General features: G+C 41.8%; 47 protein-coding genes and 2 pseudogenes (1 of these 49 running past the window's edge). 21 read left to right on the top strand and 28 right to left on the bottom strand.

Going from position 1 to position 57,671, the window contains the following annotated elements; genetic code table 11:
- Positions 1-421: the 3' portion of a sterol desaturase family protein gene (locus CYLST_RS01535; RefSeq protein WP_015205944.1), read on the top strand. The gene continues 95 nt to the left of window position 1, outside the view; only the last 421 of its 516 coding nucleotides appear in the window; its start codon lies beyond the left edge, outside the window; the stop codon is at positions 419-421.
- Between the two features lie 237 nt (positions 422-658).
- Here the strand turns inward: CYLST_RS01535 and CYLST_RS32705 are convergent, their stop codons facing one another.
- From CYLST_RS32705 to CYLST_RS35680, 7 genes are all read right to left on the bottom strand, one after another.
- Positions 659-1,762: a type III secretion system chaperone family protein gene (locus tag CYLST_RS32705; RefSeq protein ID WP_015205943.1), complete on the bottom strand. Its 1,104-nt coding sequence runs from the start codon at positions 1,760-1,762 to the stop codon at positions 659-661.
- Between the two features lie 19 nt (positions 1,763-1,781).
- The gene (locus tag CYLST_RS01525) at positions 1,782-2,006 is read right to left on the bottom strand and encodes a hypothetical protein (protein ID WP_015205942.1); all 225 of its coding nucleotides are present in this window, start codon (positions 2,004-2,006) and stop codon (positions 1,782-1,784) included.
- A 224-nt stretch (positions 2,007-2,230) separates the two neighbouring features.
- Complete coding sequence (locus CYLST_RS01520) at positions 2,231-3,187, bottom strand: hypothetical protein (RefSeq protein WP_157162506.1); 957 nt, start codon at positions 3,185-3,187, stop codon at positions 2,231-2,233.
- 314 nt (positions 3,188-3,501) lie between these two features.
- Positions 3,502-6,504: a DUF6861 domain-containing protein gene (locus CYLST_RS01515; RefSeq protein WP_015205940.1), complete on the bottom strand. Its 3,003-nt coding sequence runs from the start codon at positions 6,502-6,504 to the stop codon at positions 3,502-3,504.
- Between the two features lie 503 nt (positions 6,505-7,007).
- Positions 7,008-7,385 (bottom strand): hypothetical protein, encoded by a 378-nt coding sequence (locus CYLST_RS01510; RefSeq protein WP_015205939.1) that lies wholly within the window; start codon positions 7,383-7,385, stop codon positions 7,008-7,010.
- A gap of 196 nt (positions 7,386-7,581) precedes the next feature.
- Entirely contained in the window at positions 7,582-8,007 is a 426-nt protein-coding gene (locus tag CYLST_RS01505; protein ID WP_015205938.1) for a hypothetical protein, read from the bottom strand.
- Positions 8,004-9,521 carry a hypothetical protein gene (locus tag CYLST_RS35680; RefSeq protein ID WP_015205937.1) on the bottom strand — a complete coding sequence of 506 codons (1,518 nt, stop codon included), beginning with the start codon at positions 9,519-9,521 and terminating at the stop codon, positions 8,004-8,006. Before CYLST_RS35680 ends, CYLST_RS01505 begins: the two co-directional genes overlap by 4 nt.
- A gap of 500 nt (positions 9,522-10,021) precedes the next feature.
- Here CYLST_RS35680 and CYLST_RS01495 point away from each other — a divergent pair, with 500 nt between their 5' ends.
- Complete coding sequence (locus CYLST_RS01495) at positions 10,022-11,158, top strand: isopenicillin N synthase family dioxygenase (protein WP_015205936.1); 1,137 nt, start codon at positions 10,022-10,024, stop codon at positions 11,156-11,158.
- A 153-nt stretch (positions 11,159-11,311) separates the two neighbouring features.
- Here CYLST_RS01495 and CYLST_RS01490 read toward each other — a convergent pair whose 3' ends face one another.
- From CYLST_RS01490 to CYLST_RS01455, 8 genes are all read right to left on the bottom strand, one after another.
- Entirely contained in the window at positions 11,312-13,447 is a 2,136-nt protein-coding gene (locus CYLST_RS01490; protein WP_015205935.1) for an ATP-binding protein, read from the bottom strand.
- Positions 13,448-13,464: 17 nt separating this feature from the next.
- On the bottom strand, positions 13,465-14,763 hold the full coding sequence (urtA, locus tag CYLST_RS01485) for an urea ABC transporter substrate-binding protein (RefSeq protein ID WP_041233366.1): 1,299 nt from the start codon (positions 14,761-14,763) through the stop codon (positions 13,465-13,467).
- A 243-nt stretch (positions 14,764-15,006) separates the two neighbouring features.
- On the bottom strand, positions 15,007-16,497 hold the full coding sequence (locus tag CYLST_RS01480) for an MFS transporter (RefSeq protein ID WP_051056087.1): 1,491 nt from the start codon (positions 16,495-16,497) through the stop codon (positions 15,007-15,009).
- Between the two features lie 126 nt (positions 16,498-16,623).
- Positions 16,624-17,652 carry a sterol desaturase family protein gene (locus tag CYLST_RS01475; protein ID WP_015205932.1) on the bottom strand — a complete coding sequence of 343 codons (1,029 nt, stop codon included), beginning with the start codon at positions 17,650-17,652 and terminating at the stop codon, positions 16,624-16,626.
- 96 nt (positions 17,653-17,748) lie between these two features.
- On the bottom strand, positions 17,749-18,939 hold the full coding sequence (locus CYLST_RS01470; RefSeq protein WP_015205931.1) for a LeuA family protein: 1,191 nt from the start codon (positions 18,937-18,939) through the stop codon (positions 17,749-17,751).
- Positions 18,940-19,452: 513 nt separating this feature from the next.
- Positions 19,453-20,541 carry a sulfonate ABC transporter substrate-binding protein gene (locus tag CYLST_RS01465; protein WP_015205930.1) on the bottom strand — a complete coding sequence of 363 codons (1,089 nt, stop codon included), beginning with the start codon at positions 20,539-20,541 and terminating at the stop codon, positions 19,453-19,455.
- A 258-nt stretch (positions 20,542-20,799) separates the two neighbouring features.
- Positions 20,800-21,849, bottom strand: coding sequence for a sulfonate ABC transporter substrate-binding protein (locus CYLST_RS01460; protein ID WP_015205929.1), 1,050 nt, complete (start codon positions 21,847-21,849; stop codon positions 20,800-20,802).
- Between the two features lie 102 nt (positions 21,850-21,951).
- Positions 21,952-22,701, bottom strand: coding sequence for a dienelactone hydrolase family protein (locus tag CYLST_RS01455; protein ID WP_015205928.1), 750 nt, complete (start codon positions 22,699-22,701; stop codon positions 21,952-21,954).
- A gap of 446 nt (positions 22,702-23,147) precedes the next feature.
- On the opposite strand from CYLST_RS01455, the gene CYLST_RS01450 reads away from it, so the two are divergent.
- From CYLST_RS01450 to CYLST_RS01440, 3 genes are all read left to right on the top strand, one after another.
- Complete coding sequence (locus CYLST_RS01450; protein ID WP_015205927.1) at positions 23,148-24,017, top strand: hypothetical protein; 870 nt, start codon at positions 23,148-23,150, stop codon at positions 24,015-24,017.
- Between the two features lie 131 nt (positions 24,018-24,148).
- Positions 24,149-24,643, top strand: a complete 495-nt coding sequence (msrB, locus tag CYLST_RS01445; protein ID WP_015205926.1) for a peptide-methionine (R)-S-oxide reductase MsrB — start codon at positions 24,149-24,151, stop codon at positions 24,641-24,643.
- A 53-nt stretch (positions 24,644-24,696) separates the two neighbouring features.
- Complete coding sequence (locus CYLST_RS01440) at positions 24,697-25,416, top strand: cyclase family protein (RefSeq protein ID WP_015205925.1); 720 nt, start codon at positions 24,697-24,699, stop codon at positions 25,414-25,416.
- Between the two features lie 702 nt (positions 25,417-26,118).
- Here the strand turns inward: CYLST_RS01440 and CYLST_RS01430 are convergent.
- The 4 genes from CYLST_RS01430 to CYLST_RS01415 all read right to left on the bottom strand — a co-directional run bounded on the left by CYLST_RS01430 (position 26,119) and on the right by CYLST_RS01415 (position 30,903).
- Positions 26,119-27,435, bottom strand: coding sequence for a hypothetical protein (locus tag CYLST_RS01430; protein ID WP_015205924.1), 1,317 nt, complete (start codon positions 27,433-27,435; stop codon positions 26,119-26,121).
- A gap of 42 nt (positions 27,436-27,477) precedes the next feature.
- Entirely contained in the window at positions 27,478-28,737 is a 1,260-nt protein-coding gene (locus CYLST_RS01425) for a proton extrusion protein PcxA (protein WP_015205923.1), read from the bottom strand.
- A 345-nt stretch (positions 28,738-29,082) separates the two neighbouring features.
- Positions 29,083-30,048: a protochlorophyllide reductase gene (locus CYLST_RS01420; RefSeq protein ID WP_015205922.1), complete on the bottom strand. Its 966-nt coding sequence runs from the start codon at positions 30,046-30,048 to the stop codon at positions 29,083-29,085.
- A 93-nt stretch (positions 30,049-30,141) separates the two neighbouring features.
- Complete coding sequence (locus CYLST_RS01415) at positions 30,142-30,903, bottom strand: Uma2 family endonuclease (RefSeq protein ID WP_015205921.1); 762 nt, start codon at positions 30,901-30,903, stop codon at positions 30,142-30,144.
- A gap of 356 nt (positions 30,904-31,259) precedes the next feature.
- Between CYLST_RS01415 and CYLST_RS01410 the strand changes: the two genes are divergently transcribed.
- Positions 31,260-32,750, top strand: a complete 1,491-nt coding sequence (locus tag CYLST_RS01410; protein WP_015205920.1) for a tetratricopeptide repeat protein — start codon at positions 31,260-31,262, stop codon at positions 32,748-32,750.
- A gap of 773 nt (positions 32,751-33,523) precedes the next feature.
- The gene (locus CYLST_RS01400; protein ID WP_015205918.1) at positions 33,524-34,711 is read left to right on the top strand and encodes a TPR domain-containing glycosyltransferase; all 1,188 of its coding nucleotides are present in this window, start codon (positions 33,524-33,526) and stop codon (positions 34,709-34,711) included.
- A 24-nt stretch (positions 34,712-34,735) separates the two neighbouring features.
- Here the strand turns inward: CYLST_RS01400 and CYLST_RS01395 are convergent, their stop codons facing one another.
- The 5 genes from CYLST_RS01395 to CYLST_RS01380 form a co-directional block, all read right to left on the bottom strand.
- Entirely contained in the window at positions 34,736-35,044 is a 309-nt protein-coding gene (locus CYLST_RS01395) for a Dabb family protein (protein ID WP_015205917.1), read from the bottom strand.
- A gap of 182 nt (positions 35,045-35,226) precedes the next feature.
- On the bottom strand, positions 35,227-36,393 hold the full coding sequence (locus CYLST_RS01390; protein WP_015205916.1) for a pyridoxal phosphate-dependent aminotransferase: 1,167 nt from the start codon (positions 36,391-36,393) through the stop codon (positions 35,227-35,229).
- A 30-nt stretch (positions 36,394-36,423) separates the two neighbouring features.
- Positions 36,424-36,600 (bottom strand): CAP domain-containing protein, encoded by a 177-nt coding sequence (locus tag CYLST_RS35675; protein WP_245587455.1) that lies wholly within the window; start codon positions 36,598-36,600, stop codon positions 36,424-36,426.
- A 110-nt stretch (positions 36,601-36,710) separates the two neighbouring features.
- Positions 36,711-37,190 (bottom strand): hypothetical protein, encoded by a 480-nt coding sequence (locus CYLST_RS01385; protein WP_015205915.1) that lies wholly within the window; start codon positions 37,188-37,190, stop codon positions 36,711-36,713.
- Between the two features lie 323 nt (positions 37,191-37,513).
- Positions 37,514-38,596, bottom strand: a complete 1,083-nt coding sequence (locus tag CYLST_RS01380; protein ID WP_015205914.1) for a class I fructose-bisphosphate aldolase — start codon at positions 38,594-38,596, stop codon at positions 37,514-37,516.
- 406 nt (positions 38,597-39,002) lie between these two features.
- On the opposite strand from CYLST_RS01380, the gene CYLST_RS01375 reads away from it, so the two are divergent.
- From CYLST_RS01375 to ylqF, 6 genes and pseudogenes are all read left to right on the top strand, one after another.
- Positions 39,003-39,740 (top strand): Coq4 family protein, encoded by a 738-nt coding sequence (locus CYLST_RS01375; RefSeq protein WP_015205913.1) that lies wholly within the window; start codon positions 39,003-39,005, stop codon positions 39,738-39,740.
- An 81-nt stretch (positions 39,741-39,821) separates the two neighbouring features.
- A pseudogene (locus CYLST_RS32975) lies at positions 39,822-40,188 on the top strand (molybdopterin-dependent oxidoreductase); the annotation flags it as partial.
- Between the two features lie 96 nt (positions 40,189-40,284).
- Positions 40,285-40,989 (top strand): Uma2 family endonuclease, encoded by a 705-nt coding sequence (locus CYLST_RS01370; RefSeq protein WP_015205912.1) that lies wholly within the window; start codon positions 40,285-40,287, stop codon positions 40,987-40,989.
- A 141-nt stretch (positions 40,990-41,130) separates the two neighbouring features.
- On the top strand, positions 41,131-41,451 hold the full coding sequence (locus CYLST_RS32970) for a type II toxin-antitoxin system RelE/ParE family toxin (RefSeq protein ID WP_245587505.1): 321 nt from the start codon (positions 41,131-41,133) through the stop codon (positions 41,449-41,451).
- Positions 41,452-41,525: 74 nt separating this feature from the next.
- A complete protein-coding gene (locus CYLST_RS01365) occupies positions 41,526-41,894 on the top strand; it encodes a VOC family protein (RefSeq protein WP_015205911.1) in 369 nt (122 codons plus the stop codon).
- 15 nt (positions 41,895-41,909) lie between these two features.
- Positions 41,910-42,800, top strand: coding sequence for a ribosome biogenesis GTPase YlqF (gene ylqF, locus CYLST_RS01360; protein ID WP_015205910.1), 891 nt, complete (start codon positions 41,910-41,912; stop codon positions 42,798-42,800).
- A 21-nt stretch (positions 42,801-42,821) separates the two neighbouring features.
- Here ylqF and CYLST_RS01355 read toward each other — a convergent pair whose 3' ends face one another.
- Complete coding sequence (locus CYLST_RS01355) at positions 42,822-44,291, bottom strand: serine/threonine-protein kinase (RefSeq protein ID WP_041233362.1); 1,470 nt, start codon at positions 44,289-44,291, stop codon at positions 42,822-42,824.
- Between the two features lie 350 nt (positions 44,292-44,641).
- On the opposite strand from CYLST_RS01355, the gene CYLST_RS01350 reads away from it, so the two are divergent.
- From CYLST_RS01350 to CYLST_RS01335, 4 genes are all read left to right on the top strand, one after another.
- On the top strand, positions 44,642-46,258 hold the full coding sequence (locus CYLST_RS01350) for an adenylate/guanylate cyclase domain-containing protein (RefSeq protein WP_015205908.1): 1,617 nt from the start codon (positions 44,642-44,644) through the stop codon (positions 46,256-46,258).
- A 106-nt stretch (positions 46,259-46,364) separates the two neighbouring features.
- Positions 46,365-46,847 carry a DUF1622 domain-containing protein gene (locus tag CYLST_RS01345; RefSeq protein WP_015205907.1) on the top strand — a complete coding sequence of 161 codons (483 nt, stop codon included), beginning with the start codon at positions 46,365-46,367 and terminating at the stop codon, positions 46,845-46,847.
- 320 nt (positions 46,848-47,167) lie between these two features.
- Positions 47,168-48,535 (top strand): NAD-dependent succinate-semialdehyde dehydrogenase, encoded by a 1,368-nt coding sequence (locus tag CYLST_RS01340; protein ID WP_015205906.1) that lies wholly within the window; start codon positions 47,168-47,170, stop codon positions 48,533-48,535.
- A 70-nt stretch (positions 48,536-48,605) separates the two neighbouring features.
- Positions 48,606-50,249, top strand: coding sequence for an acetolactate synthase large subunit (locus CYLST_RS01335; protein WP_015205905.1), 1,644 nt, complete (start codon positions 48,606-48,608; stop codon positions 50,247-50,249).
- Positions 50,250-50,527: 278 nt separating this feature from the next.
- Here the strand turns inward: CYLST_RS01335 and CYLST_RS01330 are convergent.
- Positions 50,528-52,639 (bottom strand): annotated as a pseudogene (locus CYLST_RS01330) (HEAT repeat domain-containing protein); the annotation flags it as partial.
- A gap of 584 nt (positions 52,640-53,223) precedes the next feature.
- Here CYLST_RS01330 and bchI point away from each other — a divergent pair.
- Together bchI and CYLST_RS32965 are read left to right on the top strand one after the other, a co-directional pair.
- Positions 53,224-54,339, top strand: coding sequence for a magnesium chelatase ATPase subunit I (bchI, locus tag CYLST_RS01325; RefSeq protein ID WP_015205904.1), 1,116 nt, complete (start codon positions 53,224-53,226; stop codon positions 54,337-54,339).
- 69 nt (positions 54,340-54,408) lie between these two features.
- Positions 54,409-54,705 carry a hypothetical protein gene (locus tag CYLST_RS32965; RefSeq protein ID WP_085960735.1) on the top strand — a complete coding sequence of 99 codons (297 nt, stop codon included), beginning with the start codon at positions 54,409-54,411 and terminating at the stop codon, positions 54,703-54,705.
- Between the two features lie 103 nt (positions 54,706-54,808).
- Here CYLST_RS32965 and CYLST_RS01315 read toward each other — a convergent pair whose 3' ends face one another.
- Complete coding sequence (locus CYLST_RS01315; protein ID WP_015205902.1) at positions 54,809-55,897, bottom strand: nucleotidyltransferase domain-containing protein; 1,089 nt, start codon at positions 55,895-55,897, stop codon at positions 54,809-54,811.
- Between the two features lie 537 nt (positions 55,898-56,434).
- On the opposite strand from CYLST_RS01315, the gene rplU reads away from it, so the two are divergent.
- Both rplU and rpmA read left to right on the top strand, forming a co-directional pair.
- Complete coding sequence (rplU, locus tag CYLST_RS01310) at positions 56,435-56,842, top strand: 50S ribosomal protein L21 (protein WP_015205901.1); 408 nt, start codon at positions 56,435-56,437, stop codon at positions 56,840-56,842.
- A gap of 32 nt (positions 56,843-56,874) precedes the next feature.
- Entirely contained in the window at positions 56,875-57,162 is a 288-nt protein-coding gene (gene rpmA, locus CYLST_RS01305; RefSeq protein WP_015205900.1) for a 50S ribosomal protein L27, read from the top strand.
- Between the two features lie 64 nt (positions 57,163-57,226).
- Here rpmA and CYLST_RS01300 read toward each other — a convergent pair whose 3' ends face one another.
- Positions 57,227-57,652 carry a hypothetical protein gene (locus tag CYLST_RS01300; protein WP_015205899.1) on the bottom strand — a complete coding sequence of 142 codons (426 nt, stop codon included), beginning with the start codon at positions 57,650-57,652 and terminating at the stop codon, positions 57,227-57,229.
- Positions 57,653-57,671 lie beyond the last annotated feature (19 nt).

Here is a 57,671-nt window from a genome sequence, read left to right as displayed (position 1 = left end):
CCTCCACCTGACAACGCACCACTCCTGGAAGAAGGACTTTCGCCACTACGCTATTTTGACCTTAAATCCTCAGGTACTTTTAGATGGTATCTTAGGTGCCCTGCCTTACTTGCTTATGGCAGTAGTACTGTGGACTTTCTCTCCCATTGGCGTTATCTCTGGACTACTGCTCGGTCAGTTTCATGTGTGGTGGAGACATGTAGTAGCCTTAGGTTGGCAAACTCCAAAAGCCGTAGCTATTTTTTGCCAGATTCTATTCATCACTACTCCTGAACAACACTGGCTACACCACCAAAAAACTAACTTTGGTTTTGGTGATATTTTCACCTTCTTTGAGCAACCCGCTAAAGCATGGATGCGTTGGCTACGCTTGCTAAGGGTTCACCTGCGTTACTCTTCTGTTCCTCGCGTGTCTAGCTAGGGTTAATAGCAAGTTGTAGAGACATTGCATGCTATGTCTCTACTCGCTCTACAATCCTCATATATAGCAACCCTATTTGATTCATTAAATGAAGGAGGAAAGGCAGGCAGACTTTGTTTTTATAGCCGCAACTTCCAGTCGTTAGGGCTAGTGCCGCTTTCTCGGAATTAAAAATTAACATGTTATTAATTAAAAAAGTAGATTCCACAAGCTTTCGAGTTGAACCCCACTGGTTAGTTATTTTTTCCCCGATGCACTAGGTGCAATATATTTCTCATAAAAGGCTAACTTCTCTCTAAATTCTTCGATTTCAATTAACAGTTCAACCTCTTTTCTCCCCTCGAATTTATCTGCTGGTAGTTCTTGCAGACGCTCATCAATACACCAAAATAGATTGTCCAACTCTATTAGGGCTATCTTTACTTGTGAATTCGCTGGTAGTTCCCCATGCTGCTCACTCCAATTGTTGAGACGTTGCAAAAGTAATCTTGTCCGTCCCGCTAGTCCTGAATAACGTTGGATTAATTTAAAATTTTTAGCCTCTAATTTTACCTTTGTAAAAAAAGTAGATGCTCTTGTAAATGCTTCCGTTTCTAATTCCCCTAATCTCCCAATAACTGCATTTTTAAGTTTCTCAGTTATCGCTTGAGCTTGTTTCCGTTGATAGGGTGCTACCATCTGCGATACTTGATGAAATTGAGCAATTTCCTCTGGTGTTAATATTGCTAGTATGTGAGATTCCTTATCAAGTCTTTTTTCCTGTTTCTGTTCATCCGTTTGAGATAATGGGTTAACTGCTAATTTTTCTTTGTTATCAATGTGTATTAAACCTAAAAATTCTTCAGATGCAGATTGTGGTAAATATTGAAATCCTTCAATTTGCTCAATAGCAAATTCAGGTAAAACATCACCAGCAATTACAGACATAATTCCTGGTAAATATTTATCCATCATCTGGAGGTTGGTATCCACCAAATCCTTGATACAGATAAAGCTGAGTCTGTCGCTTTCAAGGTTAATACTGGTTTTGTAGCGAATTTCCCCATCTCTAAAATCTATTTCAAAGTTTCCAATAGTCAATCCATAATTTGCTCTAGCAATAAATTCTGATACAGCTAAACGCCAAGATTCCGGGGCTATAATGGGACAAACAGAGTAAAAGATAAACTGGTGCTGCGCTTCTTTAGATTGAGCGTAGCAATTCCATCTACCACTTTTACCTTGAAAAGTCATTTGTAAGGCAGATTCAGATTTTATCTCCTCAAACGACCAATTATCTTCTTTAAAAAAATTGATAATTAGCTCAAATATACTTGAACTACCAATAGCTTGCTGATTCATTTAAAATTGGTTGGTAGTTTTATTGTTTAAATTTAACAACTTCTTCTGGTGCAGAATTAATTAGTTTAATCACTTCTAGAGCCACATCAGCCATTTCTTTAGCACGGGGGTCTGGCATAATTTTTAATTCGATTAACTCATTAAGTAAATTAGCCGCTTGAATACCAGACTTTAACAAAGCTTCTTGGTATTCTTGTTGCAATCTTTTAGAGGGGGTTTGGTTTTGGTCGATTTGGTTTTCCATAATTATTGCGATTAATTAATATTATTTAAAATTACTTTATCATTTATTTAGTAAATCTGTAAATAATTCCTTTTTCATCACTTGCCTCAAAATTAGCGGCTCGTTGTTCAAATCATGCTTTAAATTGGTTCTCTAAAAGGATGCTTTAAAACTGAGAAGTTGTTGCAGGAAAGCTCACAAGGTAAAACTAAAATTTTCGAGATCAATACCCTGTGAGCCAATGATTATGTTGCATGTTGTTCTTCAAGTTTCCGTACCCACTCCGGCTTGTTTGGGATGGGGTTGTAGTCTGTATCCAGCCGGACTTCAAGACCGTTAATGAATGCCCAGCACTCCAATTCACGTAACCATAACTCATGCAGATGTTCCCGAGCTTTTACTTCCTCCATAAATATGTAAGCAATACTGTCTAGTGGTTGTGTAGGCCCCAATGTTTGATAATAACGAGCAGCACAAAGTTCTAGCATTTCTCGCTGGGAGACATCCCTACCATGCACAATCATTTTCAGCTTACGTTGCTTAAAATCGTAGAGACCACTAAGGTTTTGGGTATATACGAAGTTAGTCTGAATGTAACCACCAAGAGAAGAGATACCCATGCGCTCATGTCCCACCTTCGCTTGCTCAAGAGCAGTAGCACTATCTGCCTCTAAATCATGGAATTGTACGAGTGAGGTGTCATTAGCACCACGGAGCAAACGCCAGGGGCCAAATTCCAGCCAGCGCCGTGAAACCAATCTTTGGTGTCCTTCCCCTTTGAAAGCGCAACCCCAACCATGAGAAAAGTGCAAATTTCCAAAACCTGTACCTCTATACCTATTATCAGGTGCGAACCAATTATCATGTATGTTCCTGAATGCTGCAACTGTCCAAGGTAATGATGAAAGCAAGGTCAGTACAGTTTGAGCATCACGTGGAAATTGGTGGATTCCAGCTTTGACCATGCCAATTTGATCAAAGATAATAAACTCTTCTTCGTTGTCACCCCAATAGAGAATGATATCTCGCTTGCAGGTAACAGCCCATTTGTCGAACCAATCTAAAGTTACTTTTTTTTCCCGATCATCTACTATGATCTGATTCGGTTTTTTTTCTTTGAATGATGGTAAGTCCTGAACAGAACGTAGGAGTGCCATTTTGTCTGAGCCTGCCAGACTTACAGACAGATTCATGTTCGTCATAAATGGTTTTTTGTATAGTTTATATTGCAATTGTTCTAATTATATCTAATGTATAAAGTAATTATGGCATATAAATATAAAGTATTTCTGAGCAAATCCACACAAGGAAATTCCTACCAACAATTATAAACGTCTTCCTGATATCAATACCTTCGCCAAAATAAGAGTCTACGAAAATTTTGGCTGGCATTGGCAAAAATACCATAAGGGTATCTGAAGAAGCGGAAATTATTTTCCTCCCTAAAAGGATAAACGAGGATGAATTTATGCTGTCATGATTTAGATAATGATGTATTGTTTCTTTGCCTAAAGATTTACTTGATAAATGCTTTCAACTCTTCCCTATTTTTGCTTGTTATTATTTTTCGCTCACCTGTACTGGTGAAAATCTCAAAAGAAAGGTCATCAGAACCTTTCAGTGTGTTATACATCCATCTTGCATTTGCCTCAACGCCTCTTGGATCTGTAAAAGTATATCTCACCTCATTAATTGTGTGTATCTGACCATCTTTTCCTGATATCTCCTGGCTTACTAGTTGCATAAAGTCTCTAAACTGCTGTTTATCTCGATCGCCAAGCTCACCTGCAATAGTCTTTTGTTCGCGTAATGTATTGCCATCAATTGCATCAATAACCCGATCCTGTGAGATTGTAATACCTTTTTCTGCCAGATCGGTCTGATTGATTGGCACATGGGTTACAGAATTTTGCCCATGCACATTGTTGTACCAAACCTCCGCCAGGTTTCCTCTATCAGACGAGTTAAGACCTTCAGTAAGCCTCAACATTTCTTGGTTGCTTGCCATCTCGTAGGCATTACTGTTTGCCTCATTCCAAGGCAAGTTGGGATACTTTGTCTTCATTGCCTCAATATCGGGGGAAGTCATACGTTTGAGAAATTCGTCACGGTATGCTTCCTTGAGTACATGGCGAACATCATCCACGCTCTTACCCTGAAAATCCATCTTTTCAATGCGCTCTCGCAGGGTTTTCTCGTCTACAATTCCTTCACTTTTCAACTTTTCGTAATATGCTCTGAAAGACGAATTGGTTTCTTCACCAGTTAGCGTTTGCATTACGTTCTCGCTGGTGGCATCTGGTGCGAATCTTTCAGGAACTCTGGCTTCTTTACTTGAGCTGTACCATGCTCGTGTTTCAGGGTTGAACGCCTGACCATCCTCAGTATATTTCTTGATGAACTCTTCTTTAGAGTAGCCACCCTTGTAAGATTTATCGGAGGTCTGAAGCTGTTGCCACATTTCTTCAGCTTGCTGCTGAGGAGTCCTCTCTGGGAGAACTTCGGATGTAGAGCTAGTTGTACCTGGTTTCTCTGGGAGATGCTCATTGACTGCTGGTTTTGTCAGGCAAACTGGGTCGTTTGAGTAACGACACCAAGTTCCGTTGGGGTTTTCCTTCCATTCGTGTTCGCCGATTTTTGCACGCCGATTAGGAGCAGTCCCTTCAATTAGTTCTGGATTATTTTTGAGGTGATCTAATTCATTTTTGATTTGGCGATCGCTTAACTCAGGACTTTCAATCCGTCCACTATCATTCACACTAGACTCACGGGCAGAAGGAGAGTCAGGTCTAGCATTACTTATATCTGCTGTACTATCAGCATTTCTAGGAGCAGGAGCTTCACTTTCTACTCTTGCCGGATTGGTAGGATCAACATCCGGGGTTTTAGGATGTGGTGTAGATGTTGGTGCATCAGGACGTGGTGTAGGAGGTTTAGCACCTGGTAGATTCCACTGTCTAGCAGCCTGTTCAGCAAGTTCTTGTTGTTGGCCCCACCACTTGGCTGTTTGATCTGCTTTTTGGCTACCCCAATCGAGGAATTGCTTACCTCGTTGACCAGCATGAGTATTACTTAACCACTCTGCTCCACGATTAGCTTGCTGACCCCCCCAACCGAGTACTTGCTTACCTCCTTGAGCAGCATGAGTATTACTTAACCAATCTGCTCCACGCTTAACGCCCTCTCCTGCCCAATCAAGAGCCTTGGTTCCCTGTCGAACAGCATGAGTATTACTCAGCCAATCTGCTCCACGCTTAACGCCCTCTCCTGCCCAATCCAGGGCTTTTCCTCCCCAGCGCCCCACACCTGTTTTAGCGAGACTCTTACCCCCCTTACCAAGGACATTACCAACAACTGGGATTAACCCCATACTTGACCAAGCCGCACCCTGCAATGCTTCCTGCGCTTTGGCATTATCGCCTTGTGACGCATAATATCCAGATTCACCCAGATACCAACCGGTATTAATGCCATCGGCAACGGTACTGACAGTTTCTCCTACTGCCCAGCCTGCTGATGCACCTGCGATCGCACCTGGTATTGCTCCTATACCACCTGCTGCAAAACCCGCTATTCCTCCACCAATACCCCCAATTACTGCACCAACAAAGGGAGCAGCTAAACCAACATAATCTAATATCTTATGTCCCCATTCACTAATTGCTGGGTAATGTTTTCCTAACCATCCTTTAACACCTGCCCATTTATCCCCTAACCAATTCATACTCGGTTGCAGGATATTCTCATTAGCCCAAGCTAATCCTTGCGATGCTTTATCTTTCGCCCAATTACCAAAATCAGTAGCTTTATTCTTTGTCCATTCCCAACCAGCTTTAACCCCATCACCAGCCCATTGGAGAGCATTTTTACCCATCTCTCCTAGACGTTGCACACCCTTCCAAGCCTGAGAACCTTTTTCTTTGAGCCACTTACCAAGACTAGGATTTTTTTCTGATATCCAATTTAAGGCACTGGAGCCTTTTTCTTGAATGAAATTACCAACAGCAGAGCCTTTTTCTTGCAGCCAGTTAAGCGCACCAGAGCCTTTTTCCTGAATGAAACTACCAACAGCAGAGCCTTTTTCTTGCAGCCAGTTAAGCGCACCAGAGCCTTTTTCTTGAATGAAACTACCAACAGTAGAAGCTTTTTGTGATAACCAATTAAGCGCACCAGAGCCTTTTTCTTGAATGAAGCTACCAACAGTAGAAGCTTTTTGTGATAACCAATTCTCGGCACTAGAACTCTTTTCCTGTACCCAACTCGTAGCACCAGAGACTTTATCACCTAACCAAGAAACAACACTACCAGCTTTTTCTTGAACTCCAGAAACTAGAGAGCCAACTGCACCACCAAGCCATTGTAAAATCGAACTTCCTTTGGACTGGATAGCAGAAACTGCGCTTTGTCCTTTTGCTTGTAATCCACTTACAAAAGAACCAGCTTTTTCACTGACTGCGTTAGCTGCACTTGAAGCTTTTTCTGCGAGAGAATTTTTAGCAGCTTCAGCTTTTTGTGTCACCCAATTAAAAGCTGTGCTTCCTTTTTCGGCAAGCCAAGAGGTCGCACCAGTAGCTTTTTCGTCAATAAATGTTCCGGCACTACTAGCTTTTTCACTAAGTTGAGCAGTTGCACTACTGGCTTTCTCACCTATCCAAGAGCTTGCACTATTAACTTTTTCCCCTAGCCAACTGGATGCTCCTCCGGTTTCTCATTAATCCATGCACCAGCACTATTAACTTTTTCTGATAACCAATTAGTTGCTGCTCCTGCTTTTTCTGTTGCCCAAGTAGTAGCGTTATTAACTTTTTCTCCAACCCAGTTTTGTGCTTCTCCTAACTTACCTTGGAAGCTTGTCCATCCAAGTGATGCTTTATCAGTTAAGGTTGTCCATTTCTCATTGAGTAAATTCCCAGCACCAGTAACAGATTCATATAAAATTGGTAATTTTTTGTAAAAATTCAGATTTCCAAGCTATCTATTGATGTGCTAAAATTCTCTGTTTTCCTGCTTAAATACTTGATATTATCCACTATATGGTTCATCTACAATAGTTACTTCCGCCGAGGAAAAATTAACATCATGCCAATCTTCATCACCAAAAAACGCACGCCATATTAACTCAAATAAGCGTTTTGCTTTGTCTTGACTTCCTAGTCCATGCATTGCTCCTTGGAAGAATATTTCGTCATAGTCGAGACTCGGAGTATTTAAAATAGCCTTTAAAACTCTTTTTAACTCTTGCCTAAAGTTTTCGCGATTATCATTATCACGTTGACTTTCAGTGACCTGTTGATAATCTTCAATAAAACCTAAGTAATCTTCTATCTGTAGATTATCCCAATACTGGGCCTCGATCATACCTGCTAAAATATCGCATAGATACCCTATATTAACTTTCATTTTTACCTCTTTTCCAAGTTTAAAGTCAGTTGGGTATATTAGGAATGTAATGAACCATTCGTGCCTTTTCAGGTGCGTTACTAAGACCAATAAAATATGTTAGGTTTTGTACCTCAACCTAACCTACAAAGGCAGTGATTGCCGTTATGTGCAATAAAACCAATGCTTAAAAATAATATGCTATGAGCGCAGTTTATCACTGTTTATACTGGATGCTGTATAGTTTATCGTTGACAAAAATTATATTCACTCCTATGTCAACAACCAAACAAGTTTGATTATCAAATGATAAAACAGGATCTTGATGAAAATCCAGACCTTCTTTTAACAAATATTCTTTAAAATCATCTATTTTTGTTTCCTCTGATGGCATATAGCCTTGTATACACAGCGCTTCAGGTAACGGCAATTTATTTGCTTCAAAATAGATGCCTATAAATTTGAGTATTCCTTTCCAAAATGCTAATTGTAAACTTCCATACTTCCATATTTCTGGTTTAGCTTTTTCTGTACAATCTTCACATTCACCTAAATATTGACAAACTTGATCACGGGAGATATCGCAACTAACTGATCCTAATTTTCCGGATTGAAGAAAGTCTTTTAGTGTTGTTTTAATCATAGACCCTTTTTCTTTAATGCTATCATCAAAAACCGAATTTCAACTGCTCTTGCTCTATCCATTTCAGCTTTGCTACGACTCAGTTGTTGCAAAGCACGACTTCCTGCTTCATAGAGCTTTTTTCTGAATTGAGGATCTTCCAAGGCTTTGTTACCTTCTTTAATTGCTTCTTCAACATATTCTTTCTTAAATCTTTTACTAAATACTGACTTTAATACAATTGAACCATTTTGTCCAGGACGTACTGCGATTTCGACGCCTTTATCTCCCACTTTTATATGTGCGCCTTTACTGCCCCAATCTGGTGCTACTGCTGATATTTCAGGATGCTTAATACCTTTGGATTTTCCGATTCTTTTACGAGTTGTGAGAGCCTTCTTCATTTGCTCTGAAACAACACCCTTAATCTCTTCTGCTTTTTTAATCTCTCCAGGATTGAGGTGGTTAATCCTGTTGATTAATTCAGCAATTTCCTTCCTGAGTTTCAGAATTCTTTTGCCATTACGAGCAGCTTTAATCGGTTTACCAGCTGCATCACCCACATAAGGAACCATCGAGATGAGAGATAACCCAGCACCAACATAATCACCTCTGGCAATGCTGATAGCTGCACCTACGCCGTCAGAAATCGGTGTTGGGTCAGCTAAACCAGCTAAATCGGCTGCTGTTTGCGCTAACTCTAAACCCAGTTCGCCATTAAGTCTTTTTAGAGCTTGTTGTGCCTCCTTTAATGTCATGCTGCCCGGTTTGACCTTGGGCATCATTTGGACTATTTGAGGATTTTGACTGGAAATTTCTTTAGCTGGAAGCGGGGTAGGTGATTGCTTTGTCAGTGAAAATTCATTTTTATTGTTGTTTAATGCAGTTTTTGAACTTTGCTCTTCAATGGTTTTAGCTTGAAGGGTATGAGTTGGTTTATTTAACAGTGATGGTTTAAATAGGTTTTTATTGAAACCGGCTATTTGTTCTTTAGCCTGAATGATTCCTGTATCTTTTTTCTCTTCTTTTTCAGCTTCACACTCTGAGCAAGCACGTTGAATAATTCCCCCATTCGGTGAGTGAGAGCCGTCATCCCCTGACTCTCCCGGCTCTCTCAGACGCTGGATTTCAACAGCTTCATTCGCTACTTCCTCGACTTTGTCGAATGGCTCCAACGTTGTATTTTGGGCTGGGGATAAATCTGTGTTGGCTTTAGGCTGGACAGCAATAGGGCTTGATGGGACTGGCTCTTGCTGATACATATCCCCAGGCTGAAGACGGGTAAGCTTCATCTGAATTCTTGGTGTCCTAGCTGGGGAAGGGCGGGGTGTAAGTTTTGAGAAATCTATAAAGCCATCTTTATACTGCTTTGTCTCTTCTCGTTGAGGCTCTAAATCTGGCGTTTGGTCTTGTTGGGGCGCTACTTCTTCAGTTTTTGGCTGAACGACAAAGCCGCGCGGTGCAAACCGACTAGGTACTGCTTTGTCAGAGGAATTGGCAGATTTCTTGGAAGTTCTGTGTTGCCCGCTATACATTTACCCAATTCTCGAAGTCCAAGTTTTTGCAAGTTATTGCCAGATATCACTTTTGATGATTTCCGCCTTATCCTTAGCTAACTTATTAGTACTAATAACCACAACCGAGCTACAACGCGAGCAAGTCGTTAGACTTATATTTTTCCGCTGCTGACTCACTCAGTCGTTGAATTTCAACAGCTTTATAGAAAATATTTTGCCGTCTTGCAACACAGTATATACCCAGTGTTGTTTTTTTCTATTTTTCTCTGAGTAAAAGAAAAAAAGCTTAATTTTTAAATCAAGATTCATTAGGTTAAAGGGGGGAGTATATATGACTTACGAACAGGTAAAAAGCCTTAAACCAAAGTGCGATCGCGATCGCGAACAGCTTGTACTTTGCACCCAGCGCGGCTGCCTTCGCCCTTGGGAAAAGCGCAGATCGCTAATAGTAATAATCTCGTGTTCTTGTCTAGGATTTATATAGCAGGTACACACAAAGTCATAAAATATGAAATAGGATGCAAAAGCTGCTTTCAAAAGACAAGTCAGTAGAAGAGTTGCGGCGAACCATAGAGCCAAAAGGAATTGCAGAGGAGGAGAACCAAAGCATGACCATCTCGCAAGTTGTAGAAGAAGGGTTTTCACAGGTTCCCATAATTGATGTTAGAGCGATCGCAACTGGAATCGGCGATCGCACTGCAACAGCATCCCAAATTGCCCACGCCTGCCGTGATTACGGGTTTTTCTATATCATCGGACATGGTGTGGATGAAGACTTGCAGCAGCAACTAGAGCAACTTAGCCAAAAGTTTTTTGCCCAGGATTTGGAAACCAAACTAGAAATTCGCATGGCTTTAGGTGGTAAAGCTTGGCGGGGATATTTCCCGGTGGGGGGTGAACTCACATCTGGCAAACCTGACTTGAAGGAAGGCATCTATTTTGGTGCAGAGTTGGCAAAAGATCACCCGCTTGTGAAGGCTGACACACCAATGCACGGTGCTAACCTCTTCCCCGCCAATATTCCGCTATTCCGGGAGACAGTACTGGAGTATATGACAGCCATGACAAAACTGGGACATACACTAATGGCTGGTATCGCCCTTAGCCTAGAGCTAGAAGCATCCTACTTTGCTGACCGTTACACCTCAGACCCCTTAACATTATTCCGTATCTTCAACTATCCCCCTGATTTCGCCCCGTCAGACGCTACACCCAGATGGGGTGTGGGTGAACATACCGATTACGGTGTTCTCACCATTCTCAAGCAGGACGATTCAGGCGGATTGCAGGTAAAATCCAAGTCAGGCTGGATTGCTGCACCTCCTATTCCTGGTTCGTTTGTATGCAACATTGGAGATATGCTTGAGCGCATGACAGGAGGATTATATAAATCTACTCCTCATCGTGTGCAAAATTTGGCGAAATGCGTAGACGCAAAACAGCTTGTAGCCAGACATCGCCTTTCGTTTCCCTTCTTTTTTGACCCCAACTTTGACGTAGAAGTGAAGCCAATTAAACTGGGTAGGGTAGAAAGTGATGACAGCAAAGAACGCTGGGATCAGTCTAGTGTTCATGACTTTCGCGGAACTTATGGCGACTATCTCTTGAGCAAGGTATCCAAAGTCTTCCCAGAGTTACGTCGCGCAATATTTTAGGGCTTCATCTAACAAATAGATACTCCTTTACAGAAGTTGCTCAACTCCCAGTAAATCTTTTTTCAACCTGTGCTGAGGTCTAGAAACTATAGCCACCCATCAAATCTTTTTAGCAGGCGACTACAGTTTTATAGTGCTTGATTTTTTTTTAAATTAAGTATATTGATTTAGGGGAATTGCAATCACAAATTCTGCACCCTTGCCAGGAGAAGAAATACACTGTAATTTTCCCTGATGTTTTTCAGTGATTATCTTATAACTAATAGATAAACCTAACCCTGTACCTTTGCCTGGGGGCTTAGTAGTAAAAAAGGGGTCAAACAATCGCGTTTTCACATCTTCAGGAATACCAAGACCATTATCAGCAATACGAATAATCACTTTTTTGTCCCCAGTGAGTTCGGTACAAATGCGAATCTGTGGTTTGCTCTCTGACCAATCACCACTGACAATTGACTCTTCCAAAGCATCAATTGCATTTACCAGAATATTCATCAATACCTGATTGAGTTGTCCAACATAACACTCTACAAATGGTATATCGTCGTACTCTTTAATAACCTCAATTGCTAAACGATCAGATGTAAATTTGAGACGATTTGCCAAAATCATCAGCGTACTATCAATACCCTCATGGATATTCACCGCTTTGATTTCTGCCTCATCTAAGCGGGAAAAATTTCGCAAAGACAGCACAATTTCTGTAATTCTTTTAGCACCAACCTTCATCGAACTCAACAACTTAGGCAGGTCTGTGGCTAAAAAATCAACATCGATTTCTTCAGCCTCATTTTGGATTTCTGGGACTGGGTGGGGATAGTGCTGCTGGTAAAGTTGTAACAATTTGAGTAAATTTTGGATGTAATCATTAGCAGGGGTGAGGTTACCATAGATAAAATTGACTGGGTTGTTGATTTCATGTGCCACACCTGCTACCAATTGCCCCAAGCTGGACATTTTTTCGCTTTGCACAAGTTGAGCAGCTAGTTGTTGTGCCTCTTGCTGCAACTGTGCTAAAACGACTTCTAGTTGTTCTTTGGCAATAGCCAGTTCATGCTCTCGCATTTGGATGGTTTCAAAAGATTCTTCCAGTTTTTCTGCCATGCAATTAAATGATTCTGCCAATTGACCGATTTCGTCACGAGTAAAAACTGGGGCTTGTTTATGCAGATTTCCTTGAGCAAATTCTTTAACAACTTGAGTGAGTTCAATAACTGGCTTAGAAATTGATTTGGCAACGATAATAGCTGCAAATGTCACCAAAAAAAGTGTAATTATTCCTAAAATGATGGCTATATTTTTCAGGGTTCTTAAGGATGCAAAGGCTTCTGCCACATCCATTTTTACCAAAATCCCTCCATTTAAAGAAGGTAAATATCTCCAGGCACCGATAGTGTCTTGACCTCGATAATCGATAGTAATACCGATTCCTTTGGTACCATGAGTTGCTTGGTCAAGAGGATGTAATTGTGGCTGGTGAATCTTCACAATTTTTCCCAAGGCTACCTTTGGCTGTAATTGCGGCTGGCGAATCTGCACAGTTCTTTGAAAGGCTGCCTTTGGGTCATGTCTGGTGGGAGAGGTAAAGACTATGCGTTTACCAACTATTGCTCCCACAATCGTCTCACCAGTTTTGCCCAAACCAGTGTAATCGTTAACCACTTTATCAAACTCTTGATTATTTAGTTGCAGCACTACCACACCAATAATCAGATTTTTGTTAAATACAGGAGAAGCAATAAAGGCAGCGGGTTTATTAATAGCTGTGTAATAACTAAAGTTGGATGTTTCAACTTGCATCAATGTTTTAGCTCGGTCAAAAATTTTCGCTATTTCCGAATTTTTATAACTTCCTTGATAATAGTTTGTCCCAACTTCCCTACTGCGTTTTACAGAAAAAATAGCATCACCAGACTGAGATATTAGCAAAATATCAGAGTAACCAAATATTTCTAAATAATTACTAATAAAAGGTCTATGTTTTTTATCTACTTGCTGATATATTTGTGAGTTAATACCGAAATTTTTATAAGCTTTTTGATATTGTTCTATCGCCTCAATTATATTTGGCATTTGGGCAATAGCTGCGGTATTTTTTTGCTTTTCATTGAGATAATTTTCAAGTCGTTTTGCTTTGCTTTGTGCAATGTAACTCAAATTATTATTGACTTCTTTTGTGAGAGAATTACTATCAATATAGTATCTCAAAAAGGTAACTGAAGTTAGGGGAACTAAGGCAATTAATAAAAACCATAGTAGCAGTTTATTAACAATTTTTTTGCTTTTCAAATCTGCGCCTCCATTTATTAACCAGGATTTGCCCAGTGTTTGTTCCAACCCTGATAGAGATTGGTTAAGAATTTTTCCCAGTCAGCTTTAGAACGGGACAGAGGAAAAGGTACAGGACGAATCGGTTTCTCTGAGTTCCAAACTATTTTAAATTGTCCATCTGTCTTGATCTTCCCAACTCTAACTGTTTTCCAGGTATGTTGGTTATCAGCATCTATATATACAACGCCTTCGGGTGCTCGAAAACTTTGATCTTTGATATAGTCCCGAATAGTATTCACTTCATCTGTACCTGCATCTTCAACCGCCTGCGCCCACAAATAAACCCCAAAATATCCTGCTTCAATGGGGTCAGATGTAACTCTATTTTTACCATATTTCTTTTTAAAGTTTTTGATAAAATTATGATTTGTTAGATCATCAATACTCTGGAAGTAATTCCAAACGGCGTAATCACCTACTACATATTCTCTCGGCAAAGAGCGCAGTTCTTCTTCAGCAATACTGAATGAAATAGTAGGAATTTTATTGGCAGTAATTCCGGCTTTTCTCAAGGCTTTGAAGAAGGAAATATTGCTATCACCATTAATTGTGTTTAAAATGACATCTGGCTGAGTTTCTAAAATTTTTTTGATGATAAATTCTACATCACTTTTACCCAAAAGAATATATTCTTCACCGAGAATTTCTCCACGTAAGGCAGTGACTTGGTCTTTTATAATAGCGTTGGCTGTCCGGGGGAAAACATAATCAGAACCCACCAAAAATAACCGTTTACCTAAATTATCAAAAGACCATTTGACGGCGGGAATTATTTGTTGGTTTGGTGCAGCACCTGTGTAGATGATATTTGGTGACTCTTCCAGTCCTTCATATTGGACAGGATAAATCAGCAGATGATTGTACTTTTCAAATATAGGCTTAACGGTTTTACGACTGGCAGAAGTCCAGCAGCCAAAGACTGTAACGACTTGTTCTTGAGTAATAAGTTGTTCTGCTTCTTTGGCAAATGTCTTCCAATCAGATTTGCCATCAACGATAATTGGCTGGATTTTTCTGCCGAGAACACCACCTTTTTTGTTAATTTCTTCAATAGCAAGTAAGGTAGCATCAACAACAGATTTTTCACTAATTGCCATTGTGCCGCTGAGGGAATGGAGAACGCCAACTTTAATCGGTTTTTTGGAGATTTGGATCTGGGAATGAATCAAAAAAAATAGCGCTAGTCCTAATCCAAAAGTTATTACTGAGATAAAAATTTTTTGATTCGTAAGTTTTATCAGTTGCAAGTTACCTGTGATGATTCGCTGAAACATATTCCCAGAATATAGCAAAACTAAGGGTTGAAGCAATTTAAGCAAGATGAGTATGATTGCTCCTTGCACAGATAAAAGCACTTGAAAAGACAGATTTTATAACAAAAACTGGTTGGGTATAAAAGGATTGTATGAATTGTAACTTATTACGCAATAAAGAAAACTAATTTGGGCAACAAAGTTGACAGTAGCCGCAATGTTGCCTTTTTCCACTTCCTGAACTTGTCCTTTAGCTCGACTTTCTTAATAGTCTGGTAGATTTTCCATCACCTGGGAGGCTTTGGCTTTTTTGTGCTCTAGCAACCACAAAAGACCTGTAAGTATAATCGAAGCTATCAAGAGAGCGGCGACGATGCGAAAGGTAGTCTGGGTACCGAGAACTATTGCCTCAATAGGTGCATTGGTGACATCGATATTTGGTGCAAGTTTAGCACTTGCGATCGCCACAAAGGAAAACAGCGCACCTACCAGGGGGACACCTGCTGTTTGCCCCAATATTCGCGACAATGACAACAATCCCGAAGCCAGACCTAACTGCCCTTTTGGCGAGGCTCCCATAATGGCGCTATTGTTGGGCGATTGGAACATTCCCACTCCCAGCCCATAGGGAATAATCGCCAGAATATAGTTGCGGATAGTTAATTCAGTATCAAAGGTGCTGAGGAGCAAGCAACCAACTGCCATTAATATTAGCCCGATTAAGCTAATGGCAAGCGCTCCGAAGCGGTCAGCCAGAATACCAGCGATGGGTGCAGTCAGCACAATCAGAACCGGCGGTACTGCCAGCAACAAACCTACTTGCTTAGTGGGATAGTGCTTAACCAATTCCAAGAAGAAAGGTAGCATGAAGATGACACCTGCCATCACGAAATTCCCCAGAAACCGCAGCGTTAAGCCAAGGCTGAACTCTAGGGAACGAAAAATCGTCAAGTCAAGCATTGGCTCTAAGAGACGGGATTCTACCAATAAAAAGCAGGCTAAACTGATGGCAGAGATAACAAACAAAGCCAGCACTGTATGAGAAGAGCTACCGTTTTGTAATAAGGTGATAGCGAGTGTAAAGCAGGTTAAGGTGATGGTAAGGATCAGGGTACCGATGACATCAAAGCCTTGTTTACTGCCAGTCACAACAGAAGGCGGTACAAGACGGGCCACAATTAAACTGCCAACAATCCCAATCGGCACGTTTACGAAGAAGATTAAAGGCCAGCCTCCCAAACTAATCAGCAGCCCTCCTACAGTTGGCCCTAAGGTGATTCCTAGCCCGAAAACCCCCGCCCTGATGCCTAGCCCAAGTCCGCGCTCTTCTGGTGGAAACACTTCCACAATCATTGCCGTTCCCAGTCCCGACAAAAAGGCAGCACCTAGTCCTTGGAGTGCCCGAAAGGCGATCAAAAAGCCGACATTTGGGGCAAGTCCACACAACAGTGAGCTGATTGTGAACACGATCATGCCAATAATGTACAATTGCTTTTTGCTCCACATATCGCCTAATTTTGCCGCACTCAGCACAAAAATAGCGATCGCTAACAGATAACTTAAAACTACCCATTGAATCGTCGCAAAACTGGTGTGGAGTGATTCAACCATGATTGGCAGTCCCAGGTTGACTATGTAGACATCCAAGGCAAAAATGAATACACCAATGCTAATGCCCAGTGTTGCCCCCCATTTTTCCACCGATTTTGTTTCTTGCTTTAGTTTATTAGATTGCTCTTCCTGGGTTGTTGACATTATAAATATCTCAATAAATATCTCATCTAGCCTACCTAATAGCATTACTTAAGAACGGGATAATTTTGGATGTGAAGGCAAAGCTTTAACATCCAAAATTATGCCCTTTAGCAGCAACGCTTTGTTTTAATCTTGTATCTGGTTGGGTGATGTGGTGTCCCCATCCAAAACTGAGACGTAGAGTGGTTTTTGGTTTTTGGTATTTTTGAATACTGCCTTAAATGGTTGCAAATAGAAGTTTACTACACTATCAAATGGCTTTCCTTCATCACCAGGCAAACCTAAATCGAGATCCTCATAGCTCTTCGGAACGTACAATGTACCAAACATCCAGTCCCAGATTGCGAAGATCTTTCCGTAATTTTTGTCGTAATACTTAGACTCGTTAGCGTGATGAATATAGTGTTGAGCTGGACTAATGAAAATATGGCTAATCCAATAAGGAAATGCTAGCCAGATATGAGAATGGCGGAAATTACCAGTGAGGTGAAAGACGAACAGCAGAAAGGGGATACCATTGAGATATAGAACCTGCATCTGGCTGCCGAACAGATAAGTCCACAATCCTATGGCTACACCAGAGCAGATAGAAACCGCCACTGTTTGGAAAACATAATCGATAGGATGATGGCGGTATAAAGTCAGCGGGGTTAGCACTTCAGCAGTGTGATGGATTTTATGGAATTCCCAGATTAGAGGACTTTGATGTCTGAGGTAATGATTGTAGAAATAGCCAAAGTCAATAGCCAGGATCAGAAAAATACTAAAAGCGACATGATGCCAAAACTGTGGTTCTGTGACTGGAAAAAGGCTAGTTACGCCAGTTAGGTAGCTTAAAAAGTTGCTGACTACATTAGCAATAGCTGTTGCAGATATAACTGTGGCAATGGGAACTATGACAAAGCTTTTGATCAACGCCATAGGCAAATAGTTCTGTAAATCCAGAATTGCTGAACGATGAAGATAAACTTCTTTGGGAAAGCAGTATTCCAGAAAGCTCTTCTTCTCTTCTGTCTTCGCAAGGTGCAGTAGATAGAGCAGCAGTGTTATTAGTAATGAGGAAAGTAGGTAAAGCCAGTAAATCTGAGAATCCGGCACCACTAGCTGTTTTAGTGGGTACAAACAGTTCCTTAATATTGATGTCATTATTTCCATAGGATTTTCCTGTGAAGATAGACGCGGAGAATATGCTGGATCAGCCAAATTAATTTGGTGTCACTCAAACTATAGAATAGCTTAAAGTGTGTATTCTCAAACAGAAACCTTACACCCATTAGTAATTGGTAGGGTAATATTACAGCGCTCGACAATTTCTGGCAATTCCTTCTCGATATCGATTGCGGTTCCTCGTTTGGCAATCTCTTTAATTTCTTTGAGAATCTTAGCCACTAAATCTTTGTCTTCAGCCAGTTCATTTCTACCAATCTGCTTTAGGGCGAGTTCAACAGCAGTCAACCCCGATTGCATCCCTAAGGCAAAGCTACTTTTTCTCCCTAGAATTTCTGGACTTAAACTTTGATAAAGTTCTTCATCTTTAGCCACCGCTTTAACATGAACACCTGCATAGTGGGTAAAGGCATTTTTGCCTACCAATGGGTGATGAGGAGGAATAGGTATGTGGGAATGCTCGCTCACCAAATCGTATAAGTCTTTTAAACACCCCAGTTCCCAATAGGTTTTTTCCTCAACCATATCCGTTAAATTTATGAGTAATTCTGCTAAATCGACAATGCCAGATCGTTCTCCTAGTCCCATCACAGTTACATCAATAATGTCAGAGCCTGCCCTGTAAGCCTCTAGTGCATTCGCTAAAGCTAAACCTCTATCATTGTGACAATGAACTTCTATTTGTGGATATAAGTTCCGTTTTGCTAGTTCCTCCTTCAGGGTTTTCACATAATAATAAATACTGCGGTGCTGATGAAATGGTGTTGTGTATCCAGTCGTATCAGCTATGCTAATAATATTAGCTCCTGCCTGTACTGCTGCGCTCGCTGCTGCAATCACATTTTCTATCGGTGAACGAACTGTATCTTCCGGCGTATAGCGAATTAATAAGTTATCCTTTTCTTTTCTGGCATAAGTTATAACTTCTACAATTTTCTCTATAGCTTTTTCTAAACCTATGTCGTAGTCCTGTTGCAATCGTTTCTGGGAAACACTAAAAAAGACACCTAAAAAGTTTACACCACAGTCCAGTGCTTTTCTGACATCGTCTATTCGGCAAAGTGAATGAGCACCTATCTTTGCCTTGAGTCCGGCGTTAGCAATTTGGGTTACAGCTAAAGCAATTTCACTATCTACGGCGGGATTACCAGCTTCAATAATATCAACTCCTATTTGATCTAATAACTGAGCAATTGCCAATTTTGTTTCAGGAGAAAAATAAACTCCTGGGGTTTGTTCGCCCTCTCTCAAGGTAGAATCGAGAATTTGAATCATATCTGCTATAGATTTAGGTACAGATTATCACTAAAGGTTATCTGTGGTTAATTATACGTGAATCTTGGATATCAAAATACAGGTTTTTGTAAATTTGTCATGCCTTAAAACTACCCTAAAAGTCAATTTGTGAGATTTGTAGCCGAGTTAAATCAGAATTTGCGCTATGTAATTACTGTAGAATAAAGTCATATATATTACAATAATGCTTGAAAAAGTGAGGGCTAAATGCATACTTTATCAACCCCATTCTAGGCGATCGCTCCTGAATTTTTTTTAATTGCTCGTTGGGCGTAGATATTAACATCTCGATCAAGATCGTATCAGCCATGAGAGACAAGGCAGGTAGACATATCTGCACTGGAGATAGCAGAGAGTGGTAAGCGCCTTTTCCCGTAGCCGTGGATGTGGCGACACGATACTGCAATTCTTAGCCCCTGATTTCTGGATGCGATGGCGCAAAGCACCCGCATTGCGATCGCTTAAAATAGGCAAAGTTTTCAATTAATACCTTTACTGTTTGCCCTGCCAAACAATTTCCTTGACTTTGATTTGTTTTGGTATCAAGTTAATTTTGTAGAAAGTATCGGCCACCTCTTGCTGTTTACTAATTACTTCCTCAGTCAGTGGGAGTACATCATACTCATGCCGTTTTTCCGCTAACTCCAACACAGAAGCATCTATACCCAAAGCAGGGGAGAGTAACTTAGCAACTTCAGCCGGATTATTTTTTGCCCAGCCACTGACTTTCTTAACCTGATCTAGAACTATGTTCAAAGCATCAGGATGCTTGTCAACAAAAGACTTAGCAGCCAAATAATAGCCACGATTGGCAGCTAATCCCGTCGCATCTGTTAAAATGCGTGCGCCAGTTGCTGCTTCTGCTGCTGCTAAATAAGGGTCCCAAATTGCCCAAGCATCGACTTTCTTGCCCTCAAAGACAGCACGGGCATCAGCGGGTGAGAGCGTTACTGGCTGGATCTCGCTGTATTCTATCCCAGCCTTGGACAGTGCTTTCACCAATAGGTAGTTAACGTTAGAACCTTTGACAAAAGCGACTTTTTTACCCTTGAGTTCAGCCACACTTTTAATCGGTGAATCCTTGGGAACAAGGATGGCTTCAGCTTTCGTACTCCAAGGATCATAGGCAACATAGACTAGAGGGATACCTGCTGCTTGGGCAAATATAGGCGGTGCTTCCCCAGTGTAGCCAAAGTCAATGCTGCCAGCGTTTAATGCCTCTAACATTGGGGGTCCAGCGGGAAATTCAGACCAAGTTACGGAAACACCAGAGGCTGTCAATTTTTCTAACTCCCCTTTTACTTTCAGCGCATAGAGGATGGTTGAAGCTTTCTGGTAGCCAATGCGAACTAAAGTACTACTGACTGCGGCATTTCGGCTGCCTGCCGGCGTTGTCCCCTGGTTGTCGCTAGTGTTGGCAGAACAAGCAGAGATAGCCAAAGTTAAACCTAGCCCAACGGCAAACAGTAAGGCAAAGCTGCGGATTGTTTGCTGTGGGAATTTTTGGCAGATGGCGAGGGCGTTTCGCCCGGAGGTTCTAGCCGTGCCTAAGAGTCGGGATAGAGAGAACTTAGTCAACATAATTACTCTGCTTTTTGGGGTAATAAATATTTCAATCTTCTGCAAATAAACATAAATATACGGTAATTTGGTCAAATTACCGTAGTTTAAACTGCTAAAAATATCACTTTTTCGGGGAAATTATGCCGTGGCACCCAAGGATACTAGTTCACGAGAGTCCACAGTTGTGCTGAACTGGTTTACCGGGCGGGTAGTTCAAGATTCTCGCGCAGAGTTCGGCCTTGTTACTCAGGTAAATACCGAAAAATTTCCATAATGCTATTTCTGACTAATGGTTTCTGGTGTGATAGCTGCATATTGTTCAGTAGTCAGCATTGCTTCCTGAATCTTCAGGGGTTTAGGGATTATTTTTTCTTGGGCGAACAAATCTGCAATTCGCTGCTGATTCGCCATAATTTCTGGAGTAATTGGTCTTAAGCCATACCTCCGTCTTTTAACCATTGTTGTTAAAATATCCTCATCTAGTTTGAGTTGAGGGGCAGTAAGTTTGACAACTTCAGATGTGTTATTCTCAGCCCATTGTCCGAGATTATTTATCTCCTCCAAAACTAGCCGCACTAATTTCGGGTTTTCTGTGGCAAAATTTCGCGAAGCCATGTAATATCCTCCTTGAGTAGAAATGCCGCTGGCATCTCTTAAAAGCCTAGCTTTGGCTTTTTTTTGTGCTACAGCTAAATAGGGGTCCCAAGTTACCCAGGCATCAATTTTTCCCTGAATAAAGGCATCACGGGCTTCCGAGGGAGGTAGACTCAAGGCTTGAACGTCACTATATTTCAAACCACCCTCTTCTAAGGCTTTTATTAAAAAGTAATGGGAAGCAGAACCCTTTTGAAAAACTATTTTTTTGCCCTTTAGGTCAGCTAAAGTCCGAATCGGTGAATTATCTTGAACTATAATTCCACTCCCTTTGCCACTGGCGGGTTTGTTGCTAGCGATATATACCAATGAAGTGCCAGCCGCTTGGGCAAATATGGGGGGGGTTTCCCCAACCGAACCAACGTCAACTTTACCTACATTCATCGCTTCCATCAGTTGTGGACCAGCGGCAAATTGTGCCCATTCAACAGAAACACCTAAAGGTTGCAGACGTTTTTCAATTACCCCTTTAATTCTAACAATGTCACCAGAACTCTGATATCCCATGTGGATAACTTTAGTTTTAAAACCAGTAGTAGTTTTGGTCTCTGCTTTCGGGGTTTCAACTGAGCAACTAATTAAGGTAGTTGAAAAAGTCAATAATCCAGGTAATACCAGTCGGGAAAAACGCTGAAAAATGTTGATTTTGGGTAGATGTAATGAGCTAGTCATGGAGTGATATTTATTGATTTTTGATTAATGTTTGCCGAATTAATAGAGCAACATATTGGTTGCTAATTGGTATTTGTGCAGAAGTGATTACCAATTACTAATTCATGAAAATTGCAGGTTTTTTTGGAATAGTTCGAGGACATTTTTCCAAGCATCGGTAGCAGCTTCGAGATTGTAGCTAGCACGATGGTTGCAGAAAAAGCCATGATCTGCGCCGGCATAGCGAAAGACAGCATGGGGAATCAGATGTTCTTTTAAGGCCGCTTCCACCTGCTCGGTATCTTCTAAGGGAATTCCCTTATCTTCATTGCCAAAGAAAGTGTAAATTGGCGCTTTGATTTCTGGTGTGCGGTTGATGGTAGGTTCGCCACCGCCTGGTGTAGAGTTAGGAATCCCACCGCCGTAGAAAGAAGCTGTGGCTTTGATATCCGGTAAGGTGGCGGCTAGGTAAACAACATGACCACCAAAACAGAAACCTATAGAGCCGATCGCTTCCCCTTTGACATTGGGTAGGGTTCGCAAATAGGCGATCGCGGCTTGAACGTCGCTTAATATTTCCTCGGCTGTGGTTTGCTCCTTATACTTTCTCCCCAATTGAACATCTTCAGAGTTGTATCCACCCTCGAAACCAGGAGCAGTGCGTTGAAACAGAGTCGGTGCGATCGCTACATATCCCTCATCTGCCAGCCTCTGGGCCACTTCTCGAATATGTTTGTTCACCCCAAAGATTTCTTGAATCACAATCACTGCGGGAAAGGTTCCCTCATGATCGGGTTCAGCCAAGTAAGCATCAATTTGCAAGTCTCCATTGGGGACTTTAACCTGAGTCGTGCGAATTCCTGTGTTTGTCATCTTAGCGATTAAGCCGCAAAAAATTGTGGCTAGGATATTTTATGCTGTGTTTTTCCTAATACTACTAAATCTTTACCGATTTACCGTAGTTTATAGAGTAGTATTTCACAAACGATCAGCAAAGGCAAGTCCTTGACATTTGCCGCCACTTAACAGTCGAAAAGCTGGGCCGATAAAGCTAAAGAGTCAAAATTCTTACTTTCAGCAAATGTAGGTAGGATTTGGCAGACTTGACAAGCTATGGAAGGCTGTACCATTTGAAAGCTACTGATTTTTGTAGCCCAAAATCCTGATCAGGAAGTTAGGGTCTAATACCCCTACCCTACGGGAACGCCAGGTACGTCTACACGTAGAAAAGTATTTCAATCGGGGTTGAAATCACCGTCAGAAACAGTTTTGAATTGTTTATTCGACATCTTTGGTTAATTAGAAAATGGAGTCAAGATATGTCTCAGAAAATTGCAATAGCCATTATCCACGGACTTGGGACAGCTAATCCGGAGTTTGCAAACGAAAAAAATCCGGACAAATTTGTTAGCGGTATTGCCCAGCAGCTAAAGTCTCGGTTTTCAGCTCTAATGGGTGAAAAACTGGAGGATGCAGATTCAAAACTTAAAATTAAACCAGTGTACTGGGCACCAGTCCTTCAGGATATTCAGGATGAACTAGGTAAAAGATTGTCACTTGACAGTCTCAACAACTTTTTTGGACTCCGTGAGTTCGTATTTCATTCTCTAGCAGATAGCATTGGCTACCAGATTACTCCTACCAAGAGAAATATCTACGACGCAGTACATCAAAAGTTTGCTGAAACCCTGACAGAGTTAGCTGAAGACGGTGGAGAAAAATATCCTTTGTGCGTTATCGGTCATAGCCTTGGGTCAGTGATAGCAAGTAACTATATCTGGGATCTCCAAAATGAGACAGCCAACATAGAAATAGGTAACACTCCATTACAGAAGGGAGAAACGTTATCGCTGTTCTACACTCTCGGTAGCCAAATCGCTCTCTGGAGACTGCGGTATAGCGACTTTGGCACTCCAATCGCGGTGCCTTCAGTAGAACTCTCAAAACATTACCCAAAGATCAAAGGTGAGTGGCTCAACTTCTATGACAGGGATGATATTCTCGGATATCCCGTCAAGAATATAAATGACAAGTACAAGGCTGTTGTTAAAGCTGACATAGAAGTCAATGCTGGTAACGCTCTGATTAACTTTACTCCTCTCTCACATAATGGGTACTGGACAGACAGTGAAGTTATTGAACCGATTGCTCAAGGTCTTGTCAAAACGTGGAAGCGTGCCTATCTCTAAGCTCGTTTTGTTCATTGCAGAATAGTCAATCCTTCGGCAAAATTGGAGTCGTTCTAGGTCTTTAGAGCTACTAAAAACCGTCACTATAGCCGCTAGGTTCAGTGGTATGGCGTGTAGTTTACCATAGATATATGGACAAACGCTATTTTTTGCAGATTAGTGCAGCATTAGTAGGCACAGCCTTTTTCTTACGCTATATCAATCGGAGTTCAGAAACTATGGCAACTTCCAAGACTGAGTTTGAAATTACTAAACCGGAAGAAGAGTGGAACAAAACTTTGACGCCGGAACAGTTTTATGTATTGCGGAAACATGGAACTGAACGCGCTCATACCAGCCCACTCGATAAACAATACACTCAAGGCACTTATCTGTGTGCAGGGTGTGAACTACCATTATTTACTTCAGAAACGAAGTTTAACAGTGGTACTGGCTGGCCCAGCTTTTTTAACCCCATTGAGGGTGCGATCGCGACTACAGTAGATCGTACGTTATTTATGACTAGAACTGAAGTGCATTGCAGTCGCTGTGGCGGGCATTTAGGTCACGTATTTAACGACGGGCCTGCACCTACTGGTAAGCGCTATTGTATGAACGGTGTGGCACTGAAGTTTATTCCTGCCTGATGAATTTAGAGACGTTGCAGACAACGTCTCTATAACTCTGGAATATAGAGCTGATGACTAAACCTCAAACTCAAAAAAGTATCAACTACACCCGTGTGCTCCACCTGAGTCATATAATTGACGCAGATATTCCCCAATGGGCAGGAGACCCCCCAGTAGAATTTGCCACCGTCGCCGAGCTGCCAAAAGATGGTTATTACCTACGGCGTTTCTCCTTGGGGGAACATAGCGCCACTCATATCAATGCCCCTAACAGTTTTTACAGTAGCGGTATAGGAATTGACCAATATCCTGCTCAGTCGCTAGTTGTACCAGCAGCGGTCATAGATATCCGCCCATCTGTGGCAGTCAATCCAGATTATGTTCTCACCATTGCAGATATTCTCGCTTGGGAGGAACAATTCGGCGAGATTCGCAGTAATAGTTTGGTGCTACTTCATACTGGCTGGCAAGATAAGTGGCTTGATCAAAATGCATTCTTTAACCAAGATGCCGAAGGAATTATGCATTTTCCAGGGTTTGGCAGTGATGCTACCATCTTCCTGCTGAAAGAAAGGCAAATCGCCGGGATAGGAATTGATACTCATGGTGTAGACTCAGGGGAAGACACCACGTTTGCAACTAACCGCCTGGTACTATCACAGCCGCGGATTGTGTTAGAGAATCTCACCAATTTAGAACAACTACCACCTCAAGGCACTACTTTAGTGATTGGAATTCTCCGGTTACGGGGTGGTTCTGGTTCTCCCGCAGCTGTGATGGCGTTATTTTGAGTGATTAGTAAGTAAGCGCAAATAATTAGAAGATAATGTACTCAGTGTTACGGCTTCCGTCCATTTTAAGGGGTTATCTGGATATTATTTATGCAACTTCATAGAGAAAATAGCAAAAAAGCCCTGCTTTTGAAGGGGGGTTAGAGGATGTTTTAAAAGTCCTTGGTGATGTATCAAAAATATTGAGATCCTCCTAAATCCACGCCAGTCGCTCATGGGGAGCCACTGCATTGGGCGGCTCCGCCGACTTGTTCGCGCAGCGTCTCCCCTTGGGAGAAGCATGTGGCGTGGAGACCCCCTTTCCCCGCGCTGGCTCCCCAATCCTTGGGGGACTTTGACTCCAATTCCCCCATTTTTAAGGGGGGCTAGGGGGGATCTCGATACGACTTGATACTTTACAAACATCCTCTTAGGGGGATCTTCGATAGATTCAAAAGTTAACCGAACCGTATTGGGATCTAACTTATGCAACTTCACAGAGAAAATAGCAAAAAAGCCCCCCTTTTGAAGGGGGGTTGGGGGGATCTAACTTATGCAACTTCACAGAGAAAATAGCAAAAAAGCCCCCCTTTTGAAGGGGGGTTGGGGGGATCTAACTTATGCAACTTTATAGAGAAATGGTATGACAATAATTTATTAATGATGATAAATTAGTATCACTTTGTCGCTAAATGATGTCGATACCCAAAAATAGCATCCTGTTCACTTTTTCACTAAAATATATGCCGTAGCATATTCAGGCAGTTGGCTAATGTGCTTCCCAAAATCTTTCTTATTCTGAAAAATACCTGCCAAAAAATCGAGTTGATAAAGATTGGGTAAAAAAGCCCCACCTGTATCGGCAACAATTCCCATTCGCAGGTGTTTGCGTCCCCCTTGATTATGCTCAATCACAATCACTTTACCTAAACCAATATTTAAGACATCTCCAGCAAAAGTCACCCCAGGTTTGATAGAAATTTTTGCATCTATCTTATATCCATAGCCTTTGATAGCATCAACCTTTCTAAAATACCAATAACGCTTTTGTGCTGTAGCTTTTAATCCCCGAATGTAAGACATTCCATTATTTCTATCTACATTAAAAAATGCTTTAGAGCCATCGGTGAAATTAATCAGTACGGTTCCTTCCATTAGTGCTTCTTCTAAACCATCACGAGTCAGATAAGCAAGAGGTTCAACCTTACCAAATTCCTTACCCCCTGGTTCGTAGATACCTGATAAAACATCTTGCTTTGTGTATTTGTTGTAAAACTTGTCAGCAGCAAAATTTTCCTTTAAACTATAAAGTGGTATGTTATATTTAGAGGTTTTAGTGCGAGAACCTGGATGAGTAAAAACAGCATATTTTGTAATTCGCAGTTGCTTCTGACTCCGGCTTTTTGGGTTGTTAGCAGACCATTTGATAACTCGGAAATGAGTATTAATAAAATCAGAGTTTTGTAAACGACTTGCTCGATTATTAGCAATGTCCTCCCTTAAGACAGAAATCATGAAATCTAAGGTGTTGAGGATATCTTTTACAGTTACTCCTTGACTGCCCAAAATTCCTGTACGCAAAATATCTGGATCTGCCGTAGCGTAGTCTTGAAAATATTTTCTGGTATTAGAGAGAACGCTTAAAAAATCTGCTTGATTAAAATTAACCTTAGTGGTTGGCAGTTTTGTTGGAGTTAAAATCTGACTGCCATTAATGCTAAATTTATATTTTTTCCACTCATCGATTACTTGATAAGGTGCAGATGTAGATGCCGAATATTTTTCAGATAAAGGTTTATCTTGCGTTTGTTGAGGAATAACAGGATTTGGAAAAACTGAGGTAAGAAGACTAACAGTCTGTGTTTGCTGTGGGGTAAAAATCTCCTGCTGAGTACCGGATAGATTCTGTGTAGCTTGAGCTTGTGGGTTTACGTGTTCATTTTTTGACTGGTTATATAGATAGCTACTGGCTAAACCAACGAGTACTAAAGTAGAAATACCTAAGGAGTTGCGGAGTTTTTGGCTGAATAGGATACTCATAATAATTGCACTTGCTCAATATCTGAACTCTACTAATTTATATCACTCGTCCATCTCTTTTAATGTAGCTAATGCTGAAGGAGATAAGCGGCTAAGATAGCGGAATATCCAGTATTTGAATATTGTGTTTAAAATCACAGGAAATGTAGCGATAAAGGTAAATATCGCACTTCTACTCGCTGGTAGACCCAAATGTTCTGCTAAACCTTCAAGAAGAATCTCCCAACCATGTGGTGAGTGGAATCCTACAAATACATCTGTTAACAAAATAATAATAAAAGCCTTGGCACTATCGCTGAGTCCATAAACAATTTCATCGAGAAAAGATTTCACGATCACAATTTCTTTCTTGTTCAAAGCGATGATCATGCCAAATGTAATAAGTGATATAAAATCAGCAAAAACATTGCTGATAGCACCACTACTTTTACTCTGAAAACTTTCTGCTATCTCAATAGCTTTGTGGTGAACTTTTTCTTCTATCGCTACTGGTGAAAATTCTGGTGTTTGATGAAGTAGACTTTCAAATTTCAATTTCTTTTCAAAAATCTTTAATTCGCTAAGAGCTTCTGTTTCCATTTCTGAATTAAGGAAAATTCGAGTTTTGTTTTCACCTCTGACCCTTTCTACTATGGGGGTTACTAAGAATTGCTTAGAAAAATGCTGAGTTAGTAGCGGTACAATCATGAGAATTAATAAAAATCTGATTGCACTTCTTGTGCGATTTGTAGTAATTCGGTAATTCCTCACAAATCGTTCTTCTGCCTGCGGTGAAAAATCTCGTTTAATTCTATTTATTGTTCTACCAATAGATCTAGGCAACACTCCATCTTTTTGAGATAAAGCTGGCATTTTATTAACATCATTAGATGAATTTGACTGTTGTTTGAGTACCTGAGGTGTAAGTTTTAGTTGTTGAGAAATTGGCTCTAAAGGACTGTTACTAATTTGTTCATCTTCTGGGGCATACTTAGCTATTACTTCATCAATAAACTGGAGTTTTTTTAAAATGATGGGGTCTGAGCTATTGATCAAGCTACGACTCAAATTAAATTCCCCTAATCTGAGATTGATAATAGCCAAATTTTTATCTAGATATACCTGCCAATAAGACATGACAGTCTCATCATAAATTCCTGATTCAGGAGAAATTTTTTGGTTGTTAAATTGTTCTATTTCAATATTTTTAATAATTTGAGCCGCTTGGTAAGCTTCTAGGAGCGCTCTTTCTGGTGTATCTAAACACCATTGCTGAAATTTGTGCCAGTAATCTGTAATCTTTGCGAAAAGAGGTGCTTTCATAGCAGATATTTTTGCTCTATATATCTAGGTAATCTGGTAATTTACTAAACATCAATAATTGGTAAAATCCATCTGGGAATATTCTTAGATATTATCCACTACTTTTTAAAATAAATACGGGTCTAAAGAATACCTTAACAGACGCCTATCCTCACAAATTAGTTTCAATTAGCTAGCTTTCGGTTAAGCCCAAAATCAGGTGAAATGACAACAAATGCCAAAAAACCGCGAACAAGGGTTTAAAAATCGCCTTGTTTGCGGTTTGCTACATTTATGGACTTAGTATCAGTTCATGCAGGCTCATCGCTTCCTTGAGGAAAAGTTAGTCAACTACTGACAATCCCGTCATGCTAGTCCAACCAATTTTGCGCTCAGTTCCCACATGCGTTCAGCTTTGTCATCATCGCTTGCTTCGGCAGAGACTTCTTGAAGAAAAGACTTGCCTTGTTTCTTCTGTCTATTTCCCCAGCTCCAATAAGCACCAGATTGGCTGTATGCTGGATCTGAGACTACTTCTGCAACTCGCTTACCAGATTCTTCCTCGGTGACGAAACCCCCAGTGATGTACTTCTGAAAAAGTGGGAAGAGTTTCTGAAATAGGGGATAGTGGTTTCGGAATAGGGCTGTTGTGGCAACGCACCCAGGATAGAGTGAACTAAAGGTGATTCCGTGCGACTCGTGATAGCGCCGATGCAATTCTCTCATGGTCAGCACGTTGCAGACTTTGCTGTCTTTGTAAGCTTTGACAGGCTCAAACTTCTTACCGTCAATCATCACGTGGGGCCCTTTAAACCCTGCTGCAAAACCATCCAGATTTCCTAAGTCTGGACGGGGTGGAATCTTTCCTCCCAACTCTTTCGGGTTGTGGGTTACAGTTCCTAAAATGACTAACCTCGGCTCTGAGGATGATGAGTTCTTCAGGTCTTCAAGGAAGAGGTTACACAAAAGAAAATGACCGAGGTGATTTGTGGCAACGCTCAATTCATATCCGTCTACGCTTCGCAACGGCTCCTTGATTAAAGGCATATAGATTGCGGCGTTGCACACCAAAGCATCTAGGGATCTACCGCTTGCCCTGAAGTCCTTAACAAACTGTCGAACACTCTCTAAGGAGGCTAAGTCGAGGTGCATTATTGTGTAGCTGTCCTGGGGCATTCCCACAGATTGGGCAGCATTTTCGGTTTTCGATAAATCCCGACAGGCCATCACCACATGCCATTGCCCCATTTGGGAAAGTGCTTTCGCAGCTTGCAAGCCAACCCCCGATGAGGCACCCGTAATCACGACTGTTGACTTCCGATGTTGTTCCATTCTGTTCAGACTTCGTTAACTGTCGTTGAGATAATTGGAGATGTCTAATGTAGAGATGTTTTAGGAAACGTCTCTACAATGATGGACTTTCCTTTACCCAAGATTATCAGGATCTACCCCTAATTCCCGCAATTTTTCTGCCAATTGTTGGGCGCGTTCGGCTTCTTGTTGGGCGCGTTCAGCTTCTTGTTGCGCTCTTTGTTCTGCAAACTTAGCTCTTTGTTCTGCAAATTGTACTTGCTGTTGTGCTGTGGTAATTTGTTCTTGTGGTGTTGGGTAACGTTTGCCGGCTTCGTCATACCAATACATCCATTCCCTTGTGACACCGCAATAGTTTCCCCGTTCACAACCAATTCCTAAGCCTATTTCTGGTAGCCAAACTGGGTTTCCTGGCTGTAACTCGTACTTGCCATTAACTAATTTATGCACTTCTAGGTGTGGTTTGCGACGACGACGAGAAGAATAAATCACATAATAAAGAATACCTAAAGCTGCATATTCTTCTAACTTTGTGCTGTATTCTTTACGATAATTTGGGGAAACTACCTCTAATACGAAAATTGGGAGAACGTTTTCATCCCATAAAACATAACTAGGGCGCAGTTCTTCATCATAAAATCTTTCTACCCCTAAACTCAGGAACCCATCGGGGACAATTGGCGGTTTATCAGGGTGATAATAAATTCCCATGTCTACCGCAAAAAACCAGTCCATTTTGTCTGCCCAAAGTAGGAGCAAGATGGCTTTGAGTAAACCTGGTATTAATTCTTGTAGTTCATTATCCACAGGTGTTTCGTCAGAGTCGGGTAGTTCTTCGGCTGAGGGTAAGTACCTTGGTAGGTTTAAATTTAACATGATGAGTTGCTCTAAGCACTTATAATAATTATAAGCAAATCTAACTGGCACATCTTTTATGTGTCTTGTTTCCAGCCTCTGTTCTACCCGAATACGCTTGGTGTTAATGATAATTGTCGGTTGGCGCTTTGCTCTACCCAACCTACTGGTGTGGCAAAACTAAAATGATGCATAAAAACCTCTTGTGGGGTGGGCGTCGCACTGCGTGCCGCTACGCTAACGACGGACCAGAACACCCATAACAGGCGAGACGCAAGAAAATTATAATGCACAAATTTAGTCTTGCCACTCCACTAGGTAAATACTGGCTTTTAGCCTTCACACCAAGCTTATTGAGATATTAGGAGAATAAATTAATGAACAATAAATACACACTTCCAGCAGCAGTGATAGGCATATCAATTGCCCTGATACAGCCGCAAGCAGCAAGGGCAATATCTAGTAATAATCAAGTAGATGTAATTGGTGAGAGAATCACCGTATTAATCGACAGTAAAGAACCAGGTTCTGGAGTGATAGTTAAGAGAGAAGGCAATACATTAACCGATACTTTATTAAATCGGGGAAATGCCCGTGATAAATTAGGAAATAAGCAGGCTCAAATAACTGATTACGACCAAGCTATCAAAACTAATCCCAATGATGCCCAAGCATACTACAACCGGGGAAATGCCCGTGCTGAATTGGGAGATATGCCGGGGGCAATCACCGATTACGACCAAGCTATCAATATTAATCCTAACTTTGCCGATGCCTACTACAACCGGGGAAATGCCCGTGCTGAATTGGGAGATATGCCGGGGGCAATCACCGATTACGACCAAGCTATCAAAATTAATCCTAACTTTGCCGTAGCCTACTACAACCGGGGAAATGCCCGTGCTAAATTGGGAGATATGCAGGGGGCAATCACCGATTTCAACCAAGCTATCAATATTAATCCCAACTATGCCGAAGCCTACACCAACCGGGGAACTTTACGTGCTGAATTGGGAGATATGCAGGGGGCAATCACCGATTTAAACCAAGCTATTAAAATTAATCCTAACTTTGCTAAAGCCTACTACAACCGGGGAACTTTACGTGGTAAATTGGGAGATATGCAGGGGGCAATTACCGATTTAAACCAAGCTATTAAAATTAATCCTAACTATACCGAAGCCTACGGCAACCGGGGAAATGCCCGTGCTGAATTGGGAGATATGCAGACGGCAATCACCGATTTCAACCAAGCTATCAAAACTAATCCCAACGATCCCCTACCCTACAACAACCGGGCAAATGCCCGTGCTAAATTGGGAGATATGCAGGGGGCAATCACCGATTTCAACCAAGCTATCAATATTAATCCCAACTATGCTAATGCCTACAAAAACCGGGGATTTGTCCGTGCTAAATTGGGAGATATGCAGGGGGCAATCACTGATTACAACCAAGCTATCAATATTAATCCCAACTATGCCGATGCCTACTTCAACCGGGGAAATGCCCGTTATAAATTGGGAGATATGCAGGGGGCAATCACTGATTACAACCAAGCGATCAATATTAATCCCAACTTTGCCGATGCCTACTTCAACCGGGGAAATGCCCGTTATAAATTGGGAGATATGCAGGGGGCAATCACTGATTACAACCAAGCTATCAATATTAATCCCAACTTTGCCGATGCCTACCTCAACCGGGGAATTGCCAGTCTTGCATTGGGAGATAAGCAGGGGGCAATAGCTGACACTCAGCAAGCTGTAGACCTCTTTCAGCAACAAGGAAATAAAGAATCGTATCAAAAAGCGCTGCAACTTCTTAAGCAGCTTCAGCAGCAGTTAAGCTTAATTAATTACCAATAATTTAATCATTGTTTTTGGATTTTATAAAAAATTGGACTACAGCCAATACGGTTTGGTTAACTTTTGAATCTAGCGAAGATGCTGGTAGGTTGGCTTGGGGATGTAAATCTAACTTTTCCAAGACTTTGTTGGGTTTCAACTCGTTCTACCCAACCGACAATTTTCTGCTTCTTGGTCAAAAAATTACTTGAGTTTGCTTAGAGGTTGTTTGAAAAGTATCAAAATTGATCTAGATCCCCCCTTGCCCCCCTTAAAAAGGGGGGTAAAACTTCTTAAAGTCCCCCTTTTTAAGGGGGATTTAGGGGGATCTGCTAGTGCTTAATACATCACCAAAAACTTTTCAAACATCCTCTTAGGGTGGCTGGGTCTTTACTTGCTGGTGTTAACTGTTTGACGACACAATGATGATTTCTAGGTCGTTTGGTGTCTTTGGCTAAAAAGGTTGTGCCAAAACCCCCTTGTCCTATCTGTTTGATAATTTGGTAGTGTCTGTCTATATTCCTACCAAACATGAGATTCACCCTATTCCCTGGTAGTAATTTTTGCTAATTTAATGTTCATCGTGACACAATTTTGATATTTATTGATATAAAGTATATTTGATAAAGTATTAGCCCTGGCGACTGGAAGTCGCGGCTACACAAACAAAGTCCGCCTGCGCGGACTAAATTATCTGATTCCTGATGAATTATTTAGACAAATGCCTTTGATGCAGCCTACAATTATATTTATGTTTTCTTATTAATTAATTGTAATCACTATTTAACTGCTATATGAGTCTAAGTCTGTGCATGATTGTGAAAAATGAAGAAGCTGCACTGCCTAAATGCTTGAGCAGTGTTAAGGATATTGTAGATGAAATTGTGGTTCTAGATACAGGTTCAAGCGATCGCACTCCAGAAGTCGCAAAAGCCTACGGGGCAAGGGTTTATCACTTTCAATGGTGTAATGACTTCAGTGCTGCCCGAAATGAAGCCCTAAAATACGTCACAGGTGACTGGATTTTGGTCTTGGATGCCGATGAAACGCTGAAACCGGAAATTGTGCCGGCGCTGCAAGAAGCAGTCAGTAGGGACGAATATCTGCTGATTAATCTGGTTCGTCAAGAAGTTGGGGCGGAACAATCACCTTATTCTATGGTTTCTCGGCTATTTCGCCATCACCCAGATATTCGCTTTGAACGTCCTTATCATGCTTCGGTGGATGACAGTGTGGCGGTAATTTTAAGGCAAGAACCTCATTGGGAGGTAGGCTATTTACCAGGGGTGGCAATTCTCCATTCAGGATATCAAAAAAGGGCGATCGCACAATTCAACAAATTTGCTAAAGCTCAAGCCACAATGGAAGAGTTCCTCGCAACCCATCCTCATGACCCCTATGTGTGCAGTAAGTTAGGGGCATTGTATGTAGAAACTGGGAAAATCGCCCAAGGTATGGATTTACTGATGCGCGGAATCGCTGCTACTGAAGAGAACTATGAAATTTTGTATGAATTGCACTACCATTTGGGCATTGCTTACAGTCATCTGCAAAAGTCCCCAGAGGCAATTTCTCAGTATCAAGCTGCCATTAAGTTGCCGATTTATCCGATGCTGAAACTGGGCGCATACAACAATCTGGGCAATTTATTTAAAACATCTGGAGATTTTAACGGTGCAAAAGCCGCTTATGAAACAGCTTTGAAGATTGACCCTAATTTTATCGCCGGACATTATAACTTAGGAATGATATTTAAGGCTTTGGGTTTATTTACAGATGCGATCGCATCTTACCAAAAAGCTATCCGCTTAAATCCCAACTATGCCGAGGCTTATCAAAATTTAGGGGTAGTGCAGTTAAAGGTGGGCAATGTTAAAGCTAGTTTAACAGCCTTTGGAAATGCGATCGCTATTCACAAACAGCACAACCCCCAAGAGGCGGAACGACTACGCCAGGGATTGCGAGAGATGGGTTTGATGTGAATTACCCAGCCCTAACACTCGAACTCAGGAATTCGAGTCAATATCAAAGGCGAGGACACTTTCGATGCATTTCAAGATTTCAGACTTAACTCTTTCGTGTTCGGAGTGGGGTAAATAGGCATCTCTAGCCTCAACACTAGAAAAAGTCATGACAAATCCGTGAGTGTAGCCTTGGTTTAGTCCTTCGGGACTAGAATTTTGTCCACCAGAAAAGTAGGTGATACCTGGAATTAATTGCTGAAGTTCTGCCAGTAGTCCGAACAAATAAATAATTTTCTCAGTTGTAACTTCTTCTTTGAAGTTTAGTAGAACGATGTGTTGCACTTGTGGCATTATTTTGGCTATTAAATAGCTATTTTTAACTAATATGCCATAAGCAAGTCTTTGAAGTCCAGGATTAAAACTGGATAATTCAGGCTGGAAGTGGGAAACTTCAGCCTGAAATTAATTTTGAGCTAATGTAGAAGAGACCAAGATGATGAATTGTGGCAAATATTCTGATAACTGATTTGAGACTAAATGCGCGATCGCACAAATTTATCTAACCTATCCAAGCCCTTTTCAATAGTTGTCATATCGGTGGCGTAGGAAAGGCGAATATTGTGATCAGCACCGAAAGCAACTCCCGGAATTACTGCAACTTGGTGTTCTTCCAACAAGGCGTCACAAAATTCCAGGGATTTAAGCCCGGTTTTGCTGATATCTGGGAACAGGTAAAAAGCGCCGTCAGGTTTTACAGTACTCAGTCCAGGAATGGCGTTGAGTCTGTCTAACATCACTTGTCGCCGTTTAGCGAAAGCTTGACGCATTTCTTCCACACAGTCTTGATTACTTTGTAGCGCCGCGATCGCACCATATTGGGCAAAGGTACACACGTTAGAGGTACTATGCCCTTGGATGGAACTTGCAGCTTTGATAATTTCCACTGGCCCTGCTAAATAGCCAATACGCCACCCCGTCATCGAGTAAGCTTTAGCAAACCCATTGCTGATCAAGGTGCGGTTAAAAATTTCCTTCCCTAGGGAACCAATGCTGATGTGTTCTGCACCGTCGTAGAGAATTTTTTCGTAAATCTCGTCAGAAACAACGAAGATATCTGCATCAACTACTACTTGAGCCAGTGCTTTGATTTCCTCTGGCGTGTAAACCATCCCTGTGGGATTAGATGGGGAGTTGAGGACAAATAGCTTCGTTTTGGGTGTGATGGCTTTACGCAGTTGTTCGGGTGTAATTTTATAACCCGTTGAAGCATCTGTCTGGACAATAACTGACACCCCACCGACTAAAGTCACCATTTCCGGATAACTTAGCCAATAGGGAGCAGGGATAATTACTTCATCACCCGGATCAATTAGCGCCACTATCAAGTTGTACAGCGAATGCTTACCACCATTAGTGACGATCACATTTTCTGACTTGTAATCAAGACCGTTATCAGTTTTGAGCTTGTGGGCGATCGCTTCCCTTAACTTTGGTTCTCCAGCTGCTGCACCATACTTGGTTTTGCCTTCATCCAAAGCTTTTGCTGCTGCGGCTTTGATATGCGCTGGGGTATCAAAATCTGGTTCTCCAGCGCTGAAACTACAAACATCTATGCCCTCTGCCTTTAGAGCCTTAGCTTTAGCTGCGATCGCTAAGGTTATGGAGGGTGTTACCTGACTTACTCTTGCTGCCAGCTTCATTCTACTTTATTCGGCGAATCTCTATCTCATTTAAGGATATCCCACAATCCCGGTCGAGATTTGCATTTGGCAGAATTCCCCAGACGGTAGCTCATTGCTAAACATCTGCACAGCATAAATCTGACCATCTGCCCTAGTAACAATTCCATAACCAAATTTGCTGATCTTGGCGGTGAGGAGATTGGCGCGATGCCCATTACTATACAAATAGCGTTGCCGAATTAGGATGAAATATACCAGAAATGCTAACTATATAGATAGCAGATCATCCCTTAAATTCAGCAACGCCGATGCCAAAATAGCGAATATTAAATTACTTAATCCAAATCGCCTCTAGCGGCTTTGTTTTGGGCTAACTCTTTTTCAATCTCACTACGTTCATAGTCCTTGGCGCCAAAAGATCGCTTCAGCGGGTTATTACCTAATTCTTCACCGGCTCGTTTCAACATATTTATGGGATTTTTTTGCCGACTTCCAGTTCCCAAATCTTTAGGAATCACTTCACCCGCTCGCTTGCCACTTTCGATATAATCCTCGCCTGTTGCTGGTGTATTTAATTTTGCCTTCGTCCGTTCTTTAGTGGTGTAGTAAGGTCTATTCGCCTCAGTTCGTTCTGTTTTGCGTTCTTTAGTCGTATAGTAAGGGCGATTTATTTCTACTTGGTGGCTTTCTGCCGAATAATAACCAGCCGCTTGAACTAAAGGCGCAGGTAAGCTAATTAGCCAGATTACACTAGCCAGTACGACTATGGCAAATTTGCGGCGCAATTGACTAAATACTCTCTTGATTTCCAACATTGGGAAAATTTCCTCGGTGCTCTTTTACGAATGCTTGAATGTTACAAAATTTCCCGCAGAGCTTACTTCTTCCCCTAGGCTGGTTACTTGTATATAAAAAGTAAGGTGGTTTTTATGCGTCTTAGCACGAAGAATCTCCTGATTTCTAATCAGGAGATTGTTAAATTAGCCTCCTGTATATAGCAATTCCCATTCAAGTGAGGTACAACAAGCAAGAATTAACCGCAGATGGAAGAGAATGGACGCAGATGAACGCAGATAAATTTGTACCTCATTGGACTAGGAAACGCTATATGCTTTTCAGAAAGGATTTAGATGTGAGGTCAGGCTATCGTGATTAGAGGTGACAAATAAACATCTTGAATAGCGTGAAACAGCTTCACTCCTTCTTCAAAGGGACGCTGGAATGTCTTCCGCCCAGAAATTAATCCTGTACCGCCAGCCCGTTTGTTAATTACAGCAGTGCGAACAGCTTCGGCAAAATCATTTTTACCAGTTGCGCCTCCAGAATTAATTAGTCCTGCACGTCCACAATAGCAATTGAGTACTTGGTAACGAGTTAAATCAATTGGGTGATCGGTGGTTAATTCTGTATAAACCCGCTCATCAGTTTTGCCGTAACTTTTACCTGTGGCTTTGGCTACTGCACCATAACCGTTGTTGCATTCGGGTAACTTTTGTTTAATTATGTCTGCTTCGATGGTTACACCCAAATGATTAGCCTGTCCGGTAAGGTCAGCGGCGACGTGATAATCTTGATCTTGTTTAAAAGCGCTATTTCGCAGATAACACCAGAGTACTGTGACTAATCCGAATTCATGGGCTTGCTTAAAGGCTTGGCTAACGAATTGAATTTGCCTGGTAGACTGTTCTGAACCAAAATAAATAGTCGCACCTACCGCCACCGCACCCAAATTCCAAGCTTGTTCCACATCAGCAAACATTATCTGGTCATATTGGTTAGGATACGTTAGCAGTTCGTTGTGATTGAGTTTGGCAATAAAAGGGATTTTGTGGGCATACTTGCGGGAAACACTGCCCAATACGCCCAGGGTTGTAGCTACAGCATTGCAACTGCCTTCTATTGCCAGCTTGATAATATTTTCTGGGTCAAAGTAAATCGGATTTGGTGCAAAAGATGCTCCGGCTGAATGTTCAATTCCTTGGTCTACTGGTAAGATGGAGAGGTAGCCAGTATTTGCCAGACGACCAGCAGAGTAAAGCTGCTGGAGATTTCGCAATACTTGAGGATGGCGATCGCTATTTAACCAAACTCGGTCTATAAAATCCGCCCCTGGTAGATGTAGCAAATCCTGTGAAACTTTTGCTTTGTAGGTGAGCAGGTCTTCGGCTTCTTTCCCTAGCAATGATTCGATGTAATTGGCTTCTAAGAGTGTTGCAGTCATAGTATTTTCCTCACAGGTTGGGACAATGACCTTGCTTTCACTAAGATAACATTCTGATTATTTGCAACTGGCTAATACTTGGATTAAGTAATGTATATTCTGGCAAATTATTCTTGAGTATCCTAAAGTAGATACTTTATAGTCTGATGGCATCTACCAAAAGCTATAAATCAAAAGAATGAGTAATGCAAAATTAGTCTACATCTGACTAAAAACTGTTGATGGGTAGATGAGATATTCTTTTTAGTGCCATATTTTTATTAGTTATAACCAGTAATATCCGGTTTACTTACATCTTGCACTTAGCCCGACTTCCGGTCGCCTGCTGCAAGATGTGAGTTTAAGGTTTTTTTGTGAATTTATCAATCCTGTGGAATTTGACTAACATCAAAAATGGAGTAATTTTATGGGTTACAGATACATCAATCAACTTGCAACCACAGAGAATATTCAAAAGTTTCTAGAATTTGTCGATTTAGCTGCGGGGTCTGGTGTAGATACCAATAATGTTTTTGATTTAGATGACCGATTTCGAGATAGTCCGCAAATGCAAATTACGATGAAAAAACTGGCAGAAGATCCAACTTCTGTGCAAATGATTGCCGAGAAGTATATGGGATCTGATTATGATTTAGAAACGATGTTAAAAATGCCAAAAAAATCATTAGGTTGGACTTATGCTAAAGTAGTAAATGCCTTAGGCTACGACCCCAAATTTTATCGTCTGCGCCCTATGGATTCGGATGTAGATTATGTGTTGAATCGTTGGCGTAAAACCCATGACTTACATCACATTTTGACAGGTTTTGCCCTTGATTCTCAAGGAGAGTTAGGAGTCATTTCTGTTACAGTTGCTCAAATAGGTCTGCCAGTATTTTTATTTCTTGACTTAATTGCATTACTAATGAGTTTTCTCAATGCTGGAAAGAACGACCAAGGATTAGAAAAACTCAAGTTTTCGTTTGATTTAATTTCAGCAGGAATTCAGATGGGAAGGGAAGCAAAACTTTTATTTCCCATCAAGTGGGAGGAAGGATTTGAACGACCTTTAGATGAATGGCGAGAGGAATTAAATATTAAACCGATTTTGGCAGGAAATTTTAGTTGGTACAGTAATCCTATATTGCAGGAAGCCATCTCTTAATTTATATCCAATTGGATAATTATCAACGGGGATTTGAGAATAACTCATCTTTCAAGCATGATGAGTTATTCCTGATGAAAATCTACTGGGATGAAAGATTTGACGCTAGACGGTATCCATCTCTGCAATGTCCGGCTAAGGTTATTGCGGATGAATACTATGCCAGCTTTTAACCCTGATTGACTAGCAGATGTCTCCCAGTTGCAACAGCAAAAGAGTGCCGAATTGCGCGACTTGGGAAGGCTTCCTTATCCAATGATGCGCCAGCGTGGGGAAAAGGGTTTTCGCCGTGTTAGCTGGGATGAAGCTTTACAATTGATTAGCGATCGCTAAGTGCCACAACACCAAATCGCCTCAGTTTCTATATTACCAGTCGCGGCACCGTCAACGAAACTCACTACGCCACTCAAAAAGCCGTGCAATGGGCAGTAATAATATAGATAATGCCGTAGTCCGTCTGGAAAGACTTACCGGCAACCTGAGCTAGAGTTAAATTATAGACAAACGACTTTAAACTGAGATTTTGGGGGTTGAGAACAGAAAGATGTTCAAATACAATCCTTTAGAGTGCCTACCTTCATCGGCAGAATTACCAGATTCTGATGATACTCCCGTGGATAACGAACTACAAATCTTAATTCCCAATTTATTATTAGCCATCTTAGCCACCATCTGGCAAACCCGTGATGACTGGTTTTTTGGTATTAACATGGGAATTTATTTTACACCCAGTAAACCTGCCATTGTTCCCGATGGTTTTTTGAGTTTGGGTGTAGAAAGATTTGTTGGGGAACATGGACGTTCCAGCTATGTCCTTTGGGAAGAAGAAGGAATTCCGCCAGTTTTAGCATTAGAAATTGTTTCTCAAACTTATAACGGTGAATACGAACAAAAGAAACTAGATTATGCCCAGTTAGGCATTTTGTATTATGTCATTTATGCGCCAACACGGCTACGTCGCAGACGTCAACGTTTAGAAGTTTATCGCTTAGTTGAAGGCAAATATATTTTACAACCTGGGGATGAAGTCTGGATGCCAGAAGTTGGTTTAGGCATTGGCAGAGAAGGCGGAACTTATCAAGGAATCACGCGAGAATGGTTGTTTTGGTATGATGAAAGTGGTGACAGATATTCTACACCAGAAGAATTAGCAGTTAAGCAACAGCAACAGCTAGAGCAAAGTCAACAACAGCTACAGGAACTTTTAACGAGGTTACAACAGAAGGGAATTGACCCAGATACAATATAGAATATATACAGCATTTTCAGGTAAATGAGGTACGCAGGTAGGGGCACAACAATGTTGTCTACTACGATAATCTGTACCTCACCAAGTTGCAATCTGCTGTATATACTTGCGCTGAAACTCATGGAAGTGTAACCAAGGGAGATTAAGCGTTATCTCACAAATAACGGAATAAGTCCTTTCTATAATTGGTTTGATTCTCTACAAGATAGAAAAGTAAAAGCTAAAATCAGAGCTAGACTTGACAGGGTAGAAGAGGTTAATTTAGGCGATTATAAATCACTTGGATCTGGGGTTTATGAACTGAGAATTGATTACGGTTCTGGGTATCGTATATACTTTAGTCAAAAGGGGTTAACAATTATTATTCTTTTGTGCGGTGGTGATAAAAGCACCCAGGAAAAAGATCTAGAGAATCCTGCGCGGGGAAAAATTCAATATCTACACTGGCGAGGAGAGAATTAGCACCACGTAGAACAGGCGTCTCGACTGTCATAGTCTCTCGTGACGTCCTACATTAGATTATGATAAAAATAGATATGCAATATGCTCATGCACTCGTCACGATAGCGGCGGTTAATTTTGAGAATTTGGTGAATTTCTATACCAAGTTACTAGAACAGAACCCAGCCAACCTGATTCCCAATGTCTATGCTGAATTTCAGCTTGCTGGTTTGCGATTAGGTATTTTTAAACCAAAACAAATACATGAATCGGAATTTAACATCAGTGCCAACAGTCCGCTAAGTTTGTGTTTAGAGGTGAGTAATTTAGAATTGGCGATCGCACATCTGGCATTTTTGGGTTATCCGCCACCCGGAGAAATTACCACTGCGTCCCACGGTAGAGAAATTTACGCCTACGATCCTAACGGCAATCGTTTAATTTTACATCAATCCCACAACTAAAATTACCTTTTTCCAATGGCCATAACTCAAAACTACAAATTAAATCTGATTCAATGGTATCCAGGTCACATTGCTAAAGCTGAAAAAAATCTCAAAGAGCAGCTAAAGCGCGTAGATGTGGTGTTGGAAGTCCGAGATGCCCGTATTCCCTTGGCGACAAACCATCCCCAAATAAATGAATGGGTGGGGGATAAGAAGCGAGTATTGGTACTTAATCGGCTAGATATGATTATGCCGAAAGTGCGATCGCTCTGGATCGATTGGTTTCGCGAACAGGGAGAATTTGTTTATTTTACCAATGCTCAACATGGTGAAGGCATCACAGCCGTAGCAAAGGCCGCCCAAGCTGCGGGGATAGAACTCAATCAAAGAAGACGCGATCGCGGAATGTTACCCCGTCCAGTCCGTGCTGTCGTCATTGGTTTTCCCAATGTCGGTAAATCAGCCTTAATTAACCGTCTCATAGGAAAGCGCGTGGTAGCCAGTGAAGCTCGTCCTGGGGTAACTCGCCAATTACGCTGGGTGCGAATTTCCGATCAGTTACAATTGCTAGATGCTCCTGGTGTCATCCCTGCTAGATTAGAAAATCAAACAGCAGCATTGAAACTAGCCATTTGCGACGATATCGGCGAGGCATCTTACGATAATCAGCTAGTCGCAGCAGCATTAGTAGATTTACTCAATGAAATCCAATATGCAGAGCCTGACTTATTGCCCAAGCTCCCCTTAAAGTCTCGCTATGAACTCGATTCTACACCGTATACCGGAGACGAGTACTTGCAGGCATTAGCGGAGCATCGTTACAAAGGTGATATCGAACGCGCAGCTAGGCAGATGGTAACAGATTTTCGCAAAGGGCTTCTCGGAGAAATCCCCCTTGATTTACCACCGAGTGGAATGGCTTAAGCTTGCGGCTAGAAATTTCTGCTATTTGTTAGGACAGGTGTTTCTTGTCCGGCCCTTCCAAATCCAACCCGGTTCTGGAGAACTAATTTCTATCCAACCACCCTCGGTTTTTCCAGTAGCTGTTACCTTAGTATTTGCTTTAATAACTTTCCCCGTTCTCCTCTGTCCAGATGAAGAACGCAAATTTGATGAGCTAGTAACAATCAGACAACTTTGTTTTTGTTCAGATGCTTGATTCGGATTACTTGTTACTGGCTTAACTGTATTTTCAGTAGACTTGAGAGCGAGTTGTTGTGAGCGATTACTAGAAATTATTCCGAAAGTAATTACAGCGATCGCCGCACCTACCCCGATGAGCGCTCGCGATTTTTGAGGAGACTTCAAAATAGAATCCAAGCGCCACCGGGAACCGCTGGGTAATGGAGAGGGATTAACAGGAGTAGTAGCTAACAGTGCCTGCTCTTTAGCGGGGATGGCGATCGTAGTTACATCGGTTACTGATTCTGTAGTAGACCCAGCAGTTGTTACCTCATCTGGCGGCACATAGCAAGGCTTTGCCAGTTCCTGAAGATATTGCACCACCTTGGTTGCAGACACATAGCCATCAGCCAAATAGTTACCTAACACCTGATTCACGGCAGATGCTACAGCTGCCGGTGAGTTGGTACTGGTGAGGGGAGCGACTGCCTTTAGTGCCTCGGTTGCCGACTGGTAGCGGTATTTAAAGTAATGGCGTACCATCTTATTCAACACAGATGCCAATTGGTTGCTGATTTGAGCATGATGCTGCCAAGATATCTCCCCACTCACAGCATCCTCTCCCAACTGCTGAGGACTCAAGCCTGTAAGAGCTTGAATAGCAGTCATACCTAATGCATAAATATCACTACAAGGACGCGGTCTACCCTGACCCTGCTCACTTGGCATAAAACCTGGAGTACCAACAGCAATAGTTTCGTTTTTCAGATTTTCTGAAGTTACGAGTGAGAAGCTCTTGACTTGCTTGACAGCACCAAAATCAACCAAGACTATTTTATTGTCCGAAGCACGGTGGATTAAATTGTCGGGTTTGATATCGCGGTGAATCACCCCATGACTATGAATAAATTCTAGAATTGGTAAAACATCTTGTAGTAGTGTAATAACCTGCTCTTCGCTCCACCGTTCTCCCCGTGGCATTTCTGACGACAGCGGCTGTCCCTCGATAAACTCCTGCACCAAATAAAATTCTTCGTTTTCCTCAAAGTAAGCTAAAAGTCGGGGAATCTGGTCATGGTTGCCCAAAGTTTCCAAAGATTCGGCTTCCGTATTAAACAAGCGTCTAGCTATTGGCAAAAAATCCGGGTCGCTAGTAGCGGGTTTGAGATGTTTGACAACGCAAGTAGGGTTTCCAGGACGGCGAGTATCTTGAGCGATATAAGTATGCCCAAATCCGCCTTTGCCTAATAGTTCGACCACCTGGTATCGCTGGTCTAGTAATCTGCCGATCATGGTATAGCTAGCTGGATTGAGGTTAACTGTTAAATAGAATACACTTTTTTTGACACTCTCAGGTCTAAAGACGCGCTCGTTTACCACATACCGAGTTGCTTGATCAAAGGAGTAATTGCCTGCGACTTTTTCCAGAAGACTCGTGCATAAAAAGACGAACAAATTTTATAACTGTTCCGCATTCAGAAATATTTGGCACAGACACTGATTTTGTTTCCAGCATCGCATCTTTAATAGATAATGGTTGTCGGAATGCCATTAACAGTGTCATAAACAAAAGGTAAAGGATTCATTCTGCGTATCGCTTACCTCAGAGATGCAAGTTTCCCAGATCCAGGATAGACATACTCATGACAGAACTCAAACTACGCCTACAACAGGGAAATACCGAAACGACAGTTTCAGTGTCTCAAGATGTATTCACTATCGGTCGTTTGCCAGAATGTGACTTGTACTTACCGTTTGGGGGAGTTTCCCGCAACCATGCCCGATTGGTAACAACGGCTGATGGTGTATGGCTGATTGAGGATCTAGGCAGTAAAAATGGGACACTAGTAAATGACCGTCTTGTTACCGTTCCTCAAGAGTTGCATCAAAACGACATAATTTCACTGGGTAACGTCAGCCTGGTGGTGCTGTTTACAAATACTGCTGTACAGTTGCAGCCTCCGTATGCACCAACAGTGCCTATTAGTGAACAAAGAACAATTCTTCGCAACGTCGAACAACTCCAACAGCAATGGATCGAAGCTGATGGCAATAATGGCGGCAACAACAATAAAGATACAACCATTGCCCGCCTTAAAGACTTAGTAGATATAGCCAAAAATCTTTGTGCAGCAACATCCATCGAAGAGATTTTTTCTCAAGTACAAGAAGTTGTTTTTCGTTACCTCGATAGTATTGACCGCTTGGCATTATTAATCGATGTCGATGGTTCTGGTCACTTAGAGTTAATGAATTCTGCTACCAGAAACGTTTCTCAACAGCAACAGTTGGCAGCTGATGGTAGTTGGATTAGTCGTAGTATCTGTCAAAAGGTGTTTGACGAAAAAGTTGTAATTCAAACCGCTGACACTCAAAAAGATGAGCGATTTGCTAGTGAACAAAGTATTTTGGTCAAAGGCATTCGCAGTGCAATGGCAGTGCCTTTATGGGATGAAAATAAAGTTGTTGGTGTTCTCTATGCCGATGCTAATCTTTCTTCTTACCATTGGGCAAATGAAGGTGAAGAAGAACTGAGCTTTTTTTCGGCTTTAGCTAATTTGGTTGCTTCTAGTGTCCAACGGTGGCTGCTAGTAGAGAAACTCAAAACCGAAGAGATGATTCGACACCGATTAGAACGCTATCATTCGCCGGCAGTTGTACAGCAGTTGATCTCTGTAGGCGGTTTACCAGGTGGTCGTTTGGCTCCTGCTGAGAGCGAAATCAGCATTTTGTTTGCAGATTTGGTGGGCTTTACCGCAATTTCTGAACGTTTAACACCAACTGCGATCGCTCAAATGTTAAATAAATTATTTGAAGAGATGTTGCAAGAAGTGTTTGCTTGTGGCGGCACTTTAGATAAATATATTGGTGATTGTATTATGGCATTTTTTGGCGCTCCGGAATTGCAAATAGATCACGCTGATCGTGCTGTCGCTGCTGCTAAGGGAATGCTTACTCGTCTCCAAAGTCTCAATGAAAACGGTTTTTGGCAGGAACCCTTACAATTACGAATTGCAATTAACAGCGGTAAAGCTGTTGTGGGTGATGTCGGTAGTTCCCAACGGGTAGACTATACGGCATTGGGCGCTACAATTAATTTGGCGGCTCGCATGGAAGCAGTCTGTCCCCCCAGTGAATGCGTGATTAGCGAAGTTACGCATACAATGCTTTCACAATCTTTGGATTTCCAGGAAATGGGTGATTATCGTTTCAAGGGTATTGAGCGATTAGTCAAGGTTTATCAGACCAAATTGCATTAATATTCAATTTAATTTATCTCACTTTTACCCAATCTCCTCTAATAGAAGGATGTAATTGCAACTTTCATTATTGTAAAAGATTGTTTGCTCTGCTCAAATAGCTACTATGAACCGAGAGTCATTTCGTGAGTCTTTAGTCAATATTCTGCTACCTTTGGGATTAATTTTCGGTCTAATTCTACTTCTAAATCTCAACGTCGGAGAAAGTAACCCAGCAGAAGCATCTAGGGAAGTATTAGACTCATGGTTAAAGTTAATTGTTGGCTACTTAGCAGCAGGGGCAGAAATCGCCGCTGCATTGGTAATTGTGCTGGCAGTTATTCGTGGTATTACTGTTTATCTACGCCAGGTTTTTTCCCGTTCTAAACAACATCTTGATTCTACTGAGGTGGTACGTCTGCAATTGGGAAGAGGGCTGGCGTTGGGATTAGAATTTACCGTTGCTAGTGACATTTTGCGAACTGCGGTTGCACCTACACGCCAGGATATTTCTAACCTAGGAGCGATTGTTTTATTGCGAACTCTGCTGAATTTCTTTTTAGAACGGGAGATTAGGCAGGTGGAGCAAAGTCGTTTACTAGATAGGTAATGGGTAATTGGTAATGGGTAATTGGCTGTCTTGTGATGCAAGGCTTGCACTAAAGCGTAGCTTGCCAGTAGGCGCAACCGGCTAGGACTGATGATTTAGGACTGCGATATATGTAAATCTGAATTCCACTTTTAAACACAGTTTACTATGTTGAATTTAACGTGATTAATACGTAGCGAATAGTATATTTTAGTTGCCAAAGTTGAAGATTGAGCAACTAATTGTTGATTAAGAGACTAAAATTTTGGTGTGGCTTCTGTAATTGATCTGTGTAAGACTAGGAAGCTACCTCAAGCTATTTATAACCGGGAGGTCAGGTAATGGCTATCGCCACCATTAATCCCGCCACTGGGGAGACGCTCAAAACCTTTGAGCCGCTCAAGGATGCAGAAATTGCCGCTAAACTAGATTTGGCTGGTCAGGCTTTTGATTCGTACCGCTTGACTAGTTTTCAGCAGCGATCGCACTGGCTGGAAAAAGCGGCAGAAATTTTAGAACAAGAAAAGGCAGATTTTGCCAAGTTAATGACGCTGGAAATGGGCAAGCCATTCAAAGCGGCGATCGCCGAAGTTGAAAAATGTGCCCTCGTCTGTCGCTACTATGCCGAACACGCACCGGGTTTCCTGGCTGATGTGCCAGTAAAAACTGATGGTAGCCAGAGTTTTGTCCGCTATCAACCAATAGGTGCAATTCTCGCAGTGATGCCGTGGAATTTCCCCTTTTGGCAAGTTTTCCGCTTTGCTGCACCTGCACTCATGGGGGGAAACGTCGGCTTACTTAAACACGCTTCCAATGTGCCTCAGTGCGCTTTGGCAATTGAAGATATACTCCAACGGGCAGGTTTTCCCCAAGGTGCATTTCAAACTCTATTAATCGGTGCTGCCAAAGTTGCCGATTTAATGGCTGATGACCGAGTCAAAGCTGCTACCTTAACAGGAAGTGAACCAGCAGGCGCATCTCTAGCCGCCGCAGCTGGTAAGCAACTGAAAAAAACTGTTTTGGAATTGGGGGGAAGTGACCCGTTTATTGTCTTAGAAAGCGCTGATTTAGAGGCAGCAGTGTCTACGGCGACAACAGCGCGGATGTTGAATAATGGTCAATCTTGTATTGCAGCCAAGCGGTTTATTGTTGCCGATGCGATCGCAAATAAATTTGAAAAACTGCTGCTAGAGAAATTCGCGGCGTTGAAAGTTGGTGATCCCATGCAGCCAGATACTGATTTAGGTCCACTTGCAACTGCCAATATTCTCGAAGATTTAGACCAACAAGTGCAAAAAGCCGTCAAAAGTGGCGGTAAAGTCCTCATTGGTGGACATCCATTAACAGATCGGACTGGGAACTTTTACCCGCCAACCATTATCATAGATATTCCCACAGACACACCAATTGCCCAAGAAGAATTCTTTGGCCCGGTAGCGTTATTGTTCCGCATTCCGGACATCGATGCTGCCATCAAATTAGCTAATGACACACCCTTTGGTTTGGGTGCAAGTGCTTGGACAACAAACGACCAAGAACGCGATCGCCTGATTGAGGAAATCGAAGCAGGTGCAGTATTTATCAACAGTATGGTCAAATCTGACCCCCGCTTGCCCTTTGGAGGCACTAAGCGTTCTGGGTACGGACGAGAATTGAGCATTCAAGGCTTACATGAATTCGTCAACGTCAAAACTGTGTGGATTAAATAATCTGGTCATTTGTTATTTATCGGTTGCTAATGACCAATGACTAATGACCAATGACTAATGAGGAAATCAAATGAATACCGCTGAATTGTTGGTGCAGTGTTTAGAAAACGAAGGAGTGCAATATGTATTTGGACTCCCTGGTGAAGAAAACCTGCACGTTTTAGAAGCACTAAAACATTCTTCCATTAAATTTATTACTACTCGTCATGAACAAGGTGCAGCCTTCATGGCTGATGTCTACGGACGTTTGACAGGAAAAGCCGGGGTATGTCTGTCTACTCTTGGACCAGGGGCGACTAACTTAATGACCGGTGTTGCCGATGCTAACCTTGATGGTGCGCCTTTGGTAGCAATTACCGGGCAAGTGGGCACAGATAGAATGCACATCGAATCTCACCAATATTTAGATTTGGTAGCAATGTTTGCACCTGTAACCAAATGGAATAAGCAGATTGTCCGGCCGAGTATTACACCAGAAGTTGTGCGAAAGGCATTTAAGCGATCGCAATCTGAAAAACCCGGTGCAGTTCACATCGACTTGCCAGAAAACATTGCAGCCATGTCCGTGGAAGGCAAACCCTTGCATAAGGATAATATCGAAAAAACCTATGCTTCCTTTGCCAGCATTCGCGCCGCTGCCGCCGCCATTTCTCAGGCAGTTAACCCCCTCATTTTAGTCGGGAATGGAGCAATTCGCGCCCAAGCCAGTGACGCGGTAACACAATTCGCCACCCAGATGAATATCCCCGTTGCCAATACTTTCATGGGCAAAGGTGTGATTCCCTATACCCATCCCTTAGCTTTGTGGTCAGTAGGATTACAGCAAAGAGACTTTATTACTTGTGGCTTTGATAACACAGATTTAGTCATTGCTATCGGCTATGATTTGATCGAATTTTCTCCCAAAAAGTGGAATCCTGACGGTAATATTGCGATCGTGCATATTGCCGCAGATCAATCAGAAATTGATAGCAGTTATATTCCCAAAGCCGAAGTTGTTGGTGATATTTCCGATTCTCTCAGTGAAATATTAAAATTAGCAGACAGACAAGGCAAACCTAATCCTTACGCCATCAGTTTACGGGGAGAAATTCGGGCTGATTACGAACAATATGCCAACGATGATGGATTCCCCATTAAACCCCAAAAGTTAATTTATGACCTACGGCAAGTGATGGGCCCAGATGATATTGTCATCTCAGATGTAGGCGCACATAAAATGTGGATGGCCCGGCATTATCACTGTCATAGTCCCAATACTTGCATTATTTCTAATGGCTTTGCAGCGATGGGAATTGCCATTCCTGGGGCATTAGCAGCAAAACTTGTCAACCCTAACCGCAAAGTTATAGCCGCCACCGGTGATGGTGGATTTATGATGAATTGCCAAGAATTAGAAACAGCTTTGCGAGTTGGTACGCCCTTTGTCACCTTAATTTTTAATGACGGTGGCTATGGTTTAATTGAGTGGAAACAAGAAAATCAATTTGGTAAAGGTAACTCATCCTTTGTCCATTTTGGTAATCCTGATTTTGTCAAATTCGCCGAAAGCATGGGTTTAAAAGGCTATCGAGTTGAATCAGCTACCGATTTAATTCCTGTACTCAAAGAAGCCCTAGCTCAAGATGTGCCAGCGGTGATAGATTGTCCCGTAGACTATCGCGAAAACCGCCGCTTTACCCAAAAAGCCGGCGAGTTACATTGTGAAGTCTAAACATTTGAGTACATAGTAAATCAATGTAGGATGCGTCCCCTGACGCATCTTACCCATTAACAAGTGCCACTAAAAATCCTAATTCGTGCGTTAGTGAATCAATGTAGGATGCGTCCCCTGACGCAGCTTAAACATTAACAAGAATTAGCAAATATAGGGTATAGTTTGTGCCCTTAAAAATCCTAATTCCTGCGTTCCCTAACGCACTAAAACAATCTCCCTCTCCTTACCAAGGAGAGGGACAGGTTTTGCATAGCAAAACCAGGGTGAGGTTTCTTTCAACTTCTAGGACGCAACAATTGCACAAACGTATCACTCACAGTATGATCTTTAGTATCAGCGGCATATTGAATTAACTTCTCCCGCAATTCTTTCGCAGCATCTAAAGGTAATAAAGTCGCTAACAAAAAATAAACACCACGAAATCTTGGGTCGTTTATATGGTCAATTAACCGGTCTTTCGCTTCAGAACCTTCACCGAGAAAGTTTTGCACCAAGAAGAATTCCATAATTTTATCGTGGCGGAAATACCATTCTTTCTTAGCGTCGCCTTTTTCGTCTTTCCACTGACGGCTGATTACCATCTTATATTTTTCATCTTCTAAAGACATCAATACTTGATAAAATTCATCTCCAGGTAAAGCTTGTTTATCTAGAAGTCGCACTTGATAAACTGCTTCAGAAAACCTTTTTAGCGGAAATTCCTGTTTCCATTCTTGCAGGTATTCTGCCGCCATCAACTTATATTGCTGTTCTTGCAGATGGAATAAATCAGGGTATTCGTTTTGCGCTACCATCAAAGCTACAAGAGTTAAATCCATTGGATTAGAGAGAATGCGTTGGGCTGCATCTAACTCTTCTTTTGAATGCTGAGAGTTGAGGGCTTGTTTCAGGTAGTCGGTGCAGGCTTTCTCGTAATCTTTACCCTGATTTTTAGCATCTTTGGGTAATCGCGGCTGACGAGAAATTAAGAAATCTTGAATTTGTGTTTGTTCCAGGGGTTGTAATTGATATATCTTGGCTGTTGAGGGTGGTGTCCACTCTAACGGCTGGGTAGTCATAATAATATTGCCCCGGAAATAGCTTTCCACAAACTGGGTAATTTTCGCCCTGGTGTCAGCGGTAACTTCGTTAAGTCCGTCAATGCAGATATCTAAAGCACCACTATAAATTAGGTTTTTCAGAAAGTCGGCATCTTGTACTTGTCCGTGCAGCTTGGCTTGAATTGCCTCAATTACACCTTTATCACATTTCTGTGCCGGCAAATAAACCACAATGCGCTGGGAGGTTTTCACCAGATAGCGGAGAAACATCGATTTACCCAAACCAGAATCACCTTCTAGGACAATTTGCCCTTTGATGCTGGGTAGTGCTGCGTTAATGGCGATGATTTCTTCTGAACCGGGAATTTTAACTTTAGATTCAGGGAAATATCCTTGAGGATTGAAGTTATCTAACCCAGCATCTGCTAACAGAGAAGGTTTGAAGGGTTCAAATAATTTACCTCGGAAGAAGGGAACCCAGGTGAGGAAAAAGCCGACATAGCCAACGCCCAAAATACGCCTTACCCAAGGGTTCCAGAAGAAGATGGCTTGGACTTGGGGCGATTTGGGGTAAGCAAAAATGAGGAGTAGCCAAAAGGTAATGTGAATCAGAATAGTTTGCCAAGCATTAAAAAACCACTTCCAACCCTGAAGGTTAATTATCACTGACTGTAAAGAATCAGCTTCGTTGAACTCAGCTTTTTTGAGGTTTTTATAGTGAGTTTCAAGAATGGCAATATCTTGGGGTTGCCAAGAAACTTTTCTGGCAACGATGGCAATTTGTTTTGCTAAATCTTCTCGTAACTCTTTCAAGTCTTGACTGGTTTCCCAGGCTTTGAGGAATAAATTCAGGGTTTTAACACCTTCATCGTGCGTCAGCTTATCCGGAATACTCTTAGGCTTACCAACCCATACCAGCAGCGTTTTTACCTCATCAGTACCGCCACCAAGGAAATAAGTTAAAAAACGCCACTGTTTAAATTCTGATTGATTTTCGTAATAGGCGCTATCCAAGATGACAACAATGTTATTTAGGTTTATTTGTTCTATCTGTTCCAATGCTGAAGCCGCATAATAACGAATATAGGCGTCAACGGTTTTATCTTTGAGGAATTCCAGGATGTCTTTGACGTAGGGTTTGGCAGCTTCCCCCAGGTTTCCTAATGCTTAAGCCGCAATCGGACGAACATTGGCGTCAACGGTTTTATCTTTGAGGAATTCCAGGATGTCTTTGACGTAGGGTTTGGCAGCTTCCCCCAGGTTTCCTAATGCTGAAGCCGCACTCCCACGAGCATTGGCGTCAACGGTTTTATCTTTGAGGATTTTGACCGCTTTCTGTGCAATATCTTCCGGCTTCTTCAATACTGATAAATCTTTCAGGTCATATTCAGCTAATTTGTCTAGAGCATATTGCTTCACTCTGTCATATTCATCATCAAGGGCGGCTACTATGCCGTTAATCTGCCACTCTTGGGGCTTGGGTTTGGGTGCTTCTTTGGCGCTAACCCAAGGTAGGGTGAGGAAGAAGGAAAGTATGAAGACTAAGGGATAAAGAATTAAGGGGGAAGGCTTTTTGGTTTTGGGGGGAGTTTGCAGCATGATGGGAGGTTAGAACTAGGGGACTTGGGGCAGAAATGAGGCGGGTAATTGTCTCCTTGCTGTCTAATTGAGTGAACCTATCCGAAAATCTAACTTCTAGGTAGATGATAAAAGCTTTTAGAAGATTTTTCTGAGGTTTTACCTCGTTATCTGCTATTTCCGCGATATTTTTATACAAATCAAAGGAAGTTTTAAACGCAGTGCTACGGCAGTTCTCCTTTGGATGCTGTACGGTTTAATAGTTCTCCTCTGTCCTAGACCTCTGCCCCTCTGCCACCTAATTTGTGGCACAATAAAAAATTGTCATAAGCAAATATTGTTAAGGTAATATAGTGAATCCAACTGCTCAATCTACGGCAAGTGCGCGTCGCGTGGTCTTTCCTTTTACGGCCATTGTGGGACAAGAAGAAATGAAACTGGCGCTGCTGCTGAACGTGATTGACCCCAAAATTGGTGGTGTAATGATAATGGGCGATCGCGGCACCGGCAAATCTACAACCATCCGGGCCCTGGCTGATTTGCTCCCAGAAATCCCTGTAGTTGCCAATGACCCCTTCAACAGTGACCCCAGCGACCCAGATTTGATGAGCGATGAAATTCGCCAAAAGTTACAACAAGGTGAAGAAATTCCCATCGCGCACAAAAAAGTCCAAATGGTAGACTTGCCATTAGGAGCCACAGAAGACCGAGTTTGCGGCACTATCGACATCGAAAAAGCTTTATCTGAAGGTGTAAAAGCTTTTGAACCAGGACTTTTGGCTAAAGCTAACCGGGGTATTCTCTACGTCGATGAAGTCAACTTGTTAGACGACCACTTGGTAGACGTGTTACTCGATTCCGCAGCCAGTGGTTGGAACACAGTCGAACGGGAAGGGATTTCTATCCGTCACCCAGCGCGGTTTGTTCTCGTCGGTTCTGGGAACCCAGAAGAAGGTGAACTCCGTCCCCAACTACTCGACCGCTTTGGAATGCACGCCGAAATTCACACCGTTAAAGAACCAGCTTTGCGGGTGCAAATTGTGGAACAACGGTCAGAATTTGACCAAAAACCCCTGGAGTTTCTCGAAAAATATCAACCCCAGCAAGAAGCACTGCAAGAGCAAATTGTCAATGCTCAACAGCTTTTGCCAAAAGTACAACTTGACTATGATATGCGGGTAAAAATCTCTGAAGTTTGTTCAGAATTGGATGTAGATGGCTTGCGGGGTGACATCGTCAGCAACCGCGCGGCGATCGCTTTAACCGCATTTGAAGGGCGCACAGAAGTCACACTTGATGATATTCGCCGCGTGATTACCTTATGTCTGCGTCACAGACTGCGTAAAGACCCCTTAGAATCAATTGATTCTGGCTACAAGGTGGAAAAAGCTTTTAGCCGCGTCTTTGGCGTCGAACTACCAGAACATGATGTTGCACAAAAAAACGGCACAAAAACTGGAGTGAGATAATAGGTAATTGGGAAAAAGGTAATTGGAAAAAATCTGTTACCTATTACCCATTACCCAATGGCACTGACTATGAGATTGTTGAACTCTTGGATAAACGGCTTTATTTTGTCTAGCCAATACAACCCACCCCAGTTTGTAGAGTTATTGATGCTCTTTTTAGCGATCGCTATGCTATCCATTGCGACTATCCTACCAGATAGGCCGTATTTAGTGCTGGGCTTGAGTTTCGTGGTTGGAGCATCCATTTCTATCTTAGTGCGGGAAGCGATCGCGCCCTCACCGCAGATGCGAGTAACCCAACTAACAGCACTGCTATTACTCTCCATCAGCCTTTATGGCTTTGCCGATTTAATCAATACTCTGTGAATGGGTTAGTAAGCAGGAAAACTAAATTAAAAGAAAGCTTGTAGTAAGGACTTTCGTCCTTTACATCCTTGTACTGAGCGACAAATCACTCACTACCAGCTAATTACCATCCTTGCATCTCCACTAATTCCATACACAATTCATTAATTTGCTCCAAGTCAGGTCGGTGAGGTAGCGTTGATTGATCGTAAAAAATGTCCATTTGGGCAACCAAATTCTCCGCCATTTTCATCACCTGCTCATAAGCATACTTACCCTGAAGAATAGCTCTTAAATCCTCAAAATCACCAGCAATTCTTCTATCTACAACTAATTCTCCTGTACGCAAAATTTCCAGTCCACTACGTAGCAATCTAATACAGTGCATCCCATGCTTCAGGTCAAAACCTGACTTTCTTTCCATTTCTGCTCTAGCTGGATTTCTATTCTCCTGCCAAGATAAATAAGCTTTCCATTCTCTTAAAGCTATTTGATAGCTTTGACTTTTCTGAAGCAAGCGAATAAAATCTTTACGACCATGAGTTAACTTTTGGGTATATTCCAAAGTTTGATCCGGCAGAGTATATTGTTTCAATACTCCTTTAAAATCAATATCTGCCGTTAGCAATTGGTATAATCGCTCAGATTCTTCCAAAAACTCAATCTTACCTCTGATTAAATGATAAAGGTACTCCAAAAAAGCGTTTAGCTCATCTTTACTCAACGGAGCTTCGTCTTCTATATCAAAATCAGATGGTAGAGGTTTCTTTTGCGGTGGATTTAACAACCACTTGCGATGGGTTTCCATCTTTTTGATTTGAGCAAAAGCATAACCAGAATAAGTATGCTTTACCTTCTTACTCAAGAAGAGCTTTTTGTGATTAATTAAATGCTGTCCAATTGGCGTTAAGTAAGGATAGTTATGCAACCACAGCAACTCTAAAACATTGGGATTCGCTCCAGATAATAACTGGACGACTTTCCTTAACTCATAGATTACCGTGTCTTTGTTGCCATCTATAAACGGAAATATTCCCGGTTCATCCCAACCAGTATCTTTTTGCTCTATGCTATCGAATCCCAAATAGTAACGCTTGGGTGCAATAAACACTCCCCGATAATCATAGTCAGAATCAGGACGATTTAAACCATAGCCGTGACTACCAGCCAACCCAATAAAAATCGTTCTTTGTTCAACTTCTATTCTTTTCATCAGAATCTAATAAAAATATAGCTATAGGTTACTAGCATAAGGCAGCTATGCTGCTAAAACAGTTCTAAATGATTCGTAAAATTTTCTCTTTCTTCTCTTGGCTTTATTGGCGGTACACTGCTGCTCTTTGAGACGTTGAGCGCAAAGCGTCCCTTAAGGGATAAGCGTCTACTTCCTCAAAAGCCTTTTTCACAACTCAGATAGGATTGCTATATGCAGAAGGTTAAAGGAAATCTGAGCAACGGAATCCGCCGCTCAGATACATTAGTGTTCTTATGTGTTCATAATTAACTACACGACCAACAATCAGTATTTCGGCAATCTAGTGAAATTTCTTTATTGACGCGCTTCCAGGCAAAATTAAAAATCCGGTGAGAATTTGACTTGACAGCATTCAATAGAATATAATATTGGATCGTCTGTCTAATTCCTGCTCGGATCAGGTAGACATACTACAAAAGCTGGCAAGAGTGATTCATTAGACCACTCCAAGATATCAACCCCAGCTACCTGTACGGCAACCCCAAGGACAATTTCATGACCTACGCAATTATTGAAACTGGTGGCAAACAACTAAAAGTAGAGGCGGGTCGATTTTACGACATTGAGCTGCTGACTGCCGAACCAGACGAGAAAGTTACAATAGAAGCAGTACTACTGGTGCAGCACGAGGGCGAAGTCACCATTGGGCAGCCACTAGTGGCTGGTGCGACTGTAGAAGGAACTGTGATGAGACATTTCAGAGGTCGTAAAGTCCTGGTGTACAAAATGAAGCCGAAAAAGAAAACCCGCAAAAAGCGGGGGCATCGCCAGGAAATTACCAGATTTTTGATTAACTCCATCAACCTCAATGGTGCGGTGTTGGCTTACCAAGAAACCGCAACCATGGTGGAAACTCCCGATACTGATAACTTTCCCGCTGAAGAAACCGCTGCAGAATCATAAACAATCATTAGATACAAAAAAAAGAGGAAATTATGGCTCATAAGAAAGGAACAGGTAGTACACGCAACGGCCGCGACTCAAATGCCCAACGACTGGGTGTAAAACGCTTTGGTGGTCAAGCTGTGCGTGCAGGGAACATTCTCGTACGTCAGCGCGGCACCAAATTTCACCCTGGCAACAATGTCGGTATTGGCAACGATGACACTCTGTTTGCATTAATTGATGGCGTGGTCACCTTTGAGAGAAAGGGCAAAACCCGTAAAAAAGTTAGCGTTTACACAGCAGTTGCAGCCGTTGTATCTGAAGCAACAGTAAGTTAACAATTAGTCATTAGTCAGTGGTCAATAGTCAAAATCCACTGACTGCTGGCCTTGACAAAAAATTTTAAACTAACTTGTAGACTAGAGCACCTGCGGCTAAACCTGCTAACGAGAAGATAGATGTGAACCCGAAGACAAGCCATTGCTTCAAACCAGCTGCTTGAAAATCTATTGTTACTAATATAGTTGCTGAAAGAATTAGTAAAGTATCAAGAAACACTCGAAACCAGGCAAGCATCATAAAGAGAAGGAAAGCTGCTAAAACAGCGACGCCAAAACTCCTGGTATTTGATTTTAACAAGATACTATAAAAATCTGCTAGTCTCGACCAAGGAGTAGTTAAGCTGACTACCATAAGCAAGATAGCAACCACAACTGCTAGCCACACAAACCAAGGGGCTTGTATTTCAGATATCACCCAGCCCAAAGTACTATAGCTAAGTAGTACTAGCGCTAGGGAAAACCAAGGAATTTTTTTCAAGATTGACATGGATTTGTATTTCCAGTAT

The organism is Cylindrospermum stagnale PCC 7417 (assembly GCF_000317535.1).
GTDB lineage: Bacteria > Cyanobacteriota > Cyanobacteriia > Cyanobacteriales > Nostocaceae > Cylindrospermum > Cylindrospermum stagnale.
Note: the sequence above shows the minus strand (reverse complement) of the source record. Positions and strands in the feature narration are given on the sequence as shown.

What these genes read in the sequence shown, in the direction of transcription:
- CYLST_RS01375 (WP_015205913.1), top strand. Translation starts at nt 39,003, where the DNA reads ATGGGTTACAGATACATCAATCAACTTGCAACCACAGAGAATATTCAA.
- CYLST_RS01525 (WP_015205942.1), bottom strand. Translation starts at nt 2,006, where the DNA reads ATGGAAAACCAAATCGACCAAAACCAAACCCCCTCTAAAAGATTGCAA.
- CYLST_RS01420 (WP_015205922.1), bottom strand. Translation starts at nt 30,048, where the DNA reads ATGGAACAACATCGGAAGTCAACAGTCGTGATTACGGGTGCCTCATCG.
- CYLST_RS01415 (WP_015205921.1), bottom strand. Translation starts at nt 30,903, where the DNA reads ATGTTAAATTTAAACCTACCAAGGTACTTACCCTCAGCCGAAGAACTA.
- CYLST_RS01345 (WP_015205907.1), top strand. Translation starts at nt 46,365, where the DNA reads ATGAACCGAGAGTCATTTCGTGAGTCTTTAGTCAATATTCTGCTACCT.
- CYLST_RS01505 (WP_015205938.1), bottom strand. Translation starts at nt 8,007, where the DNA reads ATGATTAAAACAACACTAAAAGACTTTCTTCAATCCGGAAAATTAGGA.
- CYLST_RS01400 (WP_015205918.1), top strand. Translation starts at nt 33,524, where the DNA reads ATGAGTCTAAGTCTGTGCATGATTGTGAAAAATGAAGAAGCTGCACTG.
- CYLST_RS32705 (WP_015205943.1), bottom strand. Translation starts at nt 1,762, where the DNA reads ATGAATCAGCAAGCTATTGGTAGTTCAAGTATATTTGAGCTAATTATC.
- CYLST_RS01355 (WP_041233362.1), bottom strand. Translation starts at nt 44,291, where the DNA reads ATGATCGGCAGATTACTAGACCAGCGATACCAGGTGGTCGAACTATTA.
- ylqF (WP_015205910.1), top strand. Translation starts at nt 41,910, where the DNA reads ATGGCCATAACTCAAAACTACAAATTAAATCTGATTCAATGGTATCCA.
- CYLST_RS01380 (WP_015205914.1), bottom strand. Translation starts at nt 38,596, where the DNA reads ATGACTGCAACACTCTTAGAAGCCAATTACATCGAATCATTGCTAGGG.
- CYLST_RS01315 (WP_015205902.1), bottom strand. Translation starts at nt 55,897, where the DNA reads ATGAAAAGAATAGAAGTTGAACAAAGAACGATTTTTATTGGGTTGGCT.
- CYLST_RS01495 (WP_015205936.1), top strand. Translation starts at nt 10,022, where the DNA reads ATGCAAAAGCTGCTTTCAAAAGACAAGTCAGTAGAAGAGTTGCGGCGA.
- CYLST_RS01425 (WP_015205923.1), bottom strand. Translation starts at nt 28,737, where the DNA reads ATGAAAGCACCTCTTTTCGCAAAGATTACAGATTACTGGCACAAATTT.
- CYLST_RS01340 (WP_015205906.1), top strand. Translation starts at nt 47,168, where the DNA reads ATGGCTATCGCCACCATTAATCCCGCCACTGGGGAGACGCTCAAAACC.
- CYLST_RS01465 (WP_015205930.1), bottom strand. Translation starts at nt 20,541, where the DNA reads ATGTTGACTAAGTTCTCTCTATCCCGACTCTTAGGCACGGCTAGAACC.
- CYLST_RS01385 (WP_015205915.1), bottom strand. Translation starts at nt 37,190, where the DNA reads ATGTTGGAAATCAAGAGAGTATTTAGTCAATTGCGCCGCAAATTTGCC.
- CYLST_RS01335 (WP_015205905.1), top strand. Translation starts at nt 48,606, where the DNA reads ATGAATACCGCTGAATTGTTGGTGCAGTGTTTAGAAAACGAAGGAGTG.
- CYLST_RS01455 (WP_015205928.1), bottom strand. Translation starts at nt 22,701, where the DNA reads ATGACAAACACAGGAATTCGCACGACTCAGGTTAAAGTCCCCAATGGA.
- urtA (WP_041233366.1), bottom strand. Translation starts at nt 14,763, where the DNA reads ATGTTTCAGCGAATCATCACAGGTAACTTGCAACTGATAAAACTTACG.
- CYLST_RS01470 (WP_015205931.1), bottom strand. Translation starts at nt 18,939, where the DNA reads ATGATTCAAATTCTCGATTCTACCTTGAGAGAGGGCGAACAAACCCCA.
- rplU (WP_015205901.1), top strand. Translation starts at nt 56,435, where the DNA reads ATGACCTACGCAATTATTGAAACTGGTGGCAAACAACTAAAAGTAGAG.
- CYLST_RS01475 (WP_015205932.1), bottom strand. Translation starts at nt 17,652, where the DNA reads ATGGAAATAATGACATCAATATTAAGGAACTGTTTGTACCCACTAAAA.
- msrB (WP_015205926.1), top strand. Translation starts at nt 24,149, where the DNA reads ATGGACAAACGCTATTTTTTGCAGATTAGTGCAGCATTAGTAGGCACA.
- rpmA (WP_015205900.1), top strand. Translation starts at nt 56,875, where the DNA reads ATGGCTCATAAGAAAGGAACAGGTAGTACACGCAACGGCCGCGACTCA.
- CYLST_RS01365 (WP_015205911.1), top strand. Translation starts at nt 41,526, where the DNA reads ATGCAATATGCTCATGCACTCGTCACGATAGCGGCGGTTAATTTTGAG.
- CYLST_RS01520 (WP_157162506.1), bottom strand. Translation starts at nt 3,187, where the DNA reads ATGACGAACATGAATCTGTCTGTAAGTCTGGCAGGCTCAGACAAAATG.
- CYLST_RS01395 (WP_015205917.1), bottom strand. Translation starts at nt 35,044, where the DNA reads ATGCCACAAGTGCAACACATCGTTCTACTAAACTTCAAAGAAGAAGTT.
- CYLST_RS01460 (WP_015205929.1), bottom strand. Translation starts at nt 21,849, where the DNA reads ATGACTAGCTCATTACATCTACCCAAAATCAACATTTTTCAGCGTTTT.
- CYLST_RS01410 (WP_015205920.1), top strand. Translation starts at nt 31,260, where the DNA reads ATGAACAATAAATACACACTTCCAGCAGCAGTGATAGGCATATCAATT.
- CYLST_RS35680 (WP_015205937.1), bottom strand. Translation starts at nt 9,521, where the DNA reads ATGTATAGCGGGCAACACAGAACTTCCAAGAAATCTGCCAATTCCTCT.
- CYLST_RS01390 (WP_015205916.1), bottom strand. Translation starts at nt 36,393, where the DNA reads ATGAAGCTGGCAGCAAGAGTAAGTCAGGTAACACCCTCCATAACCTTA.
- CYLST_RS32965 (WP_085960735.1), top strand. Translation starts at nt 54,409, where the DNA reads ATGAGATTGTTGAACTCTTGGATAAACGGCTTTATTTTGTCTAGCCAA.
- CYLST_RS01440 (WP_015205925.1), top strand. Translation starts at nt 24,697, where the DNA reads ATGACTAAACCTCAAACTCAAAAAAGTATCAACTACACCCGTGTGCTC.
- CYLST_RS01480 (WP_051056087.1), bottom strand. Translation starts at nt 16,497, where the DNA reads ATGTCAACAACCCAGGAAGAGCAATCTAATAAACTAAAGCAAGAAACA.
- CYLST_RS01450 (WP_015205927.1), top strand. Translation starts at nt 23,148, where the DNA reads ATGTCTCAGAAAATTGCAATAGCCATTATCCACGGACTTGGGACAGCT.
- CYLST_RS01430 (WP_015205924.1), bottom strand. Translation starts at nt 27,435, where the DNA reads ATGAGTATCCTATTCAGCCAAAAACTCCGCAACTCCTTAGGTATTTCT.
- CYLST_RS01510 (WP_015205939.1), bottom strand. Translation starts at nt 7,385, where the DNA reads ATGAAAGTTAATATAGGGTATCTATGCGATATTTTAGCAGGTATGATC.
- CYLST_RS01350 (WP_015205908.1), top strand. Translation starts at nt 44,642, where the DNA reads ATGACAGAACTCAAACTACGCCTACAACAGGGAAATACCGAAACGACA.
- CYLST_RS01370 (WP_015205912.1), top strand. Translation starts at nt 40,285, where the DNA reads ATGTTCAAATACAATCCTTTAGAGTGCCTACCTTCATCGGCAGAATTA.
- CYLST_RS01300 (WP_015205899.1), bottom strand. Translation starts at nt 57,652, where the DNA reads ATGTCAATCTTGAAAAAAATTCCTTGGTTTTCCCTAGCGCTAGTACTA.